Source organism: Paenibacillus daejeonensis DSM 15491 (genome assembly GCF_000378385.1).
Classification (GTDB): domain Bacteria; phylum Bacillota; class Bacilli; order Paenibacillales; family Paenibacillaceae; genus Paenibacillus_D; species Paenibacillus_D daejeonensis.
On sequence record NZ_KB899682.1, the window covers coordinates 1 to 45,538 of the forward strand.

At 51.8% G+C, this 45,538-nt stretch carries 41 protein-coding genes, 1 tRNA gene and 1 rRNA gene; 29 read left to right on the forward strand and 14 right to left on the reverse strand.

What is annotated here, in order from left to right:
- From F556_RS0131290 to gyrA, 3 genes are all read right to left on the reverse strand, one after another.
- Window positions 1-146, reverse strand: a 16S ribosomal RNA gene (locus tag F556_RS0131290); the annotation flags it as partial.
- Window positions 147-436: 290 nt separating this feature from the next.
- Window positions 437-1,504, reverse strand: a complete 1,068-nt coding sequence (locus F556_RS0131295; protein ID WP_020620963.1) for an HD-GYP domain-containing protein — start codon at window positions 1,502-1,504, stop codon at window positions 437-439.
- A gap of 60 nt (window positions 1,505-1,564) precedes the next feature.
- Window positions 1,565-4,075: a DNA gyrase subunit A gene (gene gyrA, locus F556_RS0131300; protein WP_020620964.1), complete on the reverse strand. Its 2,511-nt coding sequence runs from the start codon at window positions 4,073-4,075 to the stop codon at window positions 1,565-1,567.
- A 318-nt stretch (window positions 4,076-4,393) separates the two neighbouring features.
- On the opposite strand from gyrA, the gene F556_RS0131305 reads away from it, so the two are divergent.
- The gene (locus tag F556_RS0131305) at window positions 4,394-5,158 is read left to right on the forward strand and encodes a YheC/YheD family protein (RefSeq protein ID WP_020620965.1); all 765 of its coding nucleotides are present in this window, start codon (window positions 4,394-4,396) and stop codon (window positions 5,156-5,158) included.
- 151 nt (window positions 5,159-5,309) lie between these two features.
- Here the strand turns inward: F556_RS0131305 and F556_RS0131310 are convergent, their stop codons facing one another.
- The 8 genes from F556_RS0131310 to dnaA all read right to left on the reverse strand — a co-directional run bounded on the left by F556_RS0131310 (window position 5,310) and on the right by dnaA (window position 15,279).
- Window positions 5,310-7,373, reverse strand: a complete 2,064-nt coding sequence (locus tag F556_RS0131310) for an ATP-binding protein (protein WP_020620966.1) — start codon at window positions 7,371-7,373, stop codon at window positions 5,310-5,312.
- Window positions 7,374-7,402: 29 nt separating this feature from the next.
- Window positions 7,403-8,473, reverse strand: a complete 1,071-nt coding sequence (locus F556_RS0131315) for a cobalamin-dependent protein (protein WP_020620967.1) — start codon at window positions 8,471-8,473, stop codon at window positions 7,403-7,405.
- A gap of 248 nt (window positions 8,474-8,721) precedes the next feature.
- A complete protein-coding gene (gene gyrB, locus F556_RS0131320; RefSeq protein WP_020620968.1) occupies window positions 8,722-10,632 on the reverse strand; it encodes a DNA topoisomerase (ATP-hydrolyzing) subunit B in 1,911 nt (636 codons plus the stop codon).
- 45 nt (window positions 10,633-10,677) lie between these two features.
- Window positions 10,678-10,926 (reverse strand): extracellular matrix regulator RemB, encoded by a 249-nt coding sequence (gene remB, locus F556_RS0131325; protein ID WP_020620969.1) that lies wholly within the window; start codon window positions 10,924-10,926, stop codon window positions 10,678-10,680.
- A 48-nt stretch (window positions 10,927-10,974) separates the two neighbouring features.
- Window positions 10,975-12,084: a DNA replication/repair protein RecF gene (gene recF / locus F556_RS0131330; RefSeq protein WP_020620970.1), complete on the reverse strand. Its 1,110-nt coding sequence runs from the start codon at window positions 12,082-12,084 to the stop codon at window positions 10,975-10,977.
- A gap of 46 nt (window positions 12,085-12,130) precedes the next feature.
- Entirely contained in the window at window positions 12,131-12,346 is a 216-nt protein-coding gene (gene yaaA, locus F556_RS0131335) for a S4 domain-containing protein YaaA (RefSeq protein WP_020620971.1), read from the reverse strand.
- 179 nt (window positions 12,347-12,525) lie between these two features.
- Entirely contained in the window at window positions 12,526-13,668 is a 1,143-nt protein-coding gene (gene dnaN, locus F556_RS0131340) for a DNA polymerase III subunit beta (RefSeq protein WP_020620972.1), read from the reverse strand.
- 258 nt (window positions 13,669-13,926) lie between these two features.
- Window positions 13,927-15,279, reverse strand: a complete 1,353-nt coding sequence (dnaA, locus tag F556_RS0131345; protein ID WP_020620973.1) for a chromosomal replication initiator protein DnaA — start codon at window positions 15,277-15,279, stop codon at window positions 13,927-13,929.
- Between the two features lie 774 nt (window positions 15,280-16,053).
- On the opposite strand from dnaA, the gene rpmH reads away from it, so the two are divergent.
- The 18 genes from rpmH to F556_RS0131435 all read left to right on the forward strand — a co-directional run bounded on the left by rpmH (window position 16,054) and on the right by F556_RS0131435 (window position 35,929).
- The gene (rpmH, locus tag F556_RS37490; protein ID WP_083938236.1) at window positions 16,054-16,188 is read left to right on the forward strand and encodes a 50S ribosomal protein L34; all 135 of its coding nucleotides are present in this window, start codon (window positions 16,054-16,056) and stop codon (window positions 16,186-16,188) included.
- Between the two features lie 113 nt (window positions 16,189-16,301).
- Window positions 16,302-16,673 carry a ribonuclease P protein component gene (gene rnpA / locus F556_RS0131355; protein WP_020620975.1) on the forward strand — a complete coding sequence of 124 codons (372 nt, stop codon included), beginning with the start codon at window positions 16,302-16,304 and terminating at the stop codon, window positions 16,671-16,673.
- A gap of 108 nt (window positions 16,674-16,781) precedes the next feature.
- Window positions 16,782-17,537, forward strand: a complete 756-nt coding sequence (locus tag F556_RS0131360; protein WP_020620976.1) for a YidC/Oxa1 family membrane protein insertase — start codon at window positions 16,782-16,784, stop codon at window positions 17,535-17,537.
- Window positions 17,534-18,157 carry an RNA-binding cell elongation regulator Jag/EloR gene (jag, locus tag F556_RS0131365; RefSeq protein WP_020620977.1) on the forward strand — a complete coding sequence of 208 codons (624 nt, stop codon included), beginning with the start codon at window positions 17,534-17,536 and terminating at the stop codon, window positions 18,155-18,157. Before F556_RS0131360 ends, jag begins: the two co-directional genes overlap by 4 nt.
- A 92-nt stretch (window positions 18,158-18,249) precedes the next feature.
- Window positions 18,250-19,629, forward strand: a complete 1,380-nt coding sequence (gene mnmE / locus F556_RS0131370) for a tRNA uridine-5-carboxymethylaminomethyl(34) synthesis GTPase MnmE (RefSeq protein WP_026297611.1) — start codon at window positions 18,250-18,252, stop codon at window positions 19,627-19,629.
- A gap of 12 nt (window positions 19,630-19,641) precedes the next feature.
- The gene (mnmG, locus tag F556_RS0131375) at window positions 19,642-21,534 is read left to right on the forward strand and encodes a tRNA uridine-5-carboxymethylaminomethyl(34) synthesis enzyme MnmG (protein WP_020620979.1); all 1,893 of its coding nucleotides are present in this window, start codon (window positions 19,642-19,644) and stop codon (window positions 21,532-21,534) included.
- Window positions 21,535-21,543: 9 nt separating this feature from the next.
- Complete coding sequence (gene rsmG / locus F556_RS0131380; protein ID WP_020620980.1) at window positions 21,544-22,260, forward strand: 16S rRNA (guanine(527)-N(7))-methyltransferase RsmG; 717 nt, start codon at window positions 21,544-21,546, stop codon at window positions 22,258-22,260.
- Window positions 22,261-22,278: 18 nt separating this feature from the next.
- On the forward strand, window positions 22,279-24,042 hold the full coding sequence (locus F556_RS0131385) for a cache domain-containing sensor histidine kinase (protein ID WP_020620981.1): 1,764 nt from the start codon (window positions 22,279-22,281) through the stop codon (window positions 24,040-24,042).
- Window positions 24,043-24,082: 40 nt separating this feature from the next.
- Window positions 24,083-25,708, forward strand: a complete 1,626-nt coding sequence (locus F556_RS0131390) for a response regulator (protein WP_020620982.1) — start codon at window positions 24,083-24,085, stop codon at window positions 25,706-25,708.
- A gap of 225 nt (window positions 25,709-25,933) precedes the next feature.
- A complete protein-coding gene (locus tag F556_RS0131395) occupies window positions 25,934-26,833 on the forward strand; it encodes an ABC transporter permease (protein ID WP_245583175.1) in 900 nt (299 codons plus the stop codon).
- Window positions 26,827-27,735 carry a carbohydrate ABC transporter permease gene (locus F556_RS0131400; RefSeq protein ID WP_020620984.1) on the forward strand — a complete coding sequence of 303 codons (909 nt, stop codon included), beginning with the start codon at window positions 26,827-26,829 and terminating at the stop codon, window positions 27,733-27,735. The genes F556_RS0131395 and F556_RS0131400 overlap by 7 nt, the downstream gene beginning before the upstream one ends.
- Before the next feature lie 33 nt (window positions 27,736-27,768).
- Entirely contained in the window at window positions 27,769-29,538 is a 1,770-nt protein-coding gene (locus tag F556_RS0131405) for an extracellular solute-binding protein (RefSeq protein WP_020620985.1), read from the forward strand.
- A gap of 17 nt (window positions 29,539-29,555) precedes the next feature.
- Window positions 29,556-31,112 (forward strand): hypothetical protein, encoded by a 1,557-nt coding sequence (locus F556_RS0131410; protein ID WP_020620986.1) that lies wholly within the window; start codon window positions 29,556-29,558, stop codon window positions 31,110-31,112.
- A 355-nt stretch (window positions 31,113-31,467) separates the two neighbouring features.
- A complete protein-coding gene (gene noc / locus F556_RS0131415; protein ID WP_020620987.1) occupies window positions 31,468-32,295 on the forward strand; it encodes a nucleoid occlusion protein in 828 nt (275 codons plus the stop codon).
- A gap of 136 nt (window positions 32,296-32,431) precedes the next feature.
- Entirely contained in the window at window positions 32,432-33,205 is a 774-nt protein-coding gene (locus F556_RS0131420; protein ID WP_020620988.1) for a ParA family protein, read from the forward strand.
- On the forward strand, window positions 33,186-34,040 hold the full coding sequence (locus tag F556_RS0131425) for a ParB/RepB/Spo0J family partition protein (protein WP_020620989.1): 855 nt from the start codon (window positions 33,186-33,188) through the stop codon (window positions 34,038-34,040). The genes F556_RS0131420 and F556_RS0131425 overlap by 20 nt, the downstream gene beginning before the upstream one ends.
- A 209-nt stretch (window positions 34,041-34,249) precedes the next feature.
- A complete protein-coding gene (locus tag F556_RS0131430) occupies window positions 34,250-35,413 on the forward strand; it encodes an aminotransferase class V-fold PLP-dependent enzyme (RefSeq protein WP_020620990.1) in 1,164 nt (387 codons plus the stop codon).
- A 30-nt stretch (window positions 35,414-35,443) separates the two neighbouring features.
- Window positions 35,444-35,929, forward strand: coding sequence for a DUF4446 family protein (locus F556_RS0131435; protein WP_020620991.1), 486 nt, complete (start codon window positions 35,444-35,446; stop codon window positions 35,927-35,929).
- Here F556_RS0131435 and yyaC read toward each other — a convergent pair.
- On the reverse strand, window positions 35,904-36,494 hold the full coding sequence (yyaC, locus tag F556_RS0131440; RefSeq protein WP_020620992.1) for a spore protease YyaC: 591 nt from the start codon (window positions 36,492-36,494) through the stop codon (window positions 35,904-35,906). The two genes, F556_RS0131435 and yyaC, sit on opposite strands and share 26 nt — an antisense overlap.
- Window positions 36,495-36,816: 322 nt before the next feature.
- Here yyaC and F556_RS0131445 point away from each other — a divergent pair, with 322 nt between their 5' ends.
- The 4 genes from F556_RS0131445 (at window position 36,817) to F556_RS0131460 (ending at window position 38,370) form a co-directional block, all read left to right on the forward strand.
- The gene (locus tag F556_RS0131445; RefSeq protein ID WP_020620993.1) at window positions 36,817-37,050 is read left to right on the forward strand and encodes a putative Se/S carrier protein; all 234 of its coding nucleotides are present in this window, start codon (window positions 36,817-36,819) and stop codon (window positions 37,048-37,050) included.
- 49 nt (window positions 37,051-37,099) lie between these two features.
- The gene (locus tag F556_RS0131450; protein ID WP_020620994.1) at window positions 37,100-37,933 is read left to right on the forward strand and encodes a mechanosensitive ion channel family protein; all 834 of its coding nucleotides are present in this window, start codon (window positions 37,100-37,102) and stop codon (window positions 37,931-37,933) included.
- Between the two features lie 23 nt (window positions 37,934-37,956).
- Window positions 37,957-38,196, forward strand: a complete 240-nt coding sequence (locus F556_RS0131455) for a DUF951 domain-containing protein (protein WP_020620995.1) — start codon at window positions 37,957-37,959, stop codon at window positions 38,194-38,196.
- An 83-nt stretch (window positions 38,197-38,279) separates the two neighbouring features.
- A tRNA-Ser gene (locus F556_RS0131460) sits at window positions 38,280-38,370 on the forward strand.
- Between the two features lie 431 nt (window positions 38,371-38,801).
- Here the strand turns inward: F556_RS0131460 and F556_RS0131470 are convergent.
- Window positions 38,802-38,987, reverse strand: coding sequence for a YjzC family protein (locus F556_RS0131470; protein ID WP_020620997.1), 186 nt, complete (start codon window positions 38,985-38,987; stop codon window positions 38,802-38,804).
- A 267-nt stretch (window positions 38,988-39,254) separates the two neighbouring features.
- Between F556_RS0131470 and rpsF the strand changes: the two genes are divergently transcribed.
- From rpsF to rpsR, 3 genes are read left to right on the forward strand one after another with little or no spacing between them, the layout of a single operon-like run.
- Window positions 39,255-39,545 carry a 30S ribosomal protein S6 gene (gene rpsF, locus F556_RS0131475; RefSeq protein WP_020620998.1) on the forward strand — a complete coding sequence of 97 codons (291 nt, stop codon included), beginning with the start codon at window positions 39,255-39,257 and terminating at the stop codon, window positions 39,543-39,545.
- A gap of 32 nt (window positions 39,546-39,577) precedes the next feature.
- Window positions 39,578-40,129, forward strand: coding sequence for a single-stranded DNA-binding protein (ssb, locus tag F556_RS0131480; RefSeq protein WP_020620999.1), 552 nt, complete (start codon window positions 39,578-39,580; stop codon window positions 40,127-40,129).
- A gap of 21 nt (window positions 40,130-40,150) precedes the next feature.
- On the forward strand, window positions 40,151-40,426 hold the full coding sequence (rpsR, locus tag F556_RS0131485) for a 30S ribosomal protein S18 (RefSeq protein ID WP_020621000.1): 276 nt from the start codon (window positions 40,151-40,153) through the stop codon (window positions 40,424-40,426).
- Between the two features lie 316 nt (window positions 40,427-40,742).
- Here the strand turns inward: rpsR and F556_RS0131490 are convergent, their stop codons facing one another.
- Window positions 40,743-41,090: a DUF4870 domain-containing protein gene (locus F556_RS0131490; RefSeq protein WP_020621001.1), complete on the reverse strand. Its 348-nt coding sequence runs from the start codon at window positions 41,088-41,090 to the stop codon at window positions 40,743-40,745.
- A 181-nt stretch (window positions 41,091-41,271) separates the two neighbouring features.
- Between F556_RS0131490 and F556_RS35800 the strand changes: the two genes are divergently transcribed.
- The 3 genes from F556_RS35800 (at window position 41,272) to F556_RS0131505 (ending at window position 44,913) form a co-directional block, all read left to right on the forward strand.
- On the forward strand, window positions 41,272-42,297 hold the full coding sequence (locus F556_RS35800) for an LCP family protein (protein ID WP_020621002.1): 1,026 nt from the start codon (window positions 41,272-41,274) through the stop codon (window positions 42,295-42,297).
- 64 nt (window positions 42,298-42,361) lie between these two features.
- The gene (locus F556_RS0131500; RefSeq protein WP_020621003.1) at window positions 42,362-42,832 is read left to right on the forward strand and encodes a CBS domain-containing protein; all 471 of its coding nucleotides are present in this window, start codon (window positions 42,362-42,364) and stop codon (window positions 42,830-42,832) included.
- A 104-nt stretch (window positions 42,833-42,936) separates the two neighbouring features.
- Window positions 42,937-44,913, forward strand: a complete 1,977-nt coding sequence (locus F556_RS0131505; RefSeq protein ID WP_157273033.1) for an amidohydrolase family protein — start codon at window positions 42,937-42,939, stop codon at window positions 44,911-44,913.
- The last annotated feature ends 625 nt before the right edge of the window (window positions 44,914-45,538 follow it).

Consider the following 45,538-nt stretch of genomic DNA (forward strand, 5'->3'; position numbering starts at 1 on the left):
AGGCTTGCAGGCAGGTTGCCTACGTGTTACTCACCCGTCCGCCGCTAAGTTTCAGAGAAGCAAGCTTCTCTGAAACTCCGCTCGACTTGCATGTATTAGGCACGCCGCCAGCGTTCGTCCTGAGCCAGGATCAAACTCTCCATGATAGAAAGCTGAATAGCTCATTTCTTGCTGGTATTGCTATCTGCAACTCCGAAGAGTTACAGGACATTTCGCTCGTTGTTCAGTTTTCAAAGAACACATTTTCTTTCGTTGTCGTTGCCGCCGTATCTCTCAGCTGCAACTCTTATACTATATCACAGTGCCGATCGTTTATGCAAGCTTTTTTTTAAAAAAAACTTCCTGATCGACTTTCGTGATCATCCCACCGCCAAAAGCGGCAAGAAATAATATATCACGCGCCGATACAGGAAGTCAACAGTTTTTTTCTAACCGATTACCCGTGCTGCAATATCTCCTGAATGTACAGTTGCCGCTCTGTCGTCAGGTTAACGATATTCCCCTGAATGGATACCCATGGGCGTGTAGGATACGTACGATCAGAGAAGACAATCTCCCCAATCCGTTCATCACTTAGCCGCACGATCATCCCGTTATGGAATTGGGTGGCCTTCTCAATAAACATCTGTACATACGTCGGATCCAGCTTGCCAAAGGACTCCTTCTGGATTTGCTCCATTACAATGTAAGGAGAAGCTGCTTTGCGATAGCTGCGTTTAAGAGTCATGGCATGGAAAATGTCTGCGATCGCAACAATCCGGGCGTAAGGATGAATATGCTCTCCAGTCACACCCAGCGGATAGCCGCTGCCGTCCACCTTCTCATGGTGCTGCAGAGCTGTGAGCTTAACGCCCTCATTAATAGCCGGGACGGTCTTCAGCAGCTGGTAACCATGTACGGTGTGCTGCTTCATCTCCTCAATCTCCTCTAACGTCAGAGAGGAAGGCTTTTGCAGGAGTCCTTTGTCGATTTTGACATTACCGATATCGTGGAATAACCCGGCCATGGCTACCTGCATCCAATCGCGCTGAGGCAGTCCTACCCACTGGGCCAATAAATAGGAGGTCATCGCCGACATGAGACTGTTATGGAAGATATAATCCTCCTCAGCAGCCACTTGTGGCAGAAAGGTAAGGACATTATACTCCTTAATATGCTGCAAGAGCGCCTCCAGCCTCGTCCGGATCTCCAGAATCGGGAGACTTTGCCCTGTCGTGAACTGGCGGTAGATCGTCTTCAGCAGCTCCAGCAGTGCGTCATATTCCTTGTGCAGAGACGTCTTCTCCTTGACGGGAGTACCTTCAGCAGGAATTGTCCCCACCTGCTCCATAGCCCCTTCACGTGCTTCGATCTGGACGCTTGGAATGAGAAAGGCATTCAGGATTTCGACTTCCCGAATGGTAACGACCTTTCCTTTATGAAACAAAATCCCGCCTAGCGGCGTCTGGACGTCCTGCGTAATTTTGTCGCCAAGCTTTACTTGTGACAGATGAATACTGGGCATGCCTGTCCCTCCTAAGTCCATTGCCAGTATGGCCCGGGATAACCGGGAAACACCGCCCCGTTATTGCTCGGGCGGTGTCTCGTTACCTTCATTGCCTTCGGCTGCCTCAAGCGCCTCCAGCGTAGCTTCTAATTCTTCGTTGTTCTCACTGCGGGCGACACGCGTAACGGTGGCTACTGCATCCTCATCACGAATATTGATGAGTCTTACCCCCTGCGTATTACGTCCCATCGTAGAGATCCCTGACATGCTTGTACGAATCATGGTACCTGAAGAAGTCATGATCATCAGATCCTCTTCATTCTCTACAACCTTCAAGGCTACGATTGGACCGTTCTTATCCGTAACATTGAGCGTCTTGATCCCTTTACCACCCCGGCTCTGCGTCCGATACTCAGGAATCGGCGTCCGCTTGCCATAGCCTTTGGAGGTCACAATCAAGACACATTGATCAGGTACGATAACATCCATCGCGATGACGCTGTCGCCCTCATCCAGGCTAATGCCTTTGACACCAGTCGCTGAACGTCCCATTGGGCGAACATCCGATTCCGGATAACGAATCGACATACCCTGAGCTGTACCCATGATAATCTCTTGCTTGCCGTCCGTCAGCTTGACCCCGATCAGATCATCATCCTCGCGCAGCGAGATCGCAATCAGTCCGACCTTCCGGATGTTCGCATAGTCCTCAAGCGGCGTCTTCTTGACAATCCCCTGCTGGGTAGCAAAGAAGAGATAATGATCCGCATCGAAAGCTGGCACCGGAATTACCGCATTAACCATCTCTCCCTGTTCAATCTGGATCAGGTTGATGATTGGTGTACCGCGGGCCGTACGGCTGAGATCTGGAATCTCGTAAGCCTTCAGTCGATAGACCTTGCCTTTGTTCGTGAAGAACAGCAGGAAGTGATGCGTATTGGTGACGTACAGATGCTCGACATAGTCGTCATCCTTGGTCTCCATACCAATTACGCCCCGTCCGCCCCGCTTCTGGCTGCGATAGGTAGTCACCGGTAGACGTTTCACATATCCCGAGTGAGTGATCGTAACGATCACGTCCTCCTGCGGAATCAGATCCTCGTCCATGATTTCCTCATCGCTCAAGGTCAGCTCGGTGCGCCGCTCGTCTCCGAAGCGCTCTTTGATCTCATTCAGCTCTTCGCTGATGATCTGCAGCACAAGCTGTTGATCCGCCAAGATCGCCTTGAGCTCTGCGATGCGACGCAGCAACTCGGCATACTCGGCTTCGATCTTGTCCCGCTCCAAACCGGTCAGACGCTGGAGACGCATGTCCAAGATCGCCTGAGCTTGTTCGTAGCTCAGCTCAAACCGAGTGATCAGGCCTTCACGAGCTTCGTCAGCTGTCTGCGATGCCCGGATGAGCTGAATGACCTCGTCGAGATGATCGAGCGCAATCCGCAAACCTTCGAGAATATGCGCACGGGCCTCCGCCTTTTTCAGTTCAAACTCGGTCCGTCTGCGAATGACTTCAACCTGATGCTCCACGTAGTAATGCAGCATATCTCTGAGGTTGAGCACCTTGGGCTCGCCGTTTACCAGCGCAATCATGTTAATACCGAAGTTCGATTGCATCTGGGTCTGTTTGTATAGATTATTCAGAACGACATTGGGATTGACATCGCGCCGCAGCTCGATGACGATCCGCATGCCGTTGCGGTCGCTCTCATCCCGCAGATCGGTAATCCCATCGATTTTCTTCTCGCGGACCAGCTCTGCGATTTTCTCCACCAGCCGTGCTTTGTTCACCTGGTAAGGAATCTCATGAACGATAATCCGCGCCTTGTTGCCATTCTCTTCAATCGTAGCACGTGCCCGCATCGTCACCGAGCCACGTCCAGTTGAATAGGCCTGACGGATGCCTTCCTTGCCCATGACAATGGCAGCCGTCGGGAAATCCGGTCCCTTAACGTACTCCATCAGTTCAAGCGAGCTGATATCCGGGTTCTCAATCAGCGCCTGGACGCCGTCGATCACCTCAACAAGGTTATGCGGCGGAATATTGGTCGCCATCCCGACCGCAATCCCCGAAACCCCGTTAACCAACAGGTTGGGGAACCGGGCAGGCAGGACAGCAGGCTCCTGTTCTTCCCCGTCATAGTTCGGGACGAAATCAATCGTCTCCTTGTTGATATCGCGCAGCATCTCCATTGCGATCTTGGACAAGCGTGCTTCTGTATACCGCATCGCCGCCGCCATGTCACCATCGATCGAGCCAAAGTTGCCATGCCCGTCGACCAACATATAACGGAGCGAGAAATCTTGCGCCATCCGCACCATGGTCTCATAGACAGCAGAGTCTCCGTGCGGATGATATTTGCCGATGACTTCGCCGACGATCCGTGCAGATTTCTTGTAAGGCTTGTCCGGCGACATCCCGAGCTCCGACATCGCGTACAGAATCCGTCTGTGTACCGGCTTGAGGCCATCCCTGACATCGGGAAGGGCACGGCTGACGATGATACTCATGGCATAATCCATGAAGGAATCTCTCATCTCTACGCCGATATCACGATCGCGTATCTGGGAATTCAAATGCTCTTCGGCCATGCTTAACCTCCTGACATATCCTAGCGTAAGCGGCAACCCACCTCTTGTACAGTAGCCGCCGCCTCGCGATTATACCTGTTATTCTATTCATTTCTCTTTCACGGCACAATTAAACCTTCCGCCGCAGCTAGGTATCCGCCGCTCCTCTTGTCCCCAGTAGATCATAGGATAGAAGGAAGCTCTATGTGGTCACCTGTGCCCGGCAGCCGGTCATTCGTGACTGTCGCACTAAACTTTATTATACCATTCCTTGCTTCGGAAGTGTGCACCCTCCAGGAATAATATTTTCAGTATTTGAACCGAAAGGTGGAACCATCGTTGGCCATTCAGCGTGTCGTAAGCAAATGGAGCAAAACTAGCGTACTGCTCGCAGATGATTCAATTGCAGCTCATATCCCGCTCACCCGCAAACTGTCCCATGATTCGCTCTCGGCTATGCTAAACCAGCATGGCATGGTCTATGTTAAGCCGGATAGCGGAACTTTTGGCATCGGCGTCATTCGGGTTGAAGCAATCGGCAGCTCTAGCTACCGCTATCAGGAAGGAACACGGGTCCGGACCTTTGAATCGTATGACGCACTCTATCAGAGTCTGAGGCAGCTGACCGGTAAACGCACGTACCTGGTCCAACGGGGCATTCATCTGCTGCGGCACCGTAAACGTCGCTTCGACCTTCGTGTCATGGTGCAGAAGAGTCCTCGCGGGCAGTGGGAGACAACAGGCATTATCGGACGGCTCGCCCATCCCGGCAAAATCGTCACCAATTATCATAGCGGCGGGACCCCCATGGCATTCGGCGAGCTCATGGCGACTCACCTCCCTCAGGCAGAGCACCGCAGCTATGCAGCTCGACTGGAGAAGCTTGGCGTACAGGTGGCCCGCCGCTTGCAGTCCTCCTACCCGGGGTTGAAGGAGATTGGTATTGATGTCGCCCTGGATACGCAGCTGCGGCCTTGGATACTGGAGGTCAATACGAAGCCGGATCCCTACATCTTTCGCAAGCTGAAGGACCGCAGCGTCTTCCGCAAGGTGTACCGGTATGGCTTGGCCTACGGACGATTCCGGCGCAAGCAGACCTCCTAGGGCAACAACAAATGTGTGAGACGAACCGGGAAGATGCTGAGGTCTTACCGCACGCCTTCCCGGTTCTAACGCTTGCCACGTCCATAATCAAAAAAAGAAGTCCCTTTCACAGGGACTTCCATCCTTTTATCGCTCCGAGGTCTCGAACCGACTATTCTTCAATCATACGGTAAAAGGCTTGGCAGGATTGGCTGAACAAAGATTCCAATCGCTGCAACGGCTCCTCGTACCCGGACTCTTGGCGCAAGCTTGCCAGCCGCTCGATATCGGCCAGGACCTCAGCCAGGGCAGACATGCCAATACTGACACTGGAGGATTTGATATGGTGCGCCAGTTGCTCCGCCTTCTCGTACTCCGCCTCCAGGATATGCCGTTTGAGATCTCCCAGCTTGGACGGGGTCTCCAGCTCATACATACTAATCAATTGCTTGAGAATGTCACGGTCGTCCTCGGTCCATGGTTGCGCGACAATCTCCTTAATCGTAGGCCGGTGCAGCAGCTCATTCATTTCTTCCTGCAGACGGTCCTCTGCTGAGAGCTCCTGATCCGGCAGCCAGCGGTTCAGTATTTCCTTAAGCTTGCTAAGCTGTACAGGCTTGGTGAGATAGTCGTCCATGCCTGCTTCCAGCGCACGCTCCCTGTCGCCCTTCATAGCATTGGCCGTTATCGAGATAATCGGTACCCGGACGTTGCCTGGCTCTACCCGCTCCAGCTCACGAATCATCTGCGTCGCTTCGAAGCCATTGCGCTCAGGCATCTGATTATCCATCAGAATCAGGCCCGGTCGGTGTTCCTGCCATTGCAGGATGGCTTCCTCGCCATTGGTAGCCAGGGTAATATTCGTGAACCCGAGCTGCTGCAGCTGCAGCATGGAGATGCGCTGGTTAACCGCATTGTCTTCAGCCAGCAGTATCCGCGTCGACAGGTCTTTGCGCTTTAACTGCTGGACATTGCCGCTAACCTCGCGGACTTCCTCGCGTCCCTCCGTTTTTGCCTTGTCCAGCTCCACCTCTACCCAGAAGGTCGAACCGCTGCCTTTTTCGCTGATAACCCCTATCGTTCCGTTCATCATTTCCACTAGACGCTTGGAGATGGACAGCCCCAGGCCAGTCGAACTGTTCTTCGTAGCAAACGATTGATCCACCTGGAAGAACGGCTGAAACAGCTTCTTGCAGCTCTCCTCATCAATGCCAATGCCGGTATCCTTCACTTCAAAACGAATATTCTGCCGCGTCCCGGTGTCAGCCAGCAAGAAGAAACGGATATCGATCTGGCCGTCCGATGTAAATTTGATGGCATTGCCCACAAAGTTGATCAGAATCTGGCTCAGCCGATTGGCGTCTCCCACCAGATATTCGTGAATCTGAGGATCCAGGTAGAAGGTCAGGCGATCTCCCTGTTCCTTGGCCCGGGTCTGGAGCAGCTCCGTCACATTGTTAATCATGGTATGAAGATGAAAGATTTGCTCTTCCAGCTTCATCTCACCGGCCTCAATCTTGGAAAGGTCGAGAATATCATTGATGATGCTGAGCAGCAGCTGCCCCGAATCGAGAATAACCGATACCGTTTGCTGCTGCGACTCATTAAGCGGGGAGTAAGTGAGCAATTCAGCGCTGGCAATGATGCCGTTCATCGGGGTGCGGATTTCATGACTCATGGTGGCCAGGAAGATGCTTTTGGTCCGGTTCGCCTGCTCCGCATTTTCTTTGGCCAGCTTCAGTTCCATGTTCGTCTTGGCCAGCTTGCGCTGCAGGGACACCAGTTCATTGTTCAAAGCGGAGAACTCATCGTAATTTTTGAGCTCCTGCTCCATTTTGAACACCATTTCCTGCGACAGCTTCTTAATTGTTTCCCGTAGCGAGACCATCTGCTGGTTGTTAATCTTCATCAATTCATCGTAAAAAAATGAAAAATTGGTGTGGTACGTCGATCCCACGACCAGGGCACGTTCTTCGAACATCCCGCCGTTAAAGTAGAACAGTTGGTTGCCGTGTCCAGTGTTGAGATTGACTTCCCAGTTGAACACGGCTTGCTGATTCTGCAGCTCCGTAAGAAACTCCTTGAACTTGTGGGCATTCAGTTCATCCATCACCGAGCGGAAGCTGTGTCTGGGATCCAGTTGGTCGGTGATTTGAAGATCGTCTCGAATGATCTCTATGATAGCGCCATCGGTACCGCATAATAAGGCAATGACTTGTCCCTGATCCTCGCTCACCGCTCATCCCCCTACAATCTGTTCCTTATCTATTTGCTCACCAACAATTCGTTGGCGGTCTCAATCGCCACCTTGGCGTCAGGAGCATAGCCATCGGCTCCGACACTCCTCCACAGCTCCCGATCAATGTTGAAGGGAAGTCCCCCGACCAGGATTTTCACTCCTTTGCAGGCTTCATGCTCACGAATCGTGGCAATCAGCTCTTTGGCTAATGTCACATGATAGGTCATCGTCACAGACAACGCCAGCACATCGGCTTGCCTTTCGACTAACGTATCGATAATAGCCTTCGCCGGGACATTAGCCCCGGTGTAGTACGTATCCCATCCATGCATCTCGAACATATCGGACAGCATGCGCAATCCAATCTCATGCAGCTCCTCGCCTACGCAAGCTGCCACCATGCGCGGACCTGTCGGTGTATTCGAGAAAATATACGGATACAGCTGCGACATAATCGACTGGGTCGCTGCCGTAAAATAATGCTCTTGCGCTACTGAAATTTTGTTGGTCTGCCACAGGCGACCAATCTCATATTGCCCCTGCTGAAAAATATGCAAGTAAATGTCCATAATCGGCACCTGGCGTTTCACCAAGTCCATAATCAGTTGGCTGGCACCCGTGCGGTCCCCGCCCAGCAGGAGGTTGGTATAATTCTCAGCTTCCTGACGCAATCCGCTTCGCGACAGGTGAGACTCCTCCGGCTCCAGTGGGCCTACAATTTGCTGTAGTGCCTGCTCAATGTATGGATTAATGACCTCCATCATCTGCGCCTCCAGCTGCTCTGCCATGACTTGCTGCAGACAGCGGAGATTGACCAGCAGATCGTCGGACGTAATCTTGTATCCTTCCAGAAGAACCTTCAGCCAAGTAATATAACTGGCGAAGAGCAGCGGACTCTGGATTTGGATACTCTGCGACAGATAGCGGATATTATACAGCGTATCCTGCCTTGTTTTCTTATATCCCGCCGGACCGAATCGATCTTCGAGTTCCGGCTGCATTTTATATTGTCTTTCAGTTACTTGGTCAGCCAACTCGTCACAACGGGTAAGCAGGTATTCGCCTGCCGCGCTCATTTTCGTTTGCAAGGTTGTCATATGAGTCCTCCTAACGATGAAGCACGTCTTTTGTCCCTCAACCATCGTGGCTCACCCTTTATCTTACTACAAATGACGGAGTTATCCCAACAATAATGTTTTAAAACTACAAAAGTTCATGAATATTTGGTAAATTCTACATTATTTTCTCCTGTTCGACATGCCAAATGACCTATACCTGTCAAAAAAAGCCTGCTTTCCGCCATCGCTCTACAAAGCGTGGTGAAAAACAGGCTGTATGGATCGTGCTAGACGTCCAGGTTTTTGACATACTTGGCGTTGCTCTGAATAAAATCGCGTCGCGGCTCAACGTTATCGCCCATAAGTGTATCGAAGACGGTATCGGCTTCGATTGCATCCTCGATCGTCACCTGCAGCATGCTCCGGCTCTCCGGATCCATGGTTGTCTCCCACAGTTGGGTCGCATTCATCTCGCCCAGGCCTTTGTAGCGTTGTACGTTAACTTTGGCGCCTTCGCCAAACTCAGCCATGATCTGCTCCCGCTCCGCTTCCGATTGGGCATAACGGACCACTTTACCACGCTCCAGCTTGAAGAGCGGCGGCTGTGCGATGTAGATGTACCCGGCTTCGATGATCTCGCTCATGTAGCGGTAGAAGAACGTCAGCAGCAGCGTCCGGATATGGGCGCCGTCAACATCCGCATCGGTCATAATAATAATTTTGTGATAACGTGCCTTCAGGATGTCAAAATCATCGCTGATGCCGGTACCGAGCGCCGTGATGATGGCTCGAATCTCAGCATTGCCGAGGATCCGGTCCAGTCGCGCCTTTTCGACGTTCAGGATTTTTCCACGCAATGGCAGAATGGCCTGAAAGTGCCGGTCCCGGCCCTGTTTGGCCGAACCACCAGCAGAGTCACCTTCGACAATGTACAGTTCACTGATCGAGGCATCCTTGGATGAGCAGTCCGCCAGCTTGCCCGGCAGCGAACTGACCTCCAGCGCGCTCTTGCGGCGTGTCAGCTCTCTGGCCTTACGGGCAGCTTCCCGAGCCCGCGCAGCAGACAGCGCCTTCTCCAGTACTTTGCGGGAGACCGAGGGATTCTCTTCCATGAACTCCTGCAGCTTCTCGGCAAACAACGATTCGACTATACCGCGTACCTCACTGTTGCCCAGCTTGGTCTTGGTCTGTCCTTCGAACTGAGGATCCGGAATCTTAACCGAGATAATCGCTGTCAAGCCTTCACGGACGTCATCGCCGGAGAGGTTGGAGTCGTTGTCACGAATCATGCCCGCCTTACGAGCATAATCGTTGATGATGCGCGTCAGAGCGCTTTTAAAGCCGGATTCGTGCGTGCCGCCTTCATGCGTATTAATATTATTGGCAAAAGAGTAGATACTCTCTGTATAGCTGTCATTGTATTGCAGCGCGATCTCCACATGAATGTTGTCTCGATTGCCTTCTACATAAATTGGTTGTTCGTGCAGGGCCTCACGGTTGCGGTTTAAATACATGACAAATTCCTTGATACCGCCCTCGTAGATGAACGTTTGTCCCGAATCGGTACGTTCGTCATGCAGCGAAATTTCGATTCCTTTGTTCAGGAAAGCAAGCTCGCGAATTCTCGACTGCAGCGTGTCATAATCGTAGACTGTCGTTTCGGTAAAAATATCGGAATCCGGCTGGAAGGTAATTGTCGTACCCGTCGTATCACTCTCACCCACGACCTTGACATCGTACTGTGGCACCCCGCGGCCATACTCTTGCTGATAGACACTACCGTCGCGGCTCACCTTGACAACCAAATGCGAAGAGAGCGCATTGACGACGGAGACACCAACGCCGTGCAGACCACCGGACACTTTGTACCCTTCGCCGCCGAACTTGCCGCCGGCATGCAGCACGGTCATTACAACCTCCAGGACGGACTTCTTCATCTTCGCATGCTCGCCAACCGGGATCCCGCGTCCGTTATCGATGACGGTGATCCGGTTGTCTTCATGAATGATGACCTCAATCCGGGTACAATAACCAGCCAGCGCCTCGTCAATACTGTTGTCTACGACCTCCCACACCAGATGGTGCAGACCCTTGACGCTGGTAGAGCCGATATACATCCCGGGACGCTTGCGGACCGCCTCCAGTCCCTCCAGAACCTGTATCTGACTCTCATCATACGTATGTTGATTAGATGACATGCTTCTTCCACTACTCCTCTCGACTGCTCACACCTGATTCCCTGCCTAATTCGCTGCGAAATGATGCGCGCGCTTCTTCAGCGTGGAGGATGATATGGGTGAATAATATATTTTTTGCTTGGTGACGACGATCGATTTGGATTCCTCTTCGCCGATCACTTCTACGTTTTTGCGCTTGCGAGCACCCGCAACAAATTGCTTTGACAATTTGGAGGATTGCTCGATCGAGATGTCAAAAATCGCCACGAGCTCCATGGCCCGAATGATTTTTTCGCCGCCCAAATGGATGTACATCCGATCCACCCCTTTACCTAACTTTGTGATTGTAAGCGGATGCCGCCATTACCTGGCGACCTGCCCTTCCTTCACATGGTATACGCCGGCGTCATGGAGCTTGTGCACCTCGACGCTCTCCAGTCCTGTCGTTGTGATAAAGGTCTGAACCTTGCCTTGAAAGGTCGCAATCAATTGATTCTGCCGATTCTGGTCGAGCTCTGATAACACATCGTCCAGGAGCAGCAGGGGATACTCTCCGATCTCCTCGTGGATCAGTTCAATCTCTGCCAGCTTAAGAGATAATGCAGTCGTCCGCTGCTGGCCTTGCGAGCCATAGACCTGGGCTTCCTTGCCATTGATGAAGAACGCCAGATCATCGCGGTGCGGACCGATCATCGTCATGCCTCTGCGCAGCTCCTGATCTCTAACCTGTGATAACTTTATCATAAATTGATCAAATAAAACAGATTCATCTTGGGAGGCATCCACCTCAAAGGAAGGCCGGTACTGGATCTGCAGCTCCTCGCCGCCGCTGGTGATTCCGGTATGAATCTGCTCGGTCCAGCGCTGCAGCTTATGAATAAAGGTTTGCCTTTTTTTCATCATTTTAACACCATGCTCGGCCAACTGGGTATTCCAGACCTCCAGCATGGCTTCCTGCACGGAACCGCCGAAGGCAGATTTAAGGTAATTGTTGCGCTGAACCAGCACTTTGCCGTACTGCTGGAGCGTATACAAATACCCGGGCTGGACCTGCCCGATCTCCATGTCGAGAAACCGCCGCCTGACGCCCGGTGTACCTTTGACAATTTCCAAATCCTCCGGAGCGAACATGACCACATTGAGGGTGCCAACAAAATCGCTCAGCTTGCGCTGCTCCAGCCCGTTGATTCTTGCTTTTTTTCCCTGCGAGGAATAGCTCAGATCCAATTGAACGTTGCCGTACTTCTTCTCCACCTCGCCCCGGATCCGGGCCGTATCTCCCTGCCATCCGATCAGTTCCTTATCCTTGTTGGTCCGGTGGGACTTGGTGAGCGCCAGAGCAAAGATTGCCTCCAGCAGATTGGTTTTGCCCTGGGCATTAGGTCCGACGAACAAATTGACAGCATGTCCCGTATCGAGCTCTAACGCTTCATAATTCCGGTAATTCTGTAAATTAATGTTTTTTAGTCGCACGCTTCGATGGCCTCCTGAGAACTGCCCGCAGCGCTTCGCAGGGCGTTCATCGCTTGCCGACTGTGAACGCGCCGTAACCGGCGATCTCGATGCGATCCCCGGGATACAGCTTGCGGCCGCGGCGGTTGTCTGCCTCTCCGTTAATGAGAATCTCATGTTCCTGGAGGAAGAATTTGGCCTGGCCGCCGGTATCGATGCAGTCGGCCAGCTTGAGGAACTGGCCGAGCGCGATATAGTCGGTCGAGATTTGAATGTCTTTCATGTGGAATCCTCCCTTTTGATGCAGATCAAAAATTCGGTTATGAGCACCGAGAAGGTTGGAGACAGGTGGAACTGAGGAGCGGAGCGTAGTTAAGGCTACGTGAGCACCGGAAGTTTCACCTGAATTCAAGATTCGATGTCGCATCCGCATCCTGAATCACTTCGTGATCAAAAGCGAACTTAACTGGTTGTACGGTAGGGAAGGATCAGATGCAGACTATGGTCATGGTCATTTGGCTTGATCGTGATGGGGCTCATGGCGCCGTTGAAGCCGATGAACAGCTGCTCACTGTCCAGAACCTTGAGTGTATCGAGCATATATTTGGAATTGAACGCAATCCGCAGCGGTTCGCCTTCGTAGGATACAGGCGTCAGCTGTTCGGTTACGCGGCCCAGCTCAGAGGAGCTCGATGAGATCTCAATGCTGCCGTCATCGAGTGTCATCAAGCGGACAATATTGGTCCGTTCTTCTCTGGACATCAGGTACGCCCGGTCGATCGCTTCAATTAGCGTTTTGGTATCAAGTACCAGTTCGGTTTTATACGCTTGCGGAATGATCTTGGTTGTGTCGGGATAGGTGCCATCGAGCAATCTGGAATAGAACAGGACCCGCCCCACCTTGAACAGGATCTGATTGTCGGTAACGACGATCTCGACTTGAGCGTTCTGGTCGGGAATGAGCCTGGACAGCTCGCCAAGTGTTCGAGCTGCAACGACAATGTTCGCAAAGCGGTGCTCCGAGTCGGTGTCCACCTGCGCGGTACGGCTGGCCAGCCGGTGCCGGTCGGTGGCAACGAATTTGAATTGTCCGTCATGCAGATTCCAGAGCACACCAGTTAGAACAGGGGTCTGTTCGTTGGTGGAAGCAGCAATGGTTGTCTGACGAATCATCATCTTGAGGAGATCGCCTGACATTGTGAAGGCCTCATGCAGCTCAATGGCTGGCAGAACCGGGAATTCCTCCGGATCCAGGCCGACCATTTGGATGTCGGTGGAACCAGAGCGGATCATCGTTTGGAACTGCTGTTGCACTTCAATCTCTACTTCATTGGCTGGTAGCTTCTTAATAATCTCCACAAAGAACTTGGCAGGCAATACGACGCTGCCTGGTTTGTCGATGCGTGCAGCAACTTTGTCACCGAGTTCTACCGGAATGAAGCTTTGAATAGATATATCAGTATCACTTGCAGTGAGCGTCACGCCTTGGTGGGTTACATCCATCTTGATACCGCCAAGGATTGGAATGGCCGGTCTGGAAGAACTCGCTTTGGCCACTTGCTGAATCGCTTCGTTCAGTTCGTTTTTCAGGATCATTAATTTCATGGTTTCACTCCTAAGACCATTGGGGATTGGGCAGGGCATGAATCGGCTTGCCGATGCTGCTTGTATAGATGTTATTAGATCTTAAAAACTAGTAGTCGTAGTAGTAGGGACACTGAATATGTGAATAAGTGGACAAAACGTTGATCAAGCAAGCTTATCCACATGTGTATAGCGTGTGCATAGGCTTGCTTGAATTATAAAACTTAATAGGTGTTATTCACAACCGTCTGCATGCGCTCGTCGGTTGTTTTGGTATGACTACGTATTGGTTTTGATCTTTTCGGTCAAATTTTGAACGATTTTGTATAGCTCCTGGTCCAGCTTGAGCTGCTGATAGATTTTCTCGTGCGCATGGATGACCGTGGTATGGTCGCGCCCGCCAAAAGCTTCGCCGATCTTGGGTAAGGAATAGTCAGTAACTTCCCTGGCAATGTACATCGCAATCTGCCGCGGGAAGGCAACGGCTTTGGTGCGCTTTCGCGCTTTAAAATCCTCCAGTTTAAGGCCATAGAATTCACCGACCTTTTGCTGAATATCCTGGATGGTGATCATCTTGGGCCGGCTGGAAGGAATAATATCCTTGAGTGCCTCTGCAGCTAGATGAGAAGAGATATCCTCATTAATGAGCGAGGAGTAGGCGACGACACGGATGAGGGCGCCTTCCAGCTCCCGGATATTCGTATCGATCTGACTTGCGATATACACCATGGCCTCATTCGGAATATCCAGGTTCTCGGCCTTGGCCTTCTTGCGCAGAATCGCAATCCGCGTCTCCAGGTCAGGCGGTTGAATATCCGTAATCAGTCCCCATTCGAAGCGGGATCTGAGCCGCTCTTCGAGTGTTGGAATCTCCTTGGGCGGTCGGTCGGAGGAGATAATGATCTGCTTGCGTTCCTCGTGCAGTGCATTAAAGGTATGGAAAAATTCCTCCTGAGTCTGCTCCTTGCCAGCGAGAAACTGGATATCATCGATCAGCAGCACGTCGATATTGCGGTATTTGATCCGAAAGCTCTCGCCGCGGTTGTCCCGGATCGCATTAATGAACTCGTTGGTGAACTTCTCGGAGGAAATATACAGCACGCGTGTGCTGGGATTGTGATCCATAATATAATGCCCGATTGCATGCATAAGATGCGTCTTGCCGAGTCCTACGCCCCCGTATAGAAACAGGGGATTGTACGCTTTGGCCGGCGCTTCGGCAACAGCCAGCGATGCCGCATGGGCAAACCGGTTGTTGGCTCCGATGACAAAGGTGTCAAAGGTGTATTTGGGGTTAAGCATGTGGGAAAACGGCTCTTCCTGCACCTGCGGCGTCTCTTGAATGATATAAGGCTGGACGACGGCAGGCTCAGGGGGTTTGTTTTCTTCAATGACGAACTTGATATCCACCTCGCGCCCCAAATATTCATATAATGTTGTCCGCACCAGTTTGGTATAACGCCCCTCCAGCCACTCCGCAGCGAAAGTCGTCGGCGCCGAGATGACCACCATGTCATCACTAAGAAACGACGCCTTGGTCGCCTTGAACCAGGTGTCGAAGCTCGGTTTGCTTAATTTGGTTTGGATAATCGATAACACTTGCTGCCACATTTCGTGGGTATGGTTATCCACAGACGGTCACTCCTTATCCGGTCAGTCCACTCTCAGCATGTCGAAGTTATGAAGGAGGGAAACAAGCATACGACGGCAAAAGCGTCGTGCAAAAACGACTCCGCTCATCCCTGACGGATGGCGGAGAGCTCATCAAGTAGTAGGTAACACCATAATTTATGGTGAAACATGTCGCGTTTGGACTTCAACTATCCACATTGTTAAGAGATGTGGCGCAGAAGTTATAAGAAGGGAACAACAATTGTTCACAATGTTATCCACAGGGTGTTGATAAATATGGGGATTAACTACCGTCATCCACAACGAAAACAAATCTATCATAGCAAAATTAACCCTTGATTTCAATGCGATTTCGGATATTATCCACAATTACAATAGGTTGTGTATAAAAGTTATCTACAACACTAGATATTGTTTATATCTTGTTAAGATTCGACAACAGCTGTGGAAATCTCCGAAAAAATTATACACAGGTTGCTATAAACCGTCGAATGGAAGGAGAACGACAAGACACCCTGGCGAAAAATTGCATCCCGCGTCGAACTGTGGATAACGATCAAAGGACGGGTGAGATCGTGGGAGGCGTGTCCGGATCTGTCGTATGAGGAGCAGCCAGATGGGGCAGGCTGGAGGAAGGGTAGGTTAGATCAACGGACGACTTATAATTTGCATTGACTTTTGGTGGGTGACATGGTTAAATGGAAAAAGGCGTTTTTTCTGATGGTTTTCAACGGAAAATGTTCATTATAGATTGTGTCAGGGAGGTGCAGCAGAATGAGACCGACATTCAGACCGAATGTAAGCAAGCGCAAAAAAGTGCATGGCTTCCGTAAACGGATGAGTTCCAAAAACGGCCGCAAAGTATTGAGCGCCCGTCGCCAGAAGGGCCGTAAAGTATTGAGCGCGTAAACTCGAAGACCACCGCCAAGTGGTCTTTTTTTTAAAATTTTTAGCAGTGCCATGACGATCATGCCGTCTGGCTCGAATCGATAAGAAGTATCAGAGTACGGAGGAAAGCGCTCGTGCATAGAAAACTGCGTCTACGTAACAGGAAGGACTTCAGCCGGGTTTACCGTGGCGGCCGTTCATTTGCCAACAGCCAGTTGGTGGTCTACTGGTCGAAGAAGTCTGATATCCCGCAGTTCAGGCTGGGCGTATCGGTGAGCAAGAAACTGGGCAACGCGGTCTTCCGCAACCGGATGCGCCGGGTGCTCAAGGAAATCGTCCGACTGAATGCGGATCGCATCGCCGAACATACCGATCTGATCCTGATCGCGCGCAAGCCGTCGGTTCGGATGAGCTCCCAGGAGCTCGAGAAGAGCGTCATGCATGTCCTGAAAAAAGCGAATCTGCTGAAGCCCCGTCCGCCCCGTCCGCCCCGTCCGCCATCCTGAAAAGGAGCCGATTCGGCGGATGTCCGGGCTGTTTCTTTGTTGTACAATATATGGTATAGTTTATTTTGCAAGTTGCTTCCTTAGAGAGGAGTTTTGATGTTGTCTCGGATGACAAAGAAAAGATGGCTGCTGGTTCTTACCATGCTGCTGTTCGTCGTCTTCCTGGCAGGCTGTGTGCCGGCCGATCATACGACGAAAACAGAAGATCTGCTGCAAGGCAACTTCTGGGAGCGCAATGTCGTGTATTATTTTGCGCTCATGCTGGACACATTTGCTAACTGGTTCCAGGGCTCGTACGGATTATCCATCCTGATGCTTACCATCATCGTGCGAACGATTATTCTGCCGCTTACATTGAAGCAGTATAAGAGCTCCAAGGCAATGCAGGCGCTGCAGCCTGAGATGAAGAAGATCAAGGACAAGTACAAGGATGATCCGAAGAAACAGCAAGAAGAGACGATGAAGCTGTTCCAGCAGCACCAAGTAAATCCGCTAGCCGGTTGTTTGCCGCTCTTGATTCAGATGCCAATCTTCATCGCGTTGTACAATGCCATCTACGGCAACGACCAGATCCGGGAGCATACATTCCTCTGGTTGCAGCTTGGTCAGACGGATCCTTATTACATCCTGCCGATTATAGCTGCCATTACGACCTATCTTCAAACGAAGATGATGCCGCAGCAGCCGAACAATCCCTTGCAAGCGATCATGCTGATTTTCCCGGTATTGATCTTTGTCATGGCGATTTCGTTCCCAGCCGCGCTGCCGCTCTATTGGGTATACAGTAACATTTACACCATCATTCAAAACTATTTCCTATATGTACGTAATGCTGACAAGGGCAAGGAGGTTCCTGCCAAGTGAAAAAACTCGTCGCATCAGGGAAAACAGTAGAAGATGCTGTACACAACGGGTTATCGCAATTGCAATTAACAGAGGATCGTGTCCGTATTACTGTTCTGGAGCAACCTTCCAAAGGTTTGTTCGGATGGTTCGGAGCCAAGGATGCCCAGGTTGAACTGGAGGCCATTCCCGATCCGGCGGAGGAAGCCGAACGCTTCCTGCGGGAAGTCGCGCGCGCAATGGGGATTGACGTCAGCGTCGAATATCAGAAGACCCGCGAAGGTCTCGTGCTGGCTATGTCCGGTGGGGACGAGCTGGGAATGATGATCGGACGGCGCGGACAAACCCTCGACGCCTTGCAATATCTGGCCAATATCGTGGCCAATCGATACACCGACAGCCATTTTCGACTGGTGCTTGATGCCGAGAATTTTCGACAGCGCAGACGCAAAACCTTGGAGGACCTGGCTGACCGACTGGCCGGACGCGTCATCCGCACCCGCAAGGAAGTGGTGCTGGAGCCGATGTCCGCTCATGAACGGAAGGTCATCCACTCCAGGTTGCAGCAGCATGACCGGGTGCGCACGCACAGCAAAGGGGACGAGCCCCATCGGCGTGTCGTCATTGCTCTGAAGCCTTGATTAAGCTACGTATTCAAACTAAGATGACCGTCTCCCGCATAAGGGCAGGCGGTCTATTAAAATTTAACTCCAAAACAAGGTGGTGAATGATTGTGCTGCAAGACACGATTGCTGCCATTTCGACTGCTGTAGGCGAGGGAGGCATTGCCTTGATTCGTGTGAGCGGACCAGATGCGGTGAAGACCGTACACCAGTTGTTCCGGACCAAAGCTGACATTCGAACAGCACCCTCCCATACCGTTCATTATGGACATATTTTCGATCCCCGCAGCGGTGAAAAAATCGAGGAAGTACTCGTAACGATCATGATCGGACCGCGGTCTTTCACTGCCGAGGACGTTGTCGAAATCAGTACGCATGGCGGTGTGATATCCGTCAAAAAAGTGTTGGATCTGGTGCTTCAGCAAGAGGGAGTGCGCTTGGCAGAGCCAGGAGAGTTCACTCGCCGAGCGTTTGTCAATGGACGCATCGATCTGGCGCAGGCCGAGGCAGTTATGGACCTGATCCGGTCCAAATCGGACAAGGCGTTCTCTATTGCGCTTAAGCAAGTAGATGGCAAGCTCTCCCGGCTAATCCGTGAGCTGCGGCAGACCGTCATTGAGCTGCTGGCGCATATCGAAGTAAACATTGATTATCCCGAGCATGATGTCGAGGAGATGACAAATCTCTACATTAAAGAGCAATGCTTTCCGTTAATTGAGGAGATCCAGCGACTGCTCAAGACAGCATCGGAGGGCAAGATTCTAAGGGAGGGCATCACGACCGTTATTGTCGGGCGTCCCAATGTCGGCAAATCCTCGCTACTCAACGCGCTGGCGCAGGACAACCGGGCCATTGTCACCGACATCCCCGGCACCACGCGCGACGTCATCGAAGAATTCGTGACGGTGGGTGGAATTCCGCTCAAGCTGCTGGATACCGCAGGTCTTCGTGAAACCGCCGATGTTGTCGAGCGGATTGGGGTGGAGCGATCCCGCGGTGCCTTGCAAGAGGCTGATCTGATCCTGCTCGTGCTCAACCAAGCCGAACCTCTGCATGAAGACGAGAGGGAACTGATGGAATCCCTGCACGGACGCCAGGTTGTTGTTATAATGAATAAGACTGATCTGCCAGGTCAGCTCGATCCGGAGGAAATCTCCCGGCTCGTGCCGTCGGCAGCATTGGTGAAGATGTCTGTGCTGCAGGAGCAAGGACAGGAACAGCTGGAGAAGGCGATCTCGGAATTGTTCTTCAGTGGCCAACTGGAGACGACGGATCACACCTATGTCAGCAACGCCCGCCATATTGCTCTGCTCAAGCAGGCGATGCAGTCGCTCGAAGATGCGGTAGATGCCACAGAGAGTGGTATCCCGATTGATATTATACAGATCGACGTCCGGACCGCATGGGAGCGGCTGGGGGAGATCCTTGGCGATTCGGCCGGGGACTCCTTGATCGATCAGATTTTCTCCCAATTTTGTCTAGGAAAGTGAGGCGAGAACGCCATGAGTTACGATGCAGGTCAATTTGATGTAATCGTTGTTGGCGCCGGTCATGCCGGTGCCGAAGCTGCGCTTGCTGCAGCCCGGATGGGCTGCGAGACGCTGCTGCTCACGATTAATCTCGATATGGTCGCCTTTATGCCCTGCAACCCTTCGATTGGGGGGCCAGCCAAGGGGCACGTCGTACGTGAAATCGATGCGCTCGGCGGAGAGATGGGGCGGAATATCGACAAGACCTTTATTCAGATGCGAATGCTTAATACGGGCAAAGGTCCGGCTGTCCATGCCTTGCGCGCGCAAGCGGATAAGTTCCTGTATCAGCATACGCTGAAGCAGACAATTGAGGAAACGCCGGGCTTGACCCTCCGTCAGGGCATGGTAGAGGAGCTTATCGTGGAGGATGGCGCCTGTACGGGTGTTATTACAAAAACGGGAGCCGTCTACCGCGGCCGTGCCGTCGTTGTCACAACCGGTACGTACCTGCGCGGCAAGGTGATTATGGGCGAGCTGATCTATGAGAGTGGACCCAATAATCAGCAGCCTTCGATCAAGCTCTCGGAATGTCTCCGCGGCTTGGGGTTTGAGCTGGCACGATTCAAGACAGGCACGCCACCGCGCGTCCACGGCGACACGATCGACTTTGACAAGACGGAGATTCAGCCTGGCGACCCACAACCGAAGTTTTTCTCCTATGAAACGGAATTTTCGGACAATGAGCAGCTGCCTTGCTGGCTGACCTATACAACCGAGCAGACCCATCAGATCATTAATGATAATCTTCATCGAGCGCCGATGTTCTCCGGTGCCATTGAAGGGACGGGACCGCGCTATTGTCCGTCCATTGAAGATAAGATTGTCCGCTTCGCCGACAAGCCCAAGCATCAGATTTTCCTAGAGCCGGAAGGCAAGAACACCTCCGAGTATTATGTACAAGGTCTGTCGACAAGTATGCCGGAGGATGTGCAACTCGACATTCTGCGCTCGATTCCTGGCATGGAGAAGGTAGAGATGATGCGAACCGGCTATGCCATTGAATATGATGCGGTAGTACCAACTCAGCTCTGGCCTACGCTGGAGACCAAGCGCGTACCAGGCCTGTTCACGGCCGGACAGATTAATGGAACCTCAGGGTATGAGGAGGCAGCCGGACAGGGTATTATCGCTGGCATTAATGCGGCGCGCAAGGTGCTTGGCAAAGAGCCGGTCATCATCGACCGTTCCCAAGGGTACATCGGCGTTATGATTGATGATTTGGTGACCAAGGGCACCAATGATCCCTATCGTCTGCTCACCTCCCGTGCAGAGTATCGATTGCTGCTCCGTCACGACAATGCCGATATGCGTCTGACGCCAATCGGTCATGAGATCGGGTTGATCTCCGAGGCGCGATATGAGCGGTTCCTGCAGAAGAAGGATCTCGTTGAGCAAGAGGTGAAGCGTCTCAAAGCGGAGCGGGTACGCCCAGAAGATGAGAACGCACAAGCGATGCTGGCTGAAGGTGGATCTTCACCACTGTCACAAGTCATCGACGCCTTGTCGTTGCTACGACGTCCTGAATTGTCCTATGCTCAAGTGGAACGGGTATGTCCGTCGCCGTTGCCGCTGACCGAGGAGATGAAGGAGCAGGTCGAGATTCAGATCAAGTATGCCGGCTATATTGAGAAGCAGCTGATTCAGGTTGAGCGAATGGGCAAGATGGAGAAGAAGAAGATCCCGGATGATATTGAATACCAGGATGTGCACAACCTTTCGTCCGAGTCGAGGCAGAAGCTCTCGGAGATCCGTCCGCTTTCGATCGGTCAGGCTTCACGGATCGCTGGCGTGACGCCGGCAGATATCTCTATTCTGCTGGTCTATCTGGAGCACTATAATCGCGTTGTTGCGGCACGGGGGTAAGGAGTAGCGATGAATAATGATAGCTTTGCCGCGCTTCTGGCGGCAAAAGGTCTCACCGTAGATGACCGGCAGCTGGAGCAGTTTAATCGTTACTTCCAGCTCCTGGTGGAGTGGAATGAGCGGATGAACCTGACGGGCATCACCGAACGGGATGCGGTGTACGAAAAGCACTTTTATGATTCGGTGGCCTTGTCCTTTGTGACTGATATGAGCGCAACCTCATCCCTTGCGGACATCGGCTCAGGAGCAGGGTTTCCAAGTCTGCCGCTCAAAATCTGTTTTCCTCACTTGAAAGTGACCATCGTAGATTCGCTGAACAAAAGGATACAGTTTCTGCAGCATGTTGCTGCAGAGCTGGGCCTGGAGGGTGTTACTTGTGTACATGGCCGAGCCGAGGATATCGCGCGGCAAAAGGAGCATCGGGATCGTTACGATCTCGTTACGGCACGGGCGGTTGCAAGACTGGCAGCGCTGAATGAATTGTGTCTGCCCTTTGCCCGCACGGGTGGCCTATTCGCAGCCATGAAGGGTACCGACCCGGCGGAAGAGCTGGAAGAGGCCGGTCGGAGTTTGCGTGAGCTTAAAGGCAAGGTTAGACGAATCGTGCCCATGCAGCTGCCATTGGAGCAATCAGAGCGGCACGTCATTCTTATAGACAAGCTGGCTGCTACACCACGTGCTTACCCGCGCAAGGCAGGAACGCCAGTGAAGCAACCATTGCTATAGACAGCAAGGGGGACTCCTATGTTATTAAAACATTGGCGCAGGGTCAGACTGTTACAGCGGCTTATGATTCTCATTGTTGTCTTTCTTATTGTGCCGGTACTGGGTACCGGCTATTTTTTGTTCTCCAAAAGCCTTCAGCTGGCGCAAAATGAAAGTCGTGAAATCCTGGAGAAGGTTATGTACCAGCTGAATGAGAACATCGAGTACCGTATCACAGGTTATCAAAATATCGTGATGCAATTGGCACTTGATCCCCGCATTACTACCACGTTAACACAGGAGTACGATTCGCTAGAGGATGTGGTCATGTCGCTTCAGCAGCTCAACGCCGTCACCGATCGCATTCGCACTTATTTTCCCATGCGCAAGGTTCAGTTCTACAAAACCAACCCCTCATTGCTTGCGGATGGCGGGGTTGTCATGAATATGGAACAAGCCGATCATACGGCCTGGTTTCAGCCGATGGAAGTGGCGGATAAGCACTTTTACTGGCATTTCAACTGGGAGGGGACCGAGCCGCAGCCTGCATTGCATTTGAGCAAATGGCTGGTGGATTACCTTACGAATGAAAGGTTTGGCATTGTGCATGTGGAAGTGACCAATCAGGCGCTGTTCAGTCAATTATTCAATCCGCTGGCATTCAAAAACGGCAATGTCATGATTACAGATCAGAACGGAAGATCCCTCATACGATACAAAAATCAGCCCTCGGGTTTTAATATGAGCGACCTTCCCGCTTACCGTCAGGTATTCGAGGCGGATAAAGGCTCTTTCTCTGCCAAGCTAGAAGGAGAGCAGAGTATGGTGATGTTTGAAACCAATCGATTGGGTTGGAAGATCATTACCGTCGTCAAGCAGGAAGAGCTGTGGCAGCAGCTGAGGCTGGTTCGGAGTGCTGCTATTGCGGTCAGCGTGCTGTTCGTGGTACTGACTCTAACAGTCTTGATGGGCTTCGGGACGAGGGTCACGGGCCGCCTGAATGCCTTGATCCGCCAGATGCGGAAGGTCCGGGATGGCGATCTGGGGTTGAGCACAATCGTCCATGGCCAGGACGAGCTTGCTGATGTGGAAGAGGAGTTCAACAGTATGACGATTCGGTTGAATCATTCGCTGAAGGAAAGTGCGGAAGCTCGTGTTGCGGTGGAAATGGAGAAGCTTCGACTGCTGCAGGCTCAGATCAACCCACATTTTCTGTACAACACGCTGGCACTTGTCAAAAGTATGGCAATGGATGTAAAATCGACAGAAATTAGCGGTACCATCGATGCGCTCGCCAAGTTCTTCCGTTTGGCGCTCAACCGGGGCGGCGACAAATTGTCCATGAGAGATGAACTTGATCATGTACGCGCTTACTTGGAGATTCACAATTGGCGCTATCCCGGCAGATTGGAGACGGTATGGGAGATTGAAGATGAGGTGTTGGACTGCCGAATCATCAAGATTACGTTACAGCCGATTGTAGAGAATGCGTTGCAGCATGCTTTCAAGCATAGCGGCGGTCGAGGCTGTATTCTCATTCGAGCCAGACTGGCGACCGATTACCTGGATATCGAAATAACGGATGACGGGGTCGGGATGGCGCCAGATACACTTCTTACACTGCAGGCAGAGATGCGCGTGCGAGACCGTCGAGTAAGGCAAGCGGGGGATGACGGCGGCTTTGGCTTATACAATGTCCACGAGCGGCTAAGAAGGCATTACGGCGAATCTTTCCGCATGGATATGATAAGCTCCCCTGGAAGCGGGACGACGATTCGGTTGAAGATCCCACAGTCCTTCTGACGCTGGACCAGGATCGGAGCACGATGAGGAGGGACGGCATATGGAAATCAAGGTATTCGTGGTGGACGATGAGGAAAGACAACGAAAGTCAATCATCCGGCATGTGGACTGGCAACGGTACGGCATGCGGGTGAGCGGCGAAGCGGAAGCGGCAGAGGAAGCGATAAAGATGGCACATGCAGAGCCGCCAGATGTGCTGATTACCGATATCCGAATGCTGGGCATGGATGGGCTGCAATTGTCGGCCATCATGCGAACCCTGAATCCGCAGTTACATGTCATTATGATTACCGGTTACGAGGAGTTCGAGTACGCACGAACGGCTGTCGGTCTTGGTGTCGATGCATTTTTGGTCAAGCCGGTGCTATTCGATGAACTGGAAGGGATTTTGTATGACATCAACTCTTCGATTCAAGCGGCGTGGGCGAAAAGTGAGGAAGAGCAGCGCTTGAAGGTCCAGCTGGATACCTTCAAACCGATGGCCCGCGACAAGTTTCTGCAGGAATTGCTTCACGGCTTGATTCTGACGGAGGAGGAGCTGGTGTCCCGGGCGTCCAGTCTAAACTTGTTCAAGCAGAGTCAAACCTACCGCGTCATGGTCCTACTCGTTGAGATGAACACTCGGAATCCCATGCCGCAGCAAGAGCACCAAGGGTTACTCACATCGATCTGTGATGTCGCTGCGTCTGGCCTGGGCAACGTGCTTGCAGCTTCGATGACTACCCAGCGCGGCCATTTGGTCTTGATTCTGCAGGATATCTCACCTGTCGTGCTGCGACAAGGGGCAGAGGCCGTCATGGCGTCTCTCCGAAGGGATAATCAGGACTTGTATGGGGGCAGCCTCTATGCCGGTCTCGGTCCAGAGGTGACGGGGCCGGGCCACATATGCGACAGTTTTCGACTGGCACAGCGAGCGGTCAACCAGCGATTGATCAGCCAGGAACAAAAACTGTACATTTGGGAGAACTCGGAGGATAAGACAGCTTCTGCTGTCAAAAGCATCGAGGACCTGATTCAAGAATTTTTGGAAGGGTTGGGGGTAGGAGATAGCCAGACGAGCCTGGGATTACTGGGCGAGATTATGCGCAGGCTGGCAAAGGATGCGCGTATGGATGGGGCGCAGCTAAGAAGTCTCTGTATGCACCTGGTGAGCGCAGCCAGTCGGGTTGCAGGGGAGATCGGCGATATCGGCAGCCAGATCGGGTCAGAGAAGGAGCTGTGGGAGGAGATGCTCGAATGCCCGAGTGACTATGAGCTGATGCGGGAGACGGTTCGGATGGTGACCCGCTGCTGCGAATTCGTGGCTGAACGCAAAAAAAGCCCGACACAAATGATGATTCAGCACGCGCTGGAATACATGCACGAACATTATGATGACAACCTGTCGCTACGCGATGTGGCTGAGCATGTCTTCTTAAGTCCGAACTACGTAGGTGAATTGTTTCGAACGGAATTGGGGGTCTCCTTTACCGACCAATTGATTCAGATTCGGGTGAACAAAGCGAAGGAGCTGCTGCAGCTTCCCCAATTAAAGCTGTACGAAGTAGCACAACGCGTTGGGTACCAAAATATAGGGTATTTTAATACCGTATTTAAAAAAGTAACCGGATATACGCCAAAACAGTATCGGTCTTATATCGGCATTGGCACTGGCCATTCGGATTAGTATAAATAAGGATAGGGCGTCTTGTACCCGTTGCAGAAGCGGGAGGGGCGCTTTTTTTGTTGGTTAAGTAAAGATCGTGCCAGAGTGTAAGTAATCGTGTCATACGATTATTGTAAGCGCTTAGATGCGAGGATTATACTTAATTTACACATTGCGCATGTGATTTCGATAAGGCTGGCTTACAGTCCGATTCCTGAAGGGAGGTTGCTCACCATCCTACATCGCTTGTCTAGCATCAAGAAAAAAGGTCTAGTGCCCTTGTATATGTTTCTCCTGCCGGGACTCGTATTAATTATCCTGTTCAATTATATTCCCATTCTAGGCTTGCAGATGGCGTTCAAAGATTACAGCTTTCGGGATGGGATCTGGGGAAGCTCGTGGGTTGGGCTCCAAAATTTCAAGGAATTCACGGCCAGCTCCGATTTTTGGAGGGCTACAGGTAATACCTTTTTATTGACCATGCTGAGATTGCTATTCGTCTTCCCGACGACCATTGTCCTTGCTTTGCTGATTAACGAGGTTCGTAATTTTGCTTTCAAGCGGACGGTTCAATCCTTCAGCTATTTGCCCCACTTCATATCCTGGATTGTGGTGGTTGGCTTTCTGGACGCTTTTCTATCCATCGACAGCGGCGCGGCGAACTCCATTCTACGGAGTCTGGGGGTCAATCCTATCGCCTTCATGGGCAGCGAATCATGGTTCAGACCGGTTTTTATCCTAAGTAGTATGTGGAAAGAGCTGGGTTGGGGAACGATCTTGTATCTGGCGGCGATATCGAGTATTAATCCGGTTCTGTACGAAGCCGCTTTAGTAGACGGAGCGGGACGATTTACACAGATGAGGTATATTACGCTACCTGCCATCGTACCCATCATCTCGATTGTGCTCATCCTGACGATTCCCGGATTGCTCAGTGTCGGCATCGACCAGATCTACGCGATGATTAATCCGGCCAATATTGCTGTAGCAGAGGTCATCGACACCTATGTATTGAGACTCGGCATCGGGCAGGCCCAATATTCGATGACGACGGCTATCGGATTGGTCATGAGCGTCATATCGATGATCCTGCTGCTTGTTACCAACTCAATCTCCAAACGGTTAGGCGGGGATGGATTATGGTAAATCGCATGTCGCCGGGAGACCGCATATTTACGCTGTGCAACGGCCTTTTCCTTACCCTTTTTGCATTCTTGTGCGCCTACCCCTTATGGTATATTTTCATCTTGTCTGTGAATGAGGGCAGGGACGCCGCGTTGGGCGGCATTTACTGGTGGCCAAGATCGTTCACTTTGGATAACTTTCGCGTCATTCTAGGAGATGCGACAGTCATTAATGCCTTCTGGATCACCGTCAGCCGTACGGTCATCGGCACGATATTATCGTTGCTGATAACCTCCATGGTTGCCTATCCGTTGTCGCGCAAGGAACTGCCCGGTCGCAACAAGCTGTTGTTTGTTTTCTTGTTCATTATGCTGTTTAGCGGCGGACTCATTCCGTTCTATATTCAGCTAGTCAACTTGGGTCTCATCAATAATTTTTGGGTCTATATTTTTCCGAGTCTCTTCAGCGTATGGAATATGTTCGTCATGAAGACTTCATTTCAGAACAACATACCGGAGAGCGTAATCGAATCGATGAAGATCGACGGCGCTGGCTACACACGTATCTACTTCAGCGTGGTGCTGCCGTTCTCCAAGCCACTGCTGGCGGCCTTGGGCTTATTCACGGCTGTCGGACATTGGAATGATTGGTTTACAGGCGCATTTTTCGTGCAGGATATCTCGCTCCAGCCGCTGCCAACCTACCTGCAGCGTGTGATGAGTACGGTGGAAGCAAGCAACATGATCAGTTCTACGCAGTTTAACCAGGCACGTGAAGCAAGCATGTACAACCCGGATGCCGTTACATCCAAATCCGTAAGGATGGCTACAACGGTAGTAACCATTTTGCCCATTTTGTTTATTTACCCATTTTTGCAGAAATATTTCGTCAAGGGCGTGTTGATTGGCTCGGTGAAAGAATAGAGCAGCAAGCATTTGAAAATAGGGGGATAAACGATGAGTGCCAATAAAAAAATGAGACGCGTGCTGCGCACCGCAGTCTTGGTCCTGACAGCAGCAGCACTGGCAGCTTGCACGAATCAAGGAAACAGTACAGAGAGGACTCAGGGAGATACGGAGACGGTGCCTTCTTATTCCCTTTACGTTCCTGCACTCACAACACCCGTGAATCTGGACGGCAGGATTACCCAGGAAGTGCTGCAGCGCTCTGGCGTTCAATGGGAAACCGTCGAGATCGGTAATGGCGGCGACCTTGCCCAGCAGATCAACCTCAAGCTGGTAGGTGGTAATTTTCCGGATGCTATTGTTCTGCCTTCGGACAGTGTCCTCTGGTCCCGCTTGATTGACGAGAACCGCTTGCTCCCGTTGGACGACTACTTCGAGAATGAGAGCGAGTATCCGAATCTGGCCAAGATCGATAAGCGAATTATCGATAATTGGCGCGCGTCGGACGGCAGTATTTATTTTGTTCCATCTAATTATGAGCCCTATGTTGATGAGCCCTCTGCCTGGCAGGGAAATGCCCAAGGGTTGTGGGTGAATGATACCATACTGGAAGAAATAGGGATATCCAGGGACGACCTACGGACGCTTGAAGGGTTTGAGCAGTATTTGCAAGCCGCCAAGGGTCAGCAGGATTCACAAGGACGGCCCATCATCCCCCTCTCGCTCGGAGGCGAGAACTTCGCAGGTCTGGAAGTCGTCATGTCGATGTTCGGCGTACGCAGCAGTGGTAATGGATGGAATGAGCAGGAGGATGGGACGGTTGTTGCCGATTATCAAATGCCGGAATTCAAGGAAGCCTTCCGTTGGTTGAATCGCATGCATCTGGAAGGTCTGCTTGACCCGGAAACCTCCTTCCACAAGAAGGATCTGTTCGTGGAAAAGGTGAACAATTTGCGTTTTGGCGCGATGTTATTCGCTGGCTGGGACAATCCCAACCTTTCTCTGATGCAGAGCAATGACATTCCTATTTCTACCCCGATTAAAACACTGGAAGAACAAGGATTTCCGGACAATTGGTTCAGCCCGACCTACCTGCCGGTTAATGAAGGTGCACAATTGGCCCAATATGCCAACTTCAATCCGTTCGGAAGCAATGGAACCGGACTCCGGGCGGATATCAGCAATCCGGACGCTCTGATGAAGGCGATCGACTGGATGCAGACGGAAGAGGCCTTCATCCTGATGGAATATGGTACGGAGGAGATGGGGGCCTTTACATGGGAGGACGGTGTTGTGGTGGTCAATGACGAGGTATTCCGCGGACCTGATTTTTGGGGCGGCGGCTCGGGAGGCATGGCCAGTGTCACACAACACGGCTTCTGGTGGTGGAAGCACCTGGCTAGTGTAGGAAACACGCATATTAAAACGTTGGAGCCGCCTTGGCCAGCCAACAATGCCATGCTCTACAAGGCAGAAGAGATTAACCGCGAACAGGGAACCTTCGATCTGATCCCGGCGACAAGCCGAATTCGTCCGACCATTGGCGGTGCTGTGGAAAAGTATAGCCCTGTTCAAAACGATATTCGCCTTCAATATTATGCAAGACTTCTACTCGCCGAGAATGAACAGATGTTCGATAATGCGTATAACCAGTTTCTAAATGAGATGAAGGTCCGCGGTCACGATGAGGAGACAATCGCTGAATTCAATGAGCAATATAAGGCGTACAGTGAAACCCCAGCAGGACAGATTACGGTAGACATCAAGCGGAGTCTGCCACGTAATGTTTACGAAGATGAGCCAGCTGTTATCGGGGAATAAGAGAATCGGAGTGATGAATGTTGAATCAAGTCAATATTATTAATTTCATCCGGGGGATTGAACCGAGGGAAGAAGTGGACTTGGTGGAGCCGGTTCGTGAACAGCTGTCCATTGTGCAAAAGCATAACCTACCCGCCACCTGGCTGCTGCAATATGATGCCCTGATTGACTCGAGATTTACGGACATGCTGTTGTACGAAACGGACCCCTTGCAAGAAATCGGTATTTGGTTCGAGGTTGTCCAGCCCATGGCAGAGAAAGCAGGTATACCTTGGCGGGGACGCTACCCTTGGGACTGGCATGCGCATGTTGGGTTTTCTGTGGGTTACACCCCGGAGGAGCGAGAGCGTCTGGCTGATGTAGTCATGGCAGAATTCTATGAGAAATTTGGCTATTACCCTCAGTCGGTAGGGTCCTGGTTCATTGACGCGCACCTGCTAAGCTACTTGTCCGACAAGTATCAGATCACCGCTTCTTGCAATTGCAAAGATCAATGGGGCACGGATGGCTATACCCTGTGGGGCGGCTATTATAACCAAGCTTATTATGCCAGCCGACGCAATGGATTCATGCCAGCACAAACGATAGACAGTCAAATTCCGGTGCCTATCTTTCGAATGCTGGGTAGCGATCCGATCTACCAATACGAAGCGAAGCTGGGGTCAAATGGTCAAAGTGTCATTACCCTCGAACCGGTGTATTCCGGCGATGAAGGGGGAGGCGGCATACCAGAGTGGGTGCGATGGTTTTTTGAAGTGAATTTCAGACCTGAACAGGTCTCCTTTGGCTATGCCCAGGTAGGCCAGGAGAACTCGTTTGGTTGGCAGCAAATCAAGGATGGTTTCATCGACCAGATCGACCAATTGGTCGAGATGCAGGCTGCGGATAAACTCACGGTGGTCACATTGGCGGAGTCGGGCAGATGGTTCCGACGCCGATATCCCCTGACTCCTGCTTCCTCCATCAGCGCATTGACGGACTGGAGAGACGAAGGCCATCAATCCATCTGGTATTGCTCACGTTTCTACCGCGTTAATCTGTTGAGAAAGGAAGGGACGCTGCGAATCCGAGATATCCACCTGTTTGATGAAACGTATGAGGAGCGTTACATGAACGACGTATGCGAAGATCGGAACAGCAGGTATGATACGCTGCCGATTGTGGACGGTGCCCAATGGAGCGACGAACAGACGGTTTCAGGAATTTATCCGATTGTTTATGACGCAACGGGTACTGAATCACTCTTAGCTATACGAGAACTCTCGACGGATGAGTCAGTCTCCGGGGAACTTGCTGTGACGATGAAACTGGAAGATGGATCAATCTTGACGATGCAGTTTGAGGAAAGCTGCATTACGGTCTCTAGCCAAAATGATGAAGCGAACTGGGGTTTGCGGATGACGTGGGGGCAGACCCCCGAGGAGCCGGGTATACAGGCAACATCCAATCAGATTGGTTATATATATAACGGTTATGACTATAAGGTTAAATTACAAGACGTATCGTCTGTCGATGTGAAGCATTCTGTGATTGTCCTGCGACCGGTGACCAACAAAATAAAGCTGCAATTCTAATACATGCCCCTATCTGTGAGTAAAAGCGCGGATAGGGGTGTTTTGCGGATTGGAATGTTGTTCCACGTGAAACACTTTTAATTTTTGCTAATCACCTTCGTCAAGCAGGAGAATGTAAAGTGATTGGCGAAATGATGTATTCAGCTTGTTATCGCGAGGTGTCTGTAGAGGATAAGATTTATATAGGCTTCTCAAAATCCGTTCATCCGTGAGTAGGACAAGTTTTTTGCTGTCTTCGTTAACATCATTCATTCACTTTGCGGAAGCAACGATGCGTTGATAATCATAATTGCATAGTTTAATCTGTGAACCTCCGTAATAGTCGGAATCATGAAATTGGGTGGTAATCAACCTTATGAAAGAACAATTCTCGCGTTTATTTGGACTGGGGGACCGTTCGACCAATGTCTCCAATCAGGACGAAGTGAAGCAGCTTCCCATTCAGGAGATTGATCCCAGTCCCTATCAACCACGCACGATATTTGATGACGAACGAATCGATGAACTGCTCCAGACCATTAAGACACATGGTGTTATCCAACCGATTGTAGTGCGCATGCGCAATGACCGTTACGAGATTATTGCCGGGGAACGGCGCTTCCGTGCGGTTAAAAAATTGGGAATGGATACGATTCCCGGCATTGTCCGTGAATTCAATGATAGTCAAGCAGCATCGATCGCCCTGATCGAGAATTTGCAGCGTGAAGGATTGACGGCAATTGAGGAAGCGTATGCTTACCAAAAGCTGATTGACCTTCATCATCTGACACAGGAAAGTCTTGCGCAGCGACTCGGCAAAAGCCAGTCTACAATCGCGAACAAGATTAGACTGCTGAATTTGTCTGAACCGGTGAAGAATGCATTAATTGAGCGCAAGATTACGGAACGTCATGCTCGTGCGCTGCTGTCGCTGGATACGGAAGAATTGCAGCTCAAAGTGCTGGAGGATGTACTTACAAAGGAGCTCAATGTAAAACAGACGGAAGCGCGTGTAGCTTTCTTCAAAGAATCCAGCAAAATCAAGAAGTCCAAACGAATTTCCTTTACGAAGGATGTCCGGCTGGCCGTCAATACGATTAGACAGTCGATTGAGATGGTATCAGGTTCCGGACTCAAAATAAAAACGGATGAAAAGGATGCCGAGGATCATTACGAGATTGTCATTCGTATTCCTAAGCATTAATGAGCTGCTGCCGGATGAATCATGCATGAACTTGCCGTCCTGCCCAAGGACGGCTTGCTCGATTTACAAGAATATTCATACAACTTGCAACTTGCCAGACGAAGCGATTATATAGAAAGATTTGAGGTGAGCCGGTTTGTCCAAAATCATTGCAATTACGAACCAGAAGGGTGGCGTCGGAAAAACGACGACATCTGTCAACCTGGGAGCTTCATTGGCCTCGTTGGGTAGGCGTGTGCTGTTGGTCGATATCGACCCTCAGGGCAACACGACAAGCGGCATCGGGGTTAACAAGGGCGACGTCACGAATTGCATCTATGATGTGCTTATCAATGAAGTCCATCCCAAGGATGCAATGGTTGAGACGAATATCCCCAATCTGACGATAATTCCGGCTACGATTCAATTGGCAGGTGCTGAGATTGAGCTGGTCCCGACCATCTCCCGCGAAGTGCGGCTTAAGAAATCGCTACAGCAAGTAAAGCACATGTTTGATTATATACTGATCGATTGCCCGCCTTCGCTGGGTATACTGACGATCAATTCCCTGACTGCAGCGGATTCGGTCATCATCCCGATTCAATGTGAATATTACGCGCTGGAGGGACTCAGCCAGCTGTTGAATACCGTCAGACTGGTTCAGAAGCATCTGAATACAACGCTGCAGATCGAGGGCGTACTCCTGACCATGTTCGATGCGCGTACCAATCTAGGTATGCAGGTCATTGAAGAGGTGAAGAAGTATTTTCAGCAAAAGGTCTATCAAACGATCATTCCCCGGAATGTCCGTCTGAGCGAAGCGCCTTCTCACGGTCAGTCCATTATCACGTATGACCCCAGATCCAAAGGGGCGGAGGTCTATCTTGAATTGGCGAAGGAAGTGATAACCTATGAGCAAGCGGCTAGGTAGAGGGCTGGATGCTCTCATCCCGTCCCTTTCTGTTAATGATGATGACAAGGTCATTGATATTCAACTGACGCAGTTGCGTCCCAATCCCTATCAACCCCGCAAAACATTCGATGATGATTCAATCAAAGAATTGGCGGAGTCCATAAAGCAGCATGGCGTCATCCAGCCTATTATTGTACGGAGTGTTCTAAAAGGGTATGAGATTATCGCTGGAGAACGCCGGTTTCGCGCCTCCAAGCTGATCGGTTCCAATACGGTGCCAGCGGTAGTCCGGTCATTCACTGACCAGCAGGTAATGGAAATTGCACTCATCGAGAACTTGCAACGCGAGGATCTGAATGCGATTGAAATCGCAATCGCCTACCAAGCTCTTCTTGACAAGTTTGATCTAACTCAGGAAGAACTTTCCTTAAAAGTCGGCAAGTCTCGCTCGCACATTGCGAACTTTGTGAGATTGCTTTCACTGCCTGCGGAGATCAAAGATAATGTTTCACGTGGAACATTATCAATGGGTCATGCCAGGGCGCTGGCTGGCGTGAAGGAGGATGCTCGCAAGAAAGAGTTGGCGCAATTGGCTCTGGAACAAGAGTGGAGTGTACGCGACCTGGAGGAAGCGATTCAGGCTTTGGGTCAAAAGAAGGATGATCCATCTGCTCGCGCTACGAAAAACAAAAAACGAGATCCCTACCTAGAGAATATCGAGGAAAGCCTGCGTGAACGATTTAAGACAACCGTGAAGATTAAACAGCAAAAAGATAAAGGGCGAATTGAGCTGTTGTACTATAATAAGCAGGATCTGGAACGCTTGTTGGAACTGTTGGAAAGATTGGCTTAAGTCACTTCCCTAATGGCATGCCTGAGTTGTTTTCTTTCTGCGGAAAGATTAAACTAAGGTATGCTTTTCTTTTTCTTTTTTTTGTCGTCAAAAGTGGGTGTTGAACCCATCGCGTCTTTCAGTCGTCAATAAAGGTGGGGTATCTGGCCCCGTTGTAAAAGATGAATGTCCCAAGCGGAAAAGAGGGACAAGGAAGGGTCGTGTTGCATATGAAACATGACAAAGAGCTGATCTATCTGGATCACGCAGCAACCTCGTGGCCCAAGCCGCCGGAGGTACTGGAGGCAGTCATGAAAGCCATGCAGGAAGAGGCGGCCAACCCGGGTAGAGGGAGTCACCAAATGGCAGTTAAAGCCAGTCGAGTGTTATTCGATACGCGTAAACAATTGGCTGGGTTGTTCAAAATAAAAAATCCGAACGACATCGCATTCAGCTTGAATACAACAGGGGCGCTCAATCTTGCGATTAAAGGGTATCTCAAAACAGGTGACCACGTCATTGCCACTGCAGTAGAACATAACTCGGTAAGACGTCCGTTGGAATACCTTAAGCGCACGCGAGGTATAGAAGTTGCATATATAGAGACAGATAGCGAGGGGCACCTCGATGCTTCACGCGTGAGGGAAGCGATTCGTCCCAATACGACGTTGATTGTAGCCAATCATAGCTCGAATCTGCTTGGTAGTATTCTCCCGATCGCCGATCTCGGGGATATTGCCCGAAGTCATAATCTCCGACTCTTGGTCGATGCCGCGCAAAGTGCGGGGCTGTTAGACATTGATGTTCGGGGGATGGGGATTGATATGCTGGCGTTTCCGGGGCATAAGGGGCTACTGGGACCACAGGGGACAGGTGGATTATACATAAGCCCAGAGGTCGATCTGGAGCCCCATATGCATGGTGGGACAGGCAGCCAGTCGGAGGCGCCGGACCAGCCGAGCATCCGCCCTGACAGGTACGAGGCGGGCACACAGAACACACCGGGACTAGGTGGTCTCCGGGCTGGTGTTGCCTTCGTGCGGGAACAGTCGGTAAGCCGAATCTATGAACATGAATGGCAGCTGTCTCAGCTGATGATAGAGGGACTGTCACGTATCAACGGGGTACGCCTGCTCGGTCCGCATGCGGGACAACCGCGGACAGGCATCGTCTCCTTTTTGGTTGGACAGGCCGACCCGTCAGAGACAGCATTCATATTAGACCAGCATTATGGGATAGCTGTACGTTCAGGGTTTCATTGTACGCCGCAGGCACATCAATGCGCCGGAACGAGCGACACGGGAGCGGTGAGAGCGAGCGTCGGCTGTTTTACAACAAAGGAAGAGGTAGAGGCTTTGGTCTCGGCGGTGCGTGAGATCAGTCTGCATTATTGATTCAAGGAATTTGGGGAAGCGAGGATAACCATGGAAGACATCACGGTATATCAGATCGGTGGATTCTTCATCGCAGTAACGTTGTTTATGTTGGTCGTATGGAACTTTGTGTTGACTCTTAAGTTTAATCGGGTAAAGAAACAGTATCGGCGCATGATGGATGGGGCGGGCATCGATAATCTGGAAGGGGTATTAACGGATATTCAGGATCGGATGGCTGGTCTGCGGGACCGCCAGCAGCTGCAAGAATCGGAAATCAAGGCGATTGCCCAAGCGTTCGGACAGTTCAAGGGACATGTTGGTTTTCACCGGTATAATGCATTTGCAGAGCAAGGCAATGACATGAGCTTCTCTCTGGCACTCATTAACGCCCAGCAGGACGGAGTTGTTCTGAGCGGCTTGCACAGCAGGGACGAGACGTATGTCTATGCTAAGCCGCTGACTGGCGGAGAATCACCCTATGCCTTGACGCCAGAGGAGAAACAAGCGATTACTCTTGCGTTGCAGCAGTCATAGATGTACGTCGAATGGAGAGAATGCTGTGCAGGAGGCTGCCGGCAATCAAATCGGCCATTTGCATGACCAGATGCAGTCTCGTATTCTGGAGGACAAAGTATTCCATGAATCCACCGACATTCACAATACCGGTCATATGCATTTCACCGACAGGTGGAAGTTCCTTGTTGACTCCGGCACCGGGACGAACGGGTCCTTGTCCGAGCTGGATGCAGCCGATACTGGAGACTTGACCGAGACAAGCATCAATGCCAATGATGTAAGAGCGAGGATGTGTACGTCCAATCTCGTCCAGGGTGTCTTGGAGATTCAGGGCATGGACGGGGTTCTCAAGCGTGCCATAGACCTGGAAGAGCGGGCTCCGTGACCGTGATAATGCCGAGCCGACGAGAGGACCAAGCGCGTCTCCAGTAGATCGGTCCGTGCCGATGCAGACGATGGCAATGTGCCTGTCGCGAGGCAGCAGACTGAGCTGAGAGGTCAAACGGTCGGTGAGGATGGACTGGACATTAGGCTCGGTGTAGGCGATCTTCAGTGGCAGATCGTTTGTCGCTGCTAGCTTCATAGAATCCCTCCGGCTGGGTAGTGTGTTACTAGTATATGGACAGGCCAGCCGTTTTATACTAGAAGTAGTAATTCAAAAAGTTCACTTTTGATCACGAAGCAACTCTGAGAAGCAGATTCGGCATCGAATCTTGAACGCATGTGAAACTTCCGGTGCTCACGTAGCCTTAACTACGCTCCGCTCCTCATTTTCTCCTGCGTCCAACCTTCTCGGTGCTGAAAAGCGAACTTTTTGAATGATCCTTTGTGAAGAAGCATCGAGCTGCTTCATAAAGGATGAATGATTATAACGCAGGCCCAGGCGGCCAGGAAGGACGGCTGCAATGCTGATCGCATTCGATTCTACTCAGCAGGCACTCCGGGCAGAGATGCTGCTGGAATATGCCGAGATCGAGATTGATCTGGCCCCTACCCCCAAAGAAATTACTGCCGGATGTGCGCTGTGTATCCACTTTCCCGATGAGGATCAGACGGAGGTCGAACGAATCATTACGGAGGAGCAAGTGGAGATTAGAGGACTGTTTCGCAAGACAGACGATGGCTACGATGCAGTCTAACAAAACAGGCTAATCATAGAGGAGATTCAGCCATAGGGAGAGATGGTGGATGCTTTCAACTCAGCTGCAAACGATCAATGATCACATCTTGGGTTGGCTAAGCGATGAGGAGATGTGGGCGGATATCGGGACAGCACTGATCCGGGTTGCTTTTATTCTCCTCATTAGCTGGATTGTCATCTGGATTGCCAACAAAGCGATTAATGCCTCCTTTATTAACCGGGAGTCCAAACGACTGGCTGTGCAAACCAGACGCATGCGGACACTAGGTAAGCTTCTCAAAAATGTGGTGTCGTATGTCATTCATTTTGTGAGCGTGCTGCTGATTCTTTCTGAATTTAATATTAATCTGGGGCCGCTCCTGGCAGGGGCAGGCGTGATCGGGCTGGCCATCGGTTTCGGGGCCCAGAGCTTGGTGAAGGATATTATCACGGGCTTCTTCATTATCCTGGAGGATCAGTTCGCAGTAGGGGATACGATTCAGACGGGCAGCTTCAAAGGGACGGTCGAGATGATTGGTCTGCGTTCTACCCGTTTGCTAAGCTGGACGGGGGAGTTGCATATCATCCCTAACGGTTCTATTAATGAGGTCACCAACTACTCGTTGCGCAATTCTTTGGCAGTTGTGGATATCGTCATTCCGGTTGGCGACAATGTAGAGGAAGTCACCCAACTGCTGCAGACAACCGTCAAAGAGATTGAGGATGTGAATCTCTTGGGCGAACCGCAGGTGCTGGGTGTTCAGCAGATCACGACTGGCGGAACAACGCTGCGAATTATCGCAGAGTGCCGGCCCAACACTCATGGAGACATCGCGACGAAGATCAATTCTGCGATCAGACGCGCATTGGATATCCGGACGGCGGAGGCCGAACGGGCTTAGGCGAAGAAAAGGGAGGATAACGGGTGGAACGCAAACAGTTTGAGCTCGGGGATGTTGTACAGATGAAGAAGCAGCATCCCTGTGGTACCAATGAAATGGAGATCATCCGAATGGGGATGGATATCCGCATCAAATGCGTGGGCTGCAAGCATAGTGTATTAATTCCGCGGGCCAAGTTTGAGAAGAACCTGAAGAAGGTGCTGCGTTCCAAAGCAGACCAGACAACGGAAGAGGGCAACCCTGGGGAATCCGGTTCTGTGTAAGGGCTGGATGGCTCCGGTACCCGGTCATTTTCCAGTTGCGCAGTATGGACGAGTTGTGATATACTAACCTTTGTGTCCGACATGGAAAGGTACCCAAGAGGCCCAAGGGGGCTGACTCGAAATCAGCTAGGCGGTTCAGGCCGTGCGTGGGTTCGAATCCCACCCTTTCCGCCATTCTTCCTTAGGAAGTTCCGAGACACATGACTTTTCAACCGACATCCTCTACGCCCTGCGCGTAGGGGATTTTTAGTTTGTTTTTGCCCGGCCACCCGCGGGTGATCTGCTGTAACGCTTTTTTCTTTGTTGCCCAAGAAAAAAAGCGCTCCGCTGTCCTCACGGACAACGAAGCGCTTTTCGGTGGACGGTGCGTAGTCGGGTCGTGAACTGCTTCAGTCTGACTATCCTTCATTGCGCCCATCGCTTCCATTCGATGGAGCTGTGCTCAGGACCGGGATCCTTATCACATCGCCTTGAATTCAGTGCATCACCGTTACGTCTTCACTTGCGGTTGTTTCGCCATACAGGTCCAACGGAACCACACCTCTCATGGAGCACCGTCCGAACTTAGGATGTGCAGAGTTGCTATTGATTATGCAGACCATACGTTAATTGCGTTTCATTTTAACCCACTTGCGGTCCTTCTTCGAGGTTTCAGGGAACCGCTGGCCCTTTTCCAGTTCGATCTGATGCGGGTTTTGGATCCCCATGTGGTAGTCATTATCGCCGACCTCGATGTACTTGCCGTTGTTCGGCGCGCTGTCGCCTGGATTAAACTCGGTCCATTCGCCCATACTGCTCACCTCCACAATTCGGATGAGTTGTCCATTTACGCCATTAGCAGCGCGGACGTCATACGACCTTAGTGTGCGCAGCGGCATGGACGTTCATGCGATGCAGAGTATAGCAGATAGAGTGGACGTTTTGCCGAATGTATTAATGCTTGCAAAAGCCTAGGCTCATTTGGTATAATACCTTGGTGCGAAATATGGCATGCGAGTAAAATCGCTCCTTGCTCTCTCCATTGAGAGGGCCGCTCAGTCCAGAAGGAGGTGAAAACAATGCGCAAATACGAAGTGATGTATATTATTCGTCCCGAGGTTGAACAGGAAGCTGTTCAAGCAATCGTCGACAAGTACAATGGCATCATCGAAAACGGTGGTGGGGAAGTCTCCAAAACCGACGTCATCGGCAAACGCCGTCTTGCGTATGAGATCAACAAGATTCGTGACGGTATTTATGTCCTGGTTCATTTCAACGCAACGCCAGACGTTGTCAATGAATTGGATCGCGTCATGAAGATTCAGGATGAGATCATTCGATTCCTGGTCGTCAGAGATGTTGTTGCCTAAGTACGTGAGGATGTTCGATTGGAGGCGATAAGGTGTTGAACCGTGTTATTCTTATAGGGAGACTCACCAAGGATCCCGAGATGCGCTATACCCCATCCGGTGTGGCTGTGACTCAGTTTACGCTGGCAGTGGACAGACCATTTACTACGGGGCAAGGCGAGCGGGAAGCGGATTTTATCCCGATCGTAACTTGGCGTCAACTCGCTGAGACCTGTGCGAACTACCTGCGCAAAGGCCGCTTGGCGGCAGTCGAAGGTCGTATTCAAGTGCGGAACTACGAGAACAACGAAGGCAGACGTGTCTATGTGACCGAAGTCATCGCGGACAATGTCCGGTTCCTGGAGTCCAACCGTGAAGGCGGCGGAGGCGGACAGCGTGAGGAGTATAGCAACAGTGGCGGTAGCGGTGGCAACAGCGGAGGCGGAGGAAACTACGGTGGATCCGGCTCAGGCGGCAACTCGTCCGGTGGAGGCAGCTCTTACGGGGGCGGCGGAGGCCGGTCCGGGAATAATTCACGCAACAACGATCCGTTCTCAGATGATGGACGGCCTATCGATATCTCCGAAGATGATTTGCCATTCTAAAGGAAAGGACGATGGAGACGAATGAGCTTTAAACCAAGAGAAGACGGCGGCGAGCGCCCAGAGCGCAAGTTCCGTAAAGGCGGACGCAACAAGCGTCGCAAAGTATGTTATTTTACAGCCAACAAGATCAAGCACATTGACTATAAAGAAACAGACTTGCTCCGCAAGTTCATCAGCGAGCGCGGCAAAATCTTGCCACGTCGTGTAACTGGAACTAGTGCAAGATACCAGCGTATGCTGACTACTGCGATCAAACGTTCGCGTCAAGTTGCATTGCTGCCTTACACTACGGAATAGTCTGATTCACAGCGAACAGCACGCATGACCCCTCAGGGTTGTGCGTGCTGTTTTTAATTTTATTCGCGGCCCCTTAGAGGGTATATGATCAGTTTGGTGCTTAGAACCGTAGCTGAGCGCCTGTGAAGGGCGAATAAATCTCTGAAGCTACTTAATAAATAGAAGAAATGCCAAAACGCCAAAGGGTGGCTATCCCAAACTGGGGATAACCACCCTTTGGCGTGCACAGACAGCTTATCCACATGGGGATAAACGAAAACCGGCCTTGTTATCCACATGTGGATAGATGTCGGCGGGTAGAATGATAATGTAGCTGTTAATAACGTCCTGCCTGTTGTTCAGCGATATCGCCTACATAAGGTATCTTGAACCAGCTGCCGCGCAGCGCCATTAGCATCATCAAGATCCAAGCGATGAAGGTCAGCGGCACCAAGAGCACATTGACGAGCCAGCCGATAAAAGGAATCATATTGAAAATCGTGGTCAGAACGAATAAACCGCCGAACAAGATGATCGACTGCATGGCGTGAAATTTAACAAAGCGGCTGTTTTTCTCAATAACCAGGAAGATAATGCCGGTCACAAAAATGCCCAGATAGCAGAGCAGCCCGGCTACCTTGGGATCCAATCCTGTTGACGAGGCCGGCACATGCGGTTCCTGCATAAGTATCCCTCCTCCTTTCCCACCGAATCCTATCGCTACCCTATTCGATACCCGGATCAAGTATTCCTTTTGCGAGCCCGCCTAAATCTGTATTCATTTGTAACTTCGTGTCGAGGTGTATCGTTTATTAAAATAGGAAAGAGTTTAATTAGATAAAGAGGAATGGAGTGGAGCATCCCGTATGCAATCCCGAAAACGTAAATGGCTGATCGCCCTTGCTTCGTTTGTCTTGCTCGTTGCGACAACCGCATACTTCAATCGAACCACATTGGCCATGTGGGGTTTTGACCTGCTATGGGCCGATAAAATCGAGCAGAGTCTGGAGGAGTCGCACAAGCCGCTGGAAGGTCGCAAGCCCAAGCCTGTGAAGGAGGAAGCTGAAGCACGCGAGCCCTTCTCGCTGCTGCTGATGGGCGTGGATCAGCGGGACAAGGAGCATGGCCGGTCGGATACGATGATCTATACTGTCGTGCGGCCCAAGGATGGGTCGATGCTGATGATCTCCATCCCTCGGGATTCTGATGTAGAGATTGTAGGCAAAAACCGCAAGGACAAGATTAATCATGCCTACGCCTTTGGCGGTGCCAAGATGGCGCTGGAGACGGTGGAAGAGCTGTTCGGGTCCTCTGTCGATTATTACGCCAGTATCAATTTTGAAGGCTTCCGTCATGTGATTGATGCCATGGGCGGCATTGCGCTGCCAATCGAAGAAGATCTGGTGAATAAAGACCCAAATCACGAGAAGTTTGTGGTCAAAGCGGGGCAAGACTTATATAATGGACAGGACGCCCTGAATTATGTGCGCTATCGGGAAGATGCCGGCGGCGATATGAGTCGGACGGTTCGTCATCAGACCTTTATCCAGTCGATGCTGGACAAGGCAACTGGCGTCGGTCAGTGGGGCAGAGTGCCGGAGCTGATTGAGATTATGGGCGACAATTTCGCTACGGATCTGACGCCACAGGAGATTGTGAGTCTAGGCAAGTCGATGCTGCAAGCGGGTCATCGAACGATATACAGTCATACGTTACAAGGAGAAGGCGCGATTGGCCGGGGTGGGGCCTGGCTGTTCGATCTGGATGAGGCGGACTTAGAGAAGGCCAAAGGCTGGATCAGCAGCTGGCTGGACGGCTCAATCCCGAAGAATGAGCTGCCCCTGCCCGATCAATACGTGAGGCAGGGCGGGACAGCCTCCCCCGCCGCCTGAACGGCCGCGCATCCGCTTCTCCTGGCGTCTATGGACATGAGAAGAAACGGAGTGGCAAAGAGGTATGAACATCGCATTTTTTCTATTGCCGAAACAAGAAGTCGTCTGCCTGACCCAGGAAGTGACCCTGCGGCAGACGCTGGAGCGGATGGAGCATCATAGGTATACGGCTGTGCCGATCCTGGATCGGGATGGCGGCTACACGGGTACGGTCACAGAGGGTGACCTGCTCTGGTATATGAAGAATCACCCCGAGCTGACCTTCGATCAGGTACATCGGGTGAAGCTCTCGGAAGTGCCGCTGGGCAAGGATATCCGGACGGTGCAGATCAACGCGAATATGAAGGATCTGATCTCGCTGGCCAAGGTGCAGAACTTCGTGCCGGTTGTTGACGATATGAATCGTTTTATCGGCATTGTGCGCCGCAGTGATATTATTGATTATTGTGAGAAGATTATCGCAGAGTCGGATATTGTCCAGGAGCCTGCGGCGGTGATTGGCAAGGAGCCGGAAGGCCCGGCGAAGCTGGTATAGCTGGCACGGTGGACGTGTTTTCCCTAACGTAGCAGCAAGGTACATGAGAGGGACTCGCGAGAGGCAGGGTCCCTTTTCAGCACCGGTATTCTAGGAGGTATTAGATGGTTAACAGAAAAAGACCCATGGGTTCGGGCAACCGGCCCATGCGCGTGTTTCTGGCGATTGCGGTCTTGCTGGTTGTAGCAGCTGGCATCTATATGACACAGTCGCTGTTCGGAGGCTCGGACAGCCCAGGCAATGGTCCGGATACAGTCGCCGAGGGCAATGAGGGCAAGGGCAACAAGGGTAATGGCGGGGAAACGGCCGAGCCGGTCGAGGAGTGGGATGGCGAGGAAGAAGCGACGGCAGCGCAGCTGTCGCAGGTGTATGACATCGTCATCTCCAATGGCCGGGTTATCAATCCTGAGAACAACCTGGACAAAGAAGGCATGAACATCGGCATCACAGGCAACACGATTGGAGTCGTGACTTCGGAGTCGCTGCAAGGCGAGCGAGTGATCGACGCGACCGGTCTGGTGGTAACGCCGGGCTTCATTGACAACCTGTCGTACGATCCCAACCCGCTTGGCGTCTGGAACAAAATCGCTGACGGGGTAACGACGAACAATGCCATGCACGGTGGCACGACCACGCACAACAGCTGGTATGCTCACTATGAGCGGGACCGCCCGCCGGTGCATTTTGGCGCGTCGTATTTCTACACGCAGGCACGTAATCAATTCAAGCTTGGACGGTATGAGGCTGCCAAGCCGGAGCATACGGCCGAGATGTTGAAGCAGGCAGAGGAAGCGCTGAACAACGGTTCACTGGCCCTGTCCTTCAGCTTCGAGTATGTGCCCGGTATTACGGTAGAGGAAGTGATGCCGTTCATGCATTTGGCGCATGAATACAATGTACCGGTCTTCTTCCATGGACGCTACTCCAGTATGGAAGGCGGCGATGGAGATAACTTCGATACGATGCGGGAGATTATCAATTATGGCCGGGAGAGTGGCGCGGCTGTACATATCGACCACATCAACAGCACCGGCGGCACCTTCTCGATGCCTGAATCGCTCGCGATGATCGATGAAGCGCTGGCTGAGGGTATTGATGTGACTGCGTGTATCTATCCATACAACTTCTGGGGCACGTACCTGAATTCCGCCCGTTTCGACGAGGGATGGCAGGAGCGGTTCCGCATCTCTTATAACGATCTACAGATTGCTGGAACGAGTGAGCGACTGACCGAGCAAACATTCCGGCAGTACCAGAAAGAAGGTAAGCTGGCAGTTGCGTACGCAATTCCTGAGGAGGATGTTGTGCTCTCGTTCCAGCATCCGTCGGTGATGATCGGCAGTGATGCGATTCTTGAGCCTGGACATAACAACCATCCGCGGGCATCGGGGACCTTTGCCCGGTCGGTGGGCAAGTATGTCCGTGAAGATCAGATCATGGACCTTCCCGAGATGATCGCCAAGCTGACGCTCATGCCGGCGCAGCGTCTGGAGAAGCAGTCGCCGTCGCTGCAGAAGAAGGGTCGCTTGGCTGCGGGCATGGATGCAGACATCGTGATCTTCGACTTCGATACGATTATCGACCGTTCGACGGTCGAACAGCCGGAGCTGGAATCCGCAGGCATCGAATACGTGCTCGTGGAGGGCGAGCTGGCGCTGGAGAACGGCGAGGTCAACCGCAGCACGCGGCTGGGCAAGCCGCTCCGCAGTGAATTCGTCCGCTTCAGTGAGACCGTAGGCTCGGTCGTCTGGGAGGACGCCAGCTATCCGGTGGTGAACTACCGTGACCGCAACTATATCGACCTTGACGCCTTGAAGGCGCATGGTTACGATACGGCGTGGGATAAGGTGGCCCGCACCTTCACGATCACCGAAGGGGAAGCGGCGGCCGGCAGCGCTGGCGATCCGGGCTCCGCGCCGGAGAATAACCAGCTCATGCTGGAGCGCGGCTACATGGCGGTGTTCGGCGAGTTGGAGGCAGAGCTCATCTCCATCGGCGAGCGGGCCTACATGCCAATCCAGTTCCTGCAGGAGCTGGGCTACACGCTCACCGACGAAGGCGACGCCTGGACGGTGGAATAACACACGATTGGTATGACAGGCGTGGCCCTTATGGGGGCTGCGCCTGTTTTGGCGTGTGGCGAGTGGGGCGGTGGCTGGACGGTAGAATAGCACACACGATTGGTATGACAGACGTGGCCCTTATGGAGGCTGCGCCTGATTTGGCGTGGGGCGAGGGGGCGGTGGCTGGGCACGTGGAGGTGCTGACACGAGTGCTTATCCTCGTGCTAATGTTCGAGTTGTATGGTGAAACGGATGAAGGGTGCTGTCAACAAAACCATTCAATGTAGCTATAAGAGGGGGAATATGCTGAATGGTGCTGTCTGCATACAGTGCTCCTGTACCCATACCCGCGTAAGCCCCGGCGCACGATGCCCGGCAGCATGACGGCGGGTCGGATGGCACCCATACCTGCCCTTGCGCCCTCACCAACCCCAACCCCAACCCCAACCCCAACCCCAACCCCAACCCCAACCCCAACCCCAACCCCAACCCCAACCCCAACCCCTCTGCCGCCACCCACCGCCTTTTGCCCTCGCTCTAACGGCCACCACAGCAGTTATTTGGCTCAAAATCGGCTGTCTGAGATTCTAACGGCCATGAGCGCAGTTATTTCTACTTTTTGTTGTGTGTGACGTCACATTTG

Excerpts from the sequence above, each read along its gene's own strand:
- yaaA (WP_020620971.1), bottom strand. The coding sequence starts at position 12,346 with ATGAAAGACATTCAAATCTCGACCGACTATATCGCGCTCGGCCAGTTC.
- F556_RS0131360 (WP_020620976.1), top strand. The coding sequence starts at position 16,782 with ATGACAAAGAAAAGATGGCTGCTGGTTCTTACCATGCTGCTGTTCGTC.
- F556_RS0131295 (WP_020620963.1), bottom strand. The coding sequence starts at position 1,504 with ATGCCCAGTATTCATCTGTCACAAGTAAAGCTTGGCGACAAAATTACG.
- F556_RS0131385 (WP_020620981.1), top strand. The coding sequence starts at position 22,279 with ATGTTATTAAAACATTGGCGCAGGGTCAGACTGTTACAGCGGCTTATG.
- F556_RS0131505 (WP_157273033.1), top strand. The coding sequence starts at position 42,937 with ATGGTTAACAGAAAAAGACCCATGGGTTCGGGCAACCGGCCCATGCGC.
- gyrA (WP_020620964.1), bottom strand. The coding sequence starts at position 4,075 with ATGGCCGAAGAGCATTTGAATTCCCAGATACGCGATCGTGATATCGGC.
- F556_RS0131390 (WP_020620982.1), top strand. The coding sequence starts at position 24,083 with ATGGAAATCAAGGTATTCGTGGTGGACGATGAGGAAAGACAACGAAAG.
- noc (WP_020620987.1), top strand. The coding sequence starts at position 31,468 with ATGAAAGAACAATTCTCGCGTTTATTTGGACTGGGGGACCGTTCGACC.
- F556_RS0131445 (WP_020620993.1), top strand. The coding sequence starts at position 36,817 with ATGCTGATCGCATTCGATTCTACTCAGCAGGCACTCCGGGCAGAGATG.
- F556_RS0131315 (WP_020620967.1), bottom strand. The coding sequence starts at position 8,473 with ATGACAACCTTGCAAACGAAAATGAGCGCGGCAGGCGAATACCTGCTT.
- F556_RS0131405 (WP_020620985.1), top strand. The coding sequence starts at position 27,769 with ATGAGTGCCAATAAAAAAATGAGACGCGTGCTGCGCACCGCAGTCTTG.
- yyaC (WP_020620992.1), bottom strand. The coding sequence starts at position 36,494 with ATGAAGCTAGCAGCGACAAACGATCTGCCACTGAAGATCGCCTACACC.
- rpsF (WP_020620998.1), top strand. The coding sequence starts at position 39,255 with ATGCGCAAATACGAAGTGATGTATATTATTCGTCCCGAGGTTGAACAG.
- F556_RS0131450 (WP_020620994.1), top strand. The coding sequence starts at position 37,100 with ATGCTTTCAACTCAGCTGCAAACGATCAATGATCACATCTTGGGTTGG.
- F556_RS0131470 (WP_020620997.1), bottom strand. The coding sequence starts at position 38,987 with ATGGGCGAATGGACCGAGTTTAATCCAGGCGACAGCGCGCCGAACAAC.
- gyrB (WP_020620968.1), bottom strand. The coding sequence starts at position 10,632 with ATGTCATCTAATCAACATACGTATGATGAGAGTCAGATACAGGTTCTG.
- rpmH (WP_083938236.1), top strand. The coding sequence starts at position 16,054 with ATGAGACCGACATTCAGACCGAATGTAAGCAAGCGCAAAAAAGTGCAT.
- rsmG (WP_020620980.1), top strand. The coding sequence starts at position 21,544 with ATGAATAATGATAGCTTTGCCGCGCTTCTGGCGGCAAAAGGTCTCACC.
- remB (WP_020620969.1), bottom strand. The coding sequence starts at position 10,926 with ATGTACATCCATTTGGGCGGCGAAAAAATCATTCGGGCCATGGAGCTC.
- F556_RS0131425 (WP_020620989.1), top strand. The coding sequence starts at position 33,186 with ATGAGCAAGCGGCTAGGTAGAGGGCTGGATGCTCTCATCCCGTCCCTT.
- F556_RS0131435 (WP_020620991.1), top strand. The coding sequence starts at position 35,444 with ATGGAAGACATCACGGTATATCAGATCGGTGGATTCTTCATCGCAGTA.
- F556_RS0131430 (WP_020620990.1), top strand. The coding sequence starts at position 34,250 with ATGAAACATGACAAAGAGCTGATCTATCTGGATCACGCAGCAACCTCG.
- F556_RS0131500 (WP_020621003.1), top strand. The coding sequence starts at position 42,362 with ATGAACATCGCATTTTTTCTATTGCCGAAACAAGAAGTCGTCTGCCTG.
- F556_RS35800 (WP_020621002.1), top strand. The coding sequence starts at position 41,272 with ATGCAATCCCGAAAACGTAAATGGCTGATCGCCCTTGCTTCGTTTGTC.
- F556_RS0131410 (WP_020620986.1), top strand. The coding sequence starts at position 29,556 with ATGTTGAATCAAGTCAATATTATTAATTTCATCCGGGGGATTGAACCG.
- dnaN (WP_020620972.1), bottom strand. The coding sequence starts at position 13,668 with ATGAAATTAATGATCCTGAAAAACGAACTGAACGAAGCGATTCAGCAA.
- F556_RS0131490 (WP_020621001.1), bottom strand. The coding sequence starts at position 41,090 with ATGCAGGAACCGCATGTGCCGGCCTCGTCAACAGGATTGGATCCCAAG.
- rpsR (WP_020621000.1), top strand. The coding sequence starts at position 40,151 with ATGAGCTTTAAACCAAGAGAAGACGGCGGCGAGCGCCCAGAGCGCAAG.
- mnmG (WP_020620979.1), top strand. The coding sequence starts at position 19,642 with ATGAGTTACGATGCAGGTCAATTTGATGTAATCGTTGTTGGCGCCGGT.
- F556_RS0131400 (WP_020620984.1), top strand. The coding sequence starts at position 26,827 with ATGGTAAATCGCATGTCGCCGGGAGACCGCATATTTACGCTGTGCAAC.